Genomic DNA, 57,671 nt, shown 5'->3' on the forward strand with positions numbered 1-57,671 from the left:
CCTCCTTTGTCGGCTGCTTTTTTTCTAATGTGTGTATCTTTTTAAAATTTCTATTATAATTTTTGTGCAGATATCCATTCCTTCTACTGTAATATGTTCATACTCACCATGGTAAGCAAAACCTCCTGTTCCAAGATTAGGACAAGGTAAGCCCATATAACTTAATGTTGCTCCATCTGTTCCCCCTCGAATAGGTTCAATTACTGGTGTTACATTTAATGCTTTCATTACTTCTGTTGCATTATCAATTAAATGCATACAAGGCTTTATATGTTCAAGCATATTTTTATATTCATCTTTTATTTTAACTGTTACTGTTCCTTCGCCATACTTTTCATTTAATAATTTCTCAGTTAATAGAATTGTGTATTTTCTATTTTCAAATTTATCACTATTATGATCTCTTAGTTTATATTTTAAGGTTGCTTGATCTGTACTTCCAGAAAAATGCTCCAAATAGTAAAAGCCTTCATAATTTTCTGTATGTTCTGGTCTTTCGCCTGATGGAAGCATTGAATTAAATTCAATACCAACATTAACAGCATTAATCATTGTATTCTTAGCAGATCCAGGATGAACTGATACTCCGTGAATTTCAACTTCAACACCGGCTGCATTAAAGTTTTCATAAGAAATTTCGCCTTCTATTCCCCCATCAATTGTATAAGCAAAATCAGCTCCAAAGTTTTTCACATCAAATAGATGTGCTCCAAGCCCTACCTCTTCATCTGGGGTAAATCCAATGCATATTTTTCCATGTGGAATATTTTCATTTATTATAGTTTCACAAGCAGTTAAAATTTCAGCTATTCCTGCTTTGTCATCTGCACCTAAAAGTGTAGTTCCATCTGTAGTAATAAGCGTTCTTCCTACTAAGTCTTTTAAATGCGGAAACTTCTCAGGTGATAATATGCCATTGTTTCCTTTTAATATGATGTCTCCACCATCATAATTTTCAATAATTTGAGGATTTACATTTTCTCCTGGAGCTGCTGGTGCAGAATCTAAGTGAGCAATAAGTCCTATACTTGGTTTATCTTCATAACCTTTAGTTGCTTGTATTACTCCATAAACATAGCAATGCTCATCAACTCTACATTCCTCTATTCCAAGCTCTTTCATTTCTTCAACTAATAAATTTGCTAAATCAAATTGCCTTTTAGTTGTTGGATGTGTGTCAGAATTTTCATCTGATGTAGTATATACCTTTACATATTTTAATAAACGTTCATAAGCTTTCATAATTTTATCTCCTTCTTATCACATATAATTCTTCAAACATAAAACTTTACTTAATGAAGAATAATCACATAACCATTTTACTTATTCCTTCTAAATAAATCAATAATTGCTAAAAAATTTTATATAATATATATAAAAAAAAGTAGTTTAAACCTCACAGTTTAATCTACTTTCAAAATTCATTTTCATGCTCGCAAAAACTTTTCATAATTCTCTATTTTATCCTCTCTATTGGTGACTTTTAGCCAATTATTGTATTTTAAAATAGTATCCTCAAGAACATTTAGTTTTACTTTCTTAGTTTTTTCTTTTCTAATTTCTGCGTACATATTTATTTTTATTATATTTCCCAACATTTTCACCTCCTTCTAACTAATTATACAAATAGATTTATTATTTTTGGTACTAAAATAGTTAAAAGTTAGCAATTCAGTATATATATTAAATATTAAACAACAATTGAATCTTCTAATTTATCTATAGGTAAATCAATTACAAATTTAGTAATTACCTCATTACTCTCAACAAATATTTTTCCATTATAATTTTCTATCAATTCTTTAACTATACTCAATCCATACCCATGATTTTTATCATCATCCTCCTTGGTTGTAAATCCAGATTTGAATATTTTATTAATAATACCTTCAGGGATCTTTTCACCGTCATTTTCAATTTCTATAATAATATTTTCATCTTTGTTGTACGACCGAATAGTCAATCTCCCTTTGTTCTTCATAGCTTTAACAGCATTATTAACAATATTAACAACAATTCTATACAATTCCATTTCAGATATAGCTAATAGTGCTAAGTTAGCATGTTCTTCTATTTCTATATTTATATCTTCTGAAGTTATATGTTTAGTCGCATATGATAGAATAGATTCTTGTACTTTATTTTCTTTTCTTTTATTCGTTTCTCCTGCAACATTTATAGTACTTTTTAACAAACTCGATACATTTTCATACTGTTCCATCATACATAACTCATATAAAGATGACATCTGCATTCCATAAGTATTTTTTATCATGGTCAATTCAACATTTTTAATTTCTAGTTCTTGATTTAATTTATATATTTTATTTGCTCGTTCCTTAATTTGTACAAAGTATACAATGCTAATAATAATAAAGATAATTAATAGCATAAATATAACGTTTTTCAATAAAGGAGGTTCGTTTTTATATCTAATTATATAAAATGAAATTACAAAATCCGGAATAAAACTAAATAGGAGTATAGATATTAGTGAAAATTCCCCATCTAGTAATATTTTATAAAACTGCTTAATTAGTTTAGCAAACTTCATACATGTTATACACATTACAAATTGAAAAAGATAAATAAATAGTGCTTTGAACATGTCATTATGTTCTTTAAATATAATTTTTTCAATAAATTCATAAAATAAATTTCCAAATGTAAATACACTCAACATTACTATTGAATAACTTAAATTCAAAGCTAATAATGCTTCAATGTATTTCTTATTATAGAAGAATATTATAACTAACATACATAACATATGAGTAACGAAAACACATATAGAAACATTACCAAATTTGTTTGGAATTATATAACCAATCATAGACAATATTATTACACTTAATACTAGTTTCTTATCAAAAATCTTTTTGTATCCTAAACAATAATTAATTGTATATATAAATAATATACTTTGAAATATTGTACTTATAATATCTATATAATCCATTTCAAGCCCACATCCCTCTCACTACTTTTTTATCTTAATTGTATATTAGACTTAGATATAAATTCAGTATCCACCGAAATACATGAATTAATAATAAATTTAATTCTATTTCATTGAAGACCCAAATAATTTTTCAACCTAACTTTCTTAATTATTAATGTAGAATTAGAAACTCATTCGTTTCCTATTCTTGTATATTTTAAATGCTTTTAGAAAAATATCACCTTTCTACCTCTATAGCCAAATTATAATAAATTTTTTTTAATTATTCAACATTTTGTAGTAATATATTGTAAAATTAAGTATTAATACCTCTAATTTTAAATAATAAAATACTTTGTATGTTTAGGAACATATTAATAAATAAATTAAAAAATAACTCAAAAAAATTTTAACCATCAATTAGCTAACTTTCTTAACTAATTGATGGTTAATTTAATCCTAACCCTTTACTACTACGAAACGAATCTATTTGAATTGCCATCACCCTTCCATTGTCAAAATTTAAAAATTTCATTTTTATTTTAATATAAAACAATTTTTAATTTACTTGTTACATTACTTAGATATATTTTTCTCAAATAACCTTACTATAATTAGTAATACTCCCTGCGCCTTAATCGCCCTTTTGATTACTAAATAAATCTTCCGATGATTTATTTAGTACTTACAACTTGCGTTCTAATATGCTTGTCCTATATTACTAATCCACCATCTTCAATGGTTATGTGTTATTGGTCATACCTAATTAATATTTTTATAAGATGTAATTAATCTTGATTTTGTAATTTATTTAATAGAGTTAGGATTATTTTGTTAATCCTCCTTTCTTGTATTTATTATAGCATTTAAATTGTCAGAATTCAATATATTTTCTGATAATTTGTATAATTTTTTTTATAATTATAATTACCTTTATTTTTATATAAACACTTTATTTAAATTGAACTCCGTATCCTGAAACCAATAACTTTACAACAGCATTATAGCTTTTAATACCATTTTCCTGTCCACTTATTTTTAGCAACTTATCGTAAGCATCATTGTGAATTTTAGATATTCTCCCTCTATACTTATTCCAATATAAAGCATCATTTTTTAATTCTGCTTTAACGTTAATAGAAAGTTCATTATTGATTTTTTTAAATGCCTCTTTATTCGAATCATATAAATCATTCATACAGTAAGAATACGCCATTAAGTATCCACTATATTGATATTCATAATTATTAGAATTAATACATGCTAAAAAACCTATATAATTCGCTTCATCTTCATTATTAAATCCTCTTACATGACTTAATTCATGACATATAGTACTTGGAACATCGACTTTAGGCATATCATTATTATAATTGGCTTCTAAAGTAAAATCTGTTTCTCCCTCTAATAATTGATAGGACATTACTTTAGAAAAAAGATATGGTTTAGGAAGCGGATAATATCCTTGGAGACAAGAATATTTATCGCCCAAGTTCTTCATACTATTAATCCCTTCTTCCTTTACGCTATCATCTAATTTTAAAAGTCCATATTGATCCTTTTGTATTTTATTATCTGATTCATTAAGCTCGTCTTTAAGATAACTACAAAGTTCAGTCAAATTTTCTTCTGAAACATCTTTATTCTTCAAATCAGTCAACTTAGCAAAACTTGGTCTAAAAGCATTAACCCCTAAAGTCACTGCATTTAAAAATATAAAAATTGAAATATACAAAATAATATTAGCTGTTGCCCTAATAATAATTTCTTTAAGCGATATTTTCTTCTTATATTTCAAATATATATACATAATTAATTTAATAAAAATAAATAAAATAAATCCAATAACGATTAATTCATAAACTGAAAATTTTATTATTGATAATCCTCTCCCAATTACATTAACTAAATTTAAGTAAATATTTTCATAATATATGTTTGCAAATCCACTAACATACCTTGACATTCCAAATAAACCAGCACTAATAATAAGTAATAATCCACTACCCCATAGCTTTTTTTTACTCCATTTTATCTTCTTACGATTGTCTACTAAATTACTCATATTATCTATATTTGATACCTTTCATATAATTAATCTTTTTATTTTCACTTTAATAAAATCATACTACATCTCTTATTAAAAAAAAATATAAAAGTAATAGGAGTATATTTAAATTATACAAATACACTCCATCTGTAGCTACTTGACCTTAAACAATTACAGACTAATAATTTTCAAAACACTTTAATCTATATTTTTATCCATATTATTTATCATATTAGTAACTAAATCATCTATTGATACATTTTTTAATCCTTCTGGTATTTTAAAATTTGGATCATTTAAATCTCCGCCCATCTTTACAATAATTTGCTTTGCCTTTTCTGCATTTTGATCATCTGCATTAACAATTACTTTATAATTTACATCTGCAATTTCTTCGAATTTACCATAACCACTTACCATTGGACTTGCTGCTGCCATAGGGCCTAACATCGGATCACCTAAGGGACTGTCACTAGTAAGAACGTAATTTGCCAAACTATTTGTACTACTTGCAGTTGTTGGAAGATTTGTTCCTGGATTATTGTTTCCTGTATAATGTTCATTTATATCTGCAGCTGCATCAGTTATACCTGCTCTCTTCAATGTCTCTACAGCATCATTTGCAGCTTTTATACCACTAAAGTAACCTTCTAGCTTCATAAAAACACCTCCATTTAATATTTAATTAATTCAATGAATATTGTTTCACTATATATAAACTATTATTCCAAAATATTTATACACTTTAAATCTTGACATTGAAATAAACGCCAGTTTATTATATGATAGATGCTATAAATATAGCAAAATATAATCCTAAAGAAATGGGGTATTGTATGTATCCAAAAGATTTAAATTATAAAATGCCTGCTGAATGGACTACTCATGAGCGTACATTCATTTCATGGCCTGTCAAAGAATCTATGTGTTATCCAGAAAATCATGAAAGTGTATGTCTTGGATATGCAGAATATATAAAAGCAATTTCTGAATTTGAACCAGTCACTGTTATTGTAAATCCAAAAGATTTAACTGATGTTACTAAACTTTTTGCTTCTTCAAACATTAGTTTTCTTCCAATTGATCATAATGATGCATGGCTTCGTGATAATGGTCCAACGTTTGTCGTTGATGAAAATTACAATATAGCTGGAGTTAACTGGAAGTTTAATGCTTGGGGTGAAAAATATGCTCCATGGGATTTAGATGATATGGTGGCTCCAAAAATCTTAGAACATTTTAATGTAAAGAAATTCGATGCACCACTTGTTCTTGAAGGTGGATCTATTCATGTTGATGGTGAAGGTACCTTACTTACTACAGAAGAATGCCTTTTAAATCCTAATAGAAATCCTGACCTTACAAAGGAACAAATTGAAAATTATGCAAAGCAATATTTGAATATTGAAAAAATCATTTGGTTAAAGAATGGTTTAGATGGTGATGAAACTGATGGTCATGTAGACAACATTGCTTGTTTTGCTGCTCCTGGGAAAATTATAATGCAAACTTGTGACGATCCAAATGATAAAAACTACGAAATCACTTTAGAGAATCTTGAAATACTAAAAAACTCAACTGATGCAAAGGGAAGAAAGTTAGAAGTAATTTCTATCAATCAACCTCCTAGAGTTGAATATGAAGGTGAAAGATTAACCTTAAGTTATTTAAATTTTTATTTTGTAAATGATGGCATTATTTTGCCTATCTTTGGTGGAACTGCTAAAGAAGCTGACAAATTAGCTGAGAATGTATTAAGTGAAACTTTTCCTAATAGAAGAATTAGAACGGTTGATGGAATTACTGTAATCAAAGAAGGTGGCAATGTGCATTGTACAACACAACAAATGCCACTTGTTAAAACTTCCAGAGCTAATAAGAAATAATACGAGGTGATAAGTTATGAGAAATGTTAAAGTTGCTGCTACACAAATGAGTTGTTCTAACAATATTGACGAAAATATCTCTAAAGCAGAACAATTTGTTAGAGACGCTGCTGATAAAGGTGCTCAAATCATCTTACTTCAAGAATTATTTGAAACACCATATTTTTGCCAAAAAGAAAAATCTGATTATTATGTGTATGCTTCAACAGTTGAAGAAAATAGAGCTATTAATCATTTTAAAAAAATTGCTAAAGAATTAAAAGTAGTTCTTCCAATTAGCTTTTACGAAAAGAAAAACTATGCTAGATATAATTCCATAGCAATTATAGATGCTGATGGTGAAGTACTTGGAACCTATAGAAAGAGCCATATTCCTGATGGTCCTGGATATGAGGAAAAATTCTACTTTAATCCTGGGGATACTGGCTTCAAGGTATGGAATACTCGTTATGGAAAAATTGGTGTTGGGATCTGTTGGGATCAATGGTATCCTGAAGCTGCTAGATGTATGACTTTAATGGGAGCAGAAATCCTATTCTACCCTACAGCTATTGGCTCTGAACCACAAGATGGCTCAATTGATTCAAAAGACCATTGGCAAGCTTGCATGTTAGGGCATGCTGCTTCTAACTTAATTCCTGTAATTGTTTCAAATAGAGTTGGTATTGAAGCAGATGAAGATTCTAAAATAACCTTTTATGGTTCTTCCTTTATTGCTGGACCACAAGGAAATAAAATTGTTGAGGCTAATAGAACAGAGGAAACTGTTTTAGTTGCTGAGTTCGATTTAGATCAATTAGAAAATCAACGTATTGAATGGGGTATATTTAGAGATCGTCGTCCTGATTTATATAAGATCATCACTTCCTATGATGGAGCGTTAATAATTAAATAAGTTTCTTTTAAAACATAGCTGTACAAATTTGGTGCCAAGGAGACATTTCTACCATTTTAAATTTGTACAGTTTTAAAATTACTAAATATTACATTGACCGTCACAGCACATTTTTCTTGTGCATATCAAATAAATATGTTATTATAATTTAGCAGTAGAAAACAAAGGTTTTCCTGCTCAATTAAGTTAAATAGCAATATTGTTTATTGAACTTAAAAAATTTAAAGCATTAAGTCGTGGACAAGTTTCCATGAATTAAATATATTGTTTTTCTGAAATATACGTTAAGCTCTTATTTTGAACCTACATATTAACTTCGGGAGTTCAATATTTAGATGAAGAAATGTACCTTTCTGTGAGTCCATTTAAGGCATTAAGGGCGATTGAAACATCTGTGAGGACACCCACCTATCGAGAGATAGGTGTCAAAATCAGAGTACCGGTATTTTGGATATAATATGAATTTTAAGCCAATGTTTAGGATTATTCTAAAGCATTGGCTTTTTTCAAATATATAAAAAGAATTAAATAATTCAATACTAACTTCTTTTTTATTTACTAATTATCAATTTAAATAAAACTTTATTCCATATATTCAAATACAGCTTCAACGTTTGCTTCAATATTATTTTCTCCTGCTTCAATAGGAGTTGTCCCACTTACAGACTTAAAAGTCATTGCTGGTAATGGCGATATGTTTCCCATAGCAAGTTCAACTATTCTTATGGGAATATCATTTAATCTCACTCCTAATTTATTTCCCATAACCCTTGCCTTATTTTGAGCATCTGTGACAGCTCTATTTAATACTTCGTAATAATATCTTTGTTCATTTGAAACAAGAAAATTGAGATCTCCAATATTATTTGCTCCATTTCTTACAGCAGTATCAATTACTTCTCCCGCCGACTTTATATTTGTTATAAGAACATTTAAATTATTAGTAACCTCATAACCTCTAAAAACTTGTTTACCCTCAATATAATCATATTTTGTTCGTATATTATAGTTTTGAGTTTGTATATTGTCAGGAAATACTCCAATTTCTAATATACTATTAATAACATTCTGGGTTATAAGAGCATTTTCCCGTTGTGACACTTCTAATTGAACATTTTCTGTTATAACTCCAATTAGCAACTTAGCTAAATCAGGTTTTACACTTAATATACCTTTTCCAAAAACCTTAATTATATTATTTAATTGACTTTTTGAATAATGGTTAAAGCTATATTTCTCATTATCCTCTAATACATTCATAATTTTCACCCTCTGAAAATATTCATTATTTTATATTATGATTAATTGAAACAAAAGTCACTAAATTATTATAATTTCCATAGATATCCAAAGCGAGAATTAGACTTATGCAACAATTACCGAAATCAGATCCATTTATCTTCCACAGGACTAGTGAAATTTTCGCTGGAAGATTCTAAGTGGAAGGTTGCACTCATTTCTGCATGTTCCTAAAGTAAATTTATGACAAGCAGAAAATGAAACAACCTTCCACTAATAACCATCATCAGCTCAATTTCACATGCCTGCTTCCAGAAAAATGTATCTGATTTCTGGTGTAGTGTTACGATTATAGTTTTTCAATACTACATATATATTACATTTATAAGTTTGATTATTAAATTGGATATCTATAAATTTAATAAACCTTTTTAATTTTTATTTGTTAACCAATTTTTAATTTTAAAGTTGACAATAAATAAAATTAATTATATACTAAATCTAAATTAATTTTATAACATTATTAAGGAGAATAGAAATATGGAAAATACAAGAAGAATAAGTACTCGCCAAATGACTTTGATTGGTGTAATGACTGCAGTTATTTGTATCTTAGGCCCCCTATCACTTCCTATAGGAATAGTTCCTGTTTCCTTAACTAATCTTGCTATTTTTTTTGCAATATATGCTTTAGGTGGAAAAAAAGGAACCATTAGCTGCATTGTTTATCTTTTCATTGGAATTATTGGATTACCTGTCTTTTCAGGTTTCTCAGGAGGATTCACAAAATTGTTAGGCCCAACAGGTGGATATTTAATTGGATTTATTTTTTTGGCATCAATCAGTGGAATCTTTATAGATAAATTTACAAACAAAATTTATATGTGCTTATTAGGAATGATACTTGGTTCAATAGTTACATATATTTTGGGTACTATTTGGCTAGCATATCTAACTAAAATGCCGTTTAACTCAGCCCTATCAGTTGCAGTTATTCCCTTTTTGCCAGGAGATTTAATAAAAATGATACTTGCAGCATTGATTGGACCACAAATTAGAAAGAGACTTATAACTGCTGGATTATATGCTTAAAGGATACCCTATTTGTATCCATACAATTGCCTTTTTAACTTTTCTGATGTTATAATAACAGCAGAATTTTCATATACAGATAGTTTTTACAAAGGGGGCATATTATATGGAAAATAAAAACACTCGACTTATTAAATTACTTCAAACAGGAATACTTGCTGCATTATGCTTTGTATCTTTTACTTTTCTTTCAATTAAAATACCAGTAGCAGGTGGTGATGCAGTATCTCTGCATGTGGGAAATGCTTTTTGTGTTTTGGCTGCTTTACTTCTTGGAGGTTTGTATGGTGGCTTATCTGGTGCCATAGGAATGACAATATCTGATTTGTTAGATCCAACCTATGCTATTGGTGCACCAAAAACATTCATTTTGAAATTGTGTATTGGATTAATTACTGGATTAATTGCTCATAACTTTGCTAAAATAGATCAAAGTAATGATAAAAAATATATTGCCAGATGGACAATAATTGCTGCTATTGGAGGATTATCTTTTAATGTTGTTTTTGATCCTATTGTTGGATATTTTTATAAACAATATATTCTTGGTCAACCACAGCAAATGGCTGCTATCCTAGCCAAATTTAGTGTGTTTGCAACTTTTATTAATGCTATTGTCTCAGTTATATTAGTAAGCACCATCTATAATGTTATAAGACCTGTTTTAAAAACTTCTGGATTACTTTTTCCTGTTGCAAAAAATAAGTCCATAAACTAATTAACTATATATTATGTACACCTAAAAACTTATATAAGCAAAACGTTACATTTAAATAATTTCAAAAGTAACGTTTTGCTTATTTTAAGTTAATAACTTAATTTATTTTCTATTTTCCCTTATATACAGCTTCAAGTAATCTTTCATTATATTCCCTAATATGAGGACATATATTATCCTCTCTAAGAACAACTTTCTTACTTCCTTCAATTGAAGATACTTCTAATTCTTTCAATTCTTTATTAATCCACTTTTCATATTCAATTACTGATACTCTCACCATGTCTTCAACTTCGTCCCCTAAAATAAATTTAGTATTATCCTTTACTTCTAAAAGATACATTTCACATATTTCATTATCAAAAAATTCTCCCTTTTGAAAAGCTTCAAATTTTCTTCCTATGTATTTCAAATCATTTTTGTTTATATTTAATCCAATTTCCTCATCTAATTCCCGTATCATAGCTATTTCTGCCTCTTCTCCTGCATCAATATGACCTGCACAAGCTATATCATACATACCTGGAAAATCTGATTTATTAAAGGATCTTTGTTGAAAATATAAATAGATGCCAATTTCTCCTCTTTCTATTATCCAGCAATGAACTACTTTGTGCTTAAGTCCCTTTTTATGGATTTCATCCCTAGACAATATTCCTACTTCTTCTAATTGTTCATTATATACTGTTAATAATTCTTTCATCATACATATCTCCTATAAATTAATTCAACAAACTAAGCTTTACATTATCAAGATAAAGCTTACCTTTAACTATTTCTTTATATATACCCTCCAGTCCTTTATAAATAACTGACTCCTCAGTTTTTTTGTTGTATAAACACATTACAGAAAAATTAACTTTAAATAATTCTATTGAAATTTTAGTCATTTTAAATCCATTTCTCTCATAAAATTCTATCCTTCTCTTACGTATTAATTTTTCAGCATCCTCAAAAGCCTCTTCTACTTTTTCAACTTCTACAAAAATACCGTTATAATCTTTACATTGTTCCTTTAAAATAGCTAGCAATTTACTTCCTATCCCCTTATTTCTATGTTTTTCACAAACTGCATAGTAATCAATCAACATATATTCTTTTAAAGTTACAATAAATGCATAAGCTAATAAATCTTCATTATCATACAACCCATAGCATATATAGATTTTTTTCTTTAAAAGATTTAGCATTACCTCAACAGGTTTTAGCTCTTCACTAGGGAAGTCTAATATCATATGTTCATTATATACCTTAATTATTTCTTCTTGATTCAGTTCTTTAATTTTCATCATTATTTCATTCCAATCTATTAATTTCCATTTTTTTTATTTCTCTTGTTTTCTATTTTAACACAAAAATAATATTTTTTATAAAATATTGCATCTATATACTTCCTTAAACATAGCATAACTATAAGATGGATTTTTTTGCAAATCAAAAAATTTCATAAAACTAAAGGTATAGATTAATCTATACCTCAATAATTATAATATTACTATATTATAATCACTTATTAAAGATAGCTAATTCGTAACTATAGATTTGAAAATTCTATATTAACTCTTGAAATACTCCCCTTATTCATCTGCAGTTCATCTAAATTAAATTTACAAGATTCACCTTGAATTACTTCACAAGGAATTTTGATGATGAACTCAGTTCCAATACCTTCTTTACTTTCCACAGATATATCTCCTCCATGCTGCTCAACTAATGATTTAACAATAGAGAGACCAATTCCACTTCCCTCATGATTTCTTGTAGAAGGCTTATCTACTTGAACGAAACGTTCGAATATCGAATTAAGTTTATCTTTTGGTATACCTTTGCCAGTATCTTTTATTTGTATAAATATATAATTATTATTTTCATGCACCTTTACAGTTATATTCCCGCCACTTGACGTAAATTTCACTGCATTTGATAACAAATTCAAAATAATTCGCTCCATTTTTTCAGCATCAAGTGCTATAACTTTTTCTTCAATATCAGTGTCAAATATGATTGATAGATCCCTGTTTTCAATATAACCAGCTACAGATAATACAACATTTTCAACTAAACTTACAATATCATAATTACTTTTATTTATATTAACATAACCATTTTCAAATTTAGTTATATCAATTAAATTCTCAATAAGTCTTAAAAGACGATAACAATTTTGTTTCATCATCTTTACATATCTCATTTTATCTTGCTGCTCATTTTCTCCAAATAAATTTTTCAACATAACTTGTTCCATTTGTAATGCTGAATAAATTACATTTATAGGAGTTCTTAATTCATGAGAAATATTGGCAAAAAATTCTGTCTTCATTCTATCTATTTCCTTTAACTCATCTAATCTTAATCTCTCATTTTCCATATCCTTCTTTAATTGTTCTCTTTTACTTTTCTCAGTAATATCTCTACTCACTCCTATTATCCCCAAAATATCACCTTTAGGGTTATAATATGGCGTTTTTAAAGTATTTAATAAAATTTTCTCTCCATTTGCATATTCGACCCATTCTTCAAATTCATAGGTTTTTCTACTATAAACTGTTTTTTCATCAGTACATAAAAAAGTTTTTGCAACTTCCTCACTGAAAATATCAACATCTTTATTTCCTAAGATTTCTTCTCTTTTTAATCCCGAAAACTTTTCAAAAGATTTGTTGCACCCTAAATATGAACCATAAATATCTTTGAAATAAATCAAGTCTGGAATAGAATTAATCAAAGAAACTAAAAGGGACTCTTTTTCTTGAAATTCCATATAAAGTTTTTTAAATTTTTCTTCGTTTTTCTTAATTTCGCTTACATCATGTATAGTACCTGATATTTTTTCTGCTATTCCATTTTTATCACAGAATACCTTTCCTTTAAATTCTATCCATCTCTCGAGATTATCACTTTCACATAAAATTTTGAATTCTTTATCAAAATCTTCCCTTGTTTCAATTATTACTCTAAAGTACTCTCTAATCTCCTCTCTATGTTTCGGATGAATAACATTTAACCATCCTCTCTTATCTCTAACATACTTGTCACTTATCCCAAGCAATTCATACACTACATCTGATACATTGATAATACCTTTTCTTCTATCATAACTAAAGATACCTACTTTTCCAATCCGTTGTAATTCATCTATCCATAATTCGCTTTTTAAATCCATAACTACTATTTTCACTTCCTATATTGTGTGATTATTCAAACTAAAAAACAATAATTCATTGTTCGACATATAATATCCATTATATATGTTTTTTTACTATTTTCCATATTTCTAGTATTAGTATAACATATAATACAACATACAATATTAATAAGATAATTCCATAAAACAAAATAAAGCCAGGGACTTCTCCCTAGCTTTATTTCTTTCAGAAAGACAAGTGTACTTATGGGACTTTAAAATCATTTTCGGACTATACCAAAAATATTATGGTTAAAATCATTATCCATGAGAATCACCTCTTTCAATATTATTATGTACTTATTTTAATTTATTATTCATCATTTTAAATTTAAAATAATTGAATTACATTTCCATTTTTGCCACAACAATTCTTATATTTCTTGCCACTTCCACATGGACAAGGTGCATTTCTACCTGAAGTTTTTTTACATACTACTGGTTTCTTAATACCATCCTTTTCACTTATAGTTTCACCCTTATATTTCCATAGCCTCACGTTTTTAATGAAATCATTGAACACAGTGCAAACTCTGTTCTCCTCGTCCTTATTAAGAGTTTCCTGTATACCATCTAATACATCTCTAATAATTGCATTGCTATCTCTATATTGAATATCTAAGGCTAATATATTCATATTCTCGATAACATCATCCCTATCCATATCAAACATTTCATAAAATTCTTTAATAAATTTACTTCCTGCCTGGCTTTTGTGAAGATAATCTCTTTCTGACATCAAAATTAATTCTTCTTTTTCAATCATAGTATAATCCATAGCATTATCAATTTCTTCTAATATTTCTTCATAGTCTTCTATTTTTTCATTAATAAAAATAATTCTTCCATCTTCATCTACAGATCCATAATATTGATACTCAGAATACAAAGCTGATTTTTCTAATAACTTCAATAACATTATTTCATCAATATCAATTGTATATCTTTTAATTAACACTTTAATATCATCAAACGCTATAAAACCGTAAGCTTCAATCATTCCTTTAATGATACTTATAATCTCACTATTCTTTTTAATTAATTTTCTAAACTCTAAAGTATCATTTTTCTTAACTATATCTTGCATTATTTTTGGCATAATAAATACAGGTTCATTATCTTTTAAACATGGAAAAACCATCCCTTCCTGCATTAAAGCTGTATGCTTTATTGCCTCATTTTCTAGGAAATTAATTATTCCATTACTTTTTATATATTTCCGTAATAGTTTAAACATTTTTTCATCAAGCAGTTTCATTTCACTGCTAATACACTTTTCATATTCACCCACATATTTTTCAACTGCCTTTGACTTATTTAAATTTGATGGTATCTTTAACCCAATATTTTCTCCTAAAACTTTAATTTGATCTTTTGGACATGATTTTATAAGCTCCTCTAAATCAAATGAGCATTTTCCTTTATAAAACAATTCCATAAAACCATTAGCAACATTATTATCTAAATGATCATAGTACTTATCTAACTCCTCATCTAGCACTTGTTGTATAGAATTGTCTCCACTAAATTCACTATTATGTATTTGATCATAAATTTTATCAGTAAGCCTTTGAGAAATATCCCTTAAATTACTACTTAATAAATCAAATTCTAAATCTTCATTATGTAATGGTTTCTTCCTGCTAATTTTATATTTTATATTATTTTGTGGCAAATATTGCTTCTCATCAGATTTTTTTCCATTATATCCGCAAATTCCATTTCTAGGAGAAATATATTTGTTATTTCTTGCTATAATTTCTATTTGAGTAAATTCTTTTGGCACTTCTAAAACATCAACAACCTCTAAACTTAAATTAGTACTTGATCCAAAATCGTACTCATATCCAAATTTCTTACCAACACTTAATACATCTTTTAAAAATAAGTTCATCTCATACAATTCATTCATATTATCAGTTAATATTTTACCATCAATATAAAAAGCACTTAAATGCCCACAACACTCAACCCAAATATCTCTAATAAATTTGTCTAAATGCTGCAATTGCAGGTTAGTATCTATTGATACATAAATACAATATTTATTCGGTTCGTCCTTGTCTTTAATGGAAATGATAAATTGGTTTCTTGTCCCTTTAGCTGTTCTCATTTGTTTATCAATAACTTTTTTCATTTCTGGACAATTTTTCATATGCCTTTTAATTGTTCGCTCCGTTAATTCTTTCTTACAATAATAACATTTACCTTGCAACGTTACATCTCCTTTAGTTTAAGTACAACTCTACTTTCTTAATAAGCACATTATATACTAAGATTATAACTTATTACAAATATATTCTTAAAAGAAAAATATTCAGAAAAAATTTCATTCAAATTAGTTAATTTTGAAATTTATTTTATCAACAGTGCTGAAACTCCACTTATTATATAGGTTATCATAGAAAATATTAAGGCTACCAAAAGAAAACCTGTCAACACTACATTGTATTTTACAATATCTGACATTGATATAAAATTTGTAAATCCAAACATATTTAAGATTATTATTATTAAAAATATTAATAATAATCCCCCAGATGCTCCATTTATATCTGCTCTACTTAATGAGATATGTGATGAAATACATATAGCTAAAAATAAAAACAAATAAAAATAAGGATTATCAAAGTTTGATTTTGTAAATATAGTTCTTATCAGCTCATAATATGAATTTGTTATTCCTTTAATAACCTCAGTATTTATACTTGTAATACTTAGATTACGAGTTGAGATTTTTATAAATTCTGCATACGAAGCAGGCAATAGGACTTTCATTAATAATATTAATGAAATTAATCCTCCAAAGATTGGGGCTATACCTATAAAAAAGTTTCCTATCTGCTGATAAATACTCTTAGGATTATAAGAATGTCTAACATACCCTAAAGTCCCACTAGCATCTGGTTTCTGTAGTAATTTCATATCTGTTATAGAATGTTTAAACAAAATTGCAATTAAAGCATGGCTACATTCGTGTATTGGAACCCCAATAAATCCAGTTATCATTACAGATTTAAATCCAAAACTTTTCATAAAATTCTTAAGAGCCCCATTCCTTAAAACTCCTAATAGTAAGCCTATTAAAATAATCATTCCGGTTAAATATATTGTCTCTATTAAAGGTTTTATTAATAGAATTTCTAATATTTTCATCAGTTCATCTCCCTTAAGCATAAAATAATTCTGCTATCTTTTCTTCATATAAGTATTTAATTATCTCTATATTATTATAAATACTCTTATCTATGTCACGAATTATATTACCATAGATTTTTGACAGATGTGTAACAAATCACATTGTTTTTTATTAAAAAATTCTTACAATAAAATAAAACATCCATGGTTGAATAAGTGTCTCCAACTACATGCATGTTTTATTATAGATATTCAATTTAAGAGTTTAACATATAAATGGAATATGTATACACTCTTGAGAAATTAAAATTTTATCTCTACACTAGAAATATGATACATTTTTTCTGGATCAGGCATGTGAAATTGAGCTGTTGAAGGTTGTTAAGCAGAGAACCCAAATCTGTGATTTGGTGTGAATCGCTTACTCAGCGAACGAAAGTGAGTCGAGTTTCCTCTAGGGCTTGTTTCATTTACAGCTTGTCTAAAAGTGAATGTCCAAAAAGTAAGTGTCCAAATTTTATATTTGGAAACACGAACTTTCTCCCTGGAGCTTTTATATTTGGAAACATGAACTTTCTCCTTGGGGATTTTATATCTGGAACACGCTGAAATGACGACAAGCCCACATTTATAACCTTCCAGCGAAAATTTCACTAGTCCTGCGGAAGATAACTGTATCATATTTCGGTAATTGTTACAGAAGTCTAATTCTCGCTTTGGATATTTATACATCTTTGTTATACTTATGCCTAATTTTCTCCTAAATCATTACTTCTACTATAATAGGAAGTATGTAACATCTTTTCAGCCAATTCACTTAATGGCTCTCCATAAAACTCATTATAAAGCATTTCTATTTCAGGATTTTTATGACTTAATCTAAGCTTCATCTTATTATCCTTATCATATAGACTCATTATACGTTTTTCATTTGCTTCTTTAATTTTGTCAATCCTATGTTTTGCTTGTCCACCACCGCCTATGCATCCACCAGGACATGTCATTACTTCTATAAAATGATATTGCTTATCAGAAGTCTTTAGTTTATCCATCATTTTCCTTACATTATCAGTACCATAGATAACAGCTACATTTAATGTTATATCTCCAATATTTAAACTTGCTTCTTTCATTTCCTCCATACCTCTCACTGGTTTAAGGTCATACAAGGTATCTGGCACCTTTTCCTTAGTAATAAATTCATAAGCTGTACGAAGTGCAGCTTCCATTACTCCTCCAGTATTTCCGAAAATAACACCGGCACCAGATGCTTCTCCCATAACTCTATCAAACTCAGAATCTTCTAAGGAATTAAAATCTATGCCTTTTTCTTTTGCCCACAAGGCTAATTCTCTTGTGGTAATAACATAATCCATATCTCTCATATCATCTATATCAAGATAATTTCCTGCATCCTTCATTTCTTCTCTTCGTATTTCAAATTTCTTTGCAGTACAAGGAGTCAAAGCTACATTAACTATTTTTTTAGGATCTATGTCCATACTCTCAGCGAAATAAGATTTTACTGTTGGTCCCTGCATACCAATTGGACTTTTTGAAGTTGATATATTGGGAATTATTTCAGGATAATAAGTCTCAGCAAATTTAACCCATGCAGGACAACAACTTGTAAACTGTGGTAAGTTCTTATTTTTTTTAACTCTTTCTATTAATTCACTTGCTTCTTCCATAATTGTTAGATCTGCTCCAAAATTAGTATCAAGGACATAATTCACTCCTAATTTTCTAAGCAGTGCAACCATCTTACCTTGAACAAATGAACCATCTTCCATTCCAAATTCTTCTCCCAAAGAAACTCTAACTGAAGGCGATGTATTTACAATTACAATTTTATCTTTATCATTAATTGCCTCCATAACCTCTCTAAATTCATAAGTTTCTATTATGCTATCTACTGGACAGACATTTGCACATTGACCACAATTTATACATATTGGAATGTCATTAGTCTTGCTTAAATCATAATAACCTAACACTCCTATGTAATCTTTGCAGATAGTTTTACACTGACCACACTTTATGCATTTTTCTTCGATTCTCATAACCGATGGATTTCCTGGTTCAATTGGAACACGAACTTCTGTTGACATGTGTTTACTCATTTACCTCTCTCCTTTTACAAATAAATTTTAACTCAATACCCATTATGTAATTCTCTAATGCAAAATCAAAATATTCTTTTTGAATATTCTGAATATTTCTATACTTATATTTTCCTACAAATTATCGAAAACTGCAATTATTATATAAATTTTTCTATTTTTTTATAATCTTTATTCCGACAAAAAATATTTTCCTGAATGATATAGATATTAGTTATTATGATAACCTAATTAAAGCTTACAAGAAAATTCTTGTAAGCTTTAATTATATCTTATATTATTTCTTTTGTTGTTTTGATAATATTTGATCCATTTGATCTACTAATTGATCAAATTCCTTTAATAAATTATCTACTGATTCACTTGTTGTTACATCAACACCAGCTTTTTTAAGAGTTTCTATTGGATAATCAGAAGAACCTGAAGTAAGGAAATTCCTATATTTCTTTACACCTTCTGCTTCACTTGCATCAGTTCCTTCGGTCATGTTTTTTACTAACTGATTTGAAGCCGCCATAGAAGTTGCATATTTATAAACATAAAAGTTCATATAGAAATGAGGAATTCTTGCCCACCATAAATTAGCTAGTTCATCATCTTGGAAATCATCGCCGTAATATTTTACCATAAGATCTTTCCACATACTACTTAAAGAATCAGCCGAGATACCTTCACCTTTTTCAACTCTCTCATGTATCATTTTTTCGAATTCTGCATACATTGTTTGAGTATAAACTGTGCCTCTTATGTCTTCTGCCAAAGTATTTATATAATAAAGTTTTTCATCATCAGTTTTAGCATTGTTTATTAAATATCTTAGCATCATTAACTCATTTGCTGTAGAAGCTACTTCTGCTGTAAATATTGGTTGTTCACTATTTACATACTTTTGAGTTTTATTTGTATAATAAGCATTCATAGCATGTCCAAATTCATGAGCTGTGGTAAGTACTGAATCAGCACTTCCATCATAATTCATTAAAACATATGGGTGGGTATCATAAGTTCCCCATTGATATGCACCAGAGTATTTATTATTTGTTTCATATACATCAGCCCATCTGCTTTCAAAAGCATTACTCAAAACATCAATATAATCTTGACCTAGCGGTGCTAACCCTTTAAGCACAAGCTTCTTTCCATCTTCATAAGGAATTTTAACATCAAAATTTTTAGTTAATGGAACATACATATCATATAAATGTACCTTGTCTACTCCTAGTATCTTCTTTCTTAAAGTCACATATTTATGAAGGCTATTGACATTCTTGTCTACAGAACTAACCAAATTATCATAAACAGCTACAGGAATATTCTCATCTGCAAGTGCAGCTTCTTCAGCAGAATTATATTTTCTTTCCTTAGCAAAAAATTCATTTTTCTTTACTTCTGCATTTAAAGTAGCTGCTAAAGAATTTTTTTCCTTATCATATACACTGTATAATTCTTCAAACCCTTTTTCTCTAAAGTCTCTATTTTGATTATCTAGCATAGATCCATAAGAAGAATTTGTTATTTTAAAATCCTTATTTTCAGGGTCTTTAATTGTAGGTAAAAATCCTTCCATATCTGTTTTAAGCTTTGAATATATATCATCTGGAGATGAAGCCATATCTGAAGCAGCTGCTAAAATCTCTTCTTCACCTTGAGAAAGAGTATGGGCTTTTTCTTTTAATAGCCTGTCTATATAGTGTTTATAATCTGCCAGTAATGGATCTTCCATATATTTTTTTATTGTGTCCTCTGATTGTGCAAGAATTTCAGTTTGAATAAATGCTGTTGCTACCCCTACTTGTGAATTCAAACTTTCTGTTAAAGATTTCTTTTCTGAATTCGGACTATTTGATTCATCTTCATTTGATTTCATACTTGCGTATACATATAATTTTTCAACTATTCTCATCATTTCGTCTTTTGTATTAAGACAATCTTTTATACTTTGTGCACTAGTTAAATGCCCTTTAAAACTATTTAGCTTTGGAATATATGTTTCTGTAACTTTTTTGTAATCAGCGTCAAAAAGGTCTTTAGTTGGATATATATCATCAATACTCCATTTATACTTTTGATCAACTGAATCTCTTGTAACAGGTCCTGCTGCAAAAACTGCTGATTGACTTAACAAAATGCTTAATGCTAAAGGTACACAAACCAATTTCCTTTGTAGATTTTTTTTCATAATAATTATTACCCCCTTTTAAGATATTATTTACATTATAAACATTTTGTTGATATATTTCCATAGTTTTCTAGAAAATATTAATTTTTTAATAAAAATATACCTATTACCTTAATTATTTATAATTAACAACCTTATTAATAAATTCAACCACGATAAAAAATATCGTGGTTGAATAAATATTACTTTCTTACATAGTTTTTATAAATCATCATATGTAATAAGTTCTACTGCTGCTTCTTCAATCCATTTTCTTGTGTTGGGATCACATAACATGTCAACTTCCATCGGTCTTGGCATAGTAAGAGAAGAGTTCTTTAATATATATCCATCTAAATATCCAGGATGGCATATAAACATATAATATCCCTCATCTTCCGCATTCTCAATCATCTTCTTTAATGCTTCAAATGGTTCATAATTCGGCATCATGCTGTCCATACTAACATATACGTCTTTATTAGAAATTTTTATTGCTTCACCGCCAAATGACATTCCTGAATACTTTAACCCATATTTCTCTGCAACTATCTCTAAGCCTTTAAAGAAATTTGTACTAGAAACTGCATGTCCCTCAAAATAATGTGGCTGTTCGCCCACAAGTTCTACAAATTTTTTATATTGTGCTTCTATTTCAATAATAACTTCCTCTAAAACCACAAAATCTTCTTTTGCCTGTCTATATTCTTTAGATGATTTAAATTCACCCTTTTCATTTGTAATACTAGGTATTAATGACGGATCTGTAAGTGGTTTGCCTACACATATATTTGTATGTTGTCCAAAGCAAACTTTTGTATCTTTTAGTAGATTCAGACCATGAATTGTAGCAGGCATATTAGTCATGACTCCTACACTTCCAATTAGACCTTCTTTCACACTTTTTGCTATACCATAATTAACTCCTTCTGAATATCCTAAATCATCAGCTCTCAATAATAATTTTTTCATTACAAATCTCCCTTCCATAAAAAACGAACTCATTATGAAATCTTAATAATTTTCTCTAACTTTTTTTCACTTCCTTGATTTAATACTTCTATATTATTATACTGCTCTGAGTTTGTCACAATAATAGCTGAAATAGTTGAATATCCAGCTGCTTCAATATCTGGTATTGAAAATGTCATAATTAACTGACCACCTCTCACTCTATCTCCCACATTAATCACTGGGTTAAAGCCCATTCCATTCATTTTAACAGTATCCATTCCCACATGAATTAAAATTTCAATTCCATCATGGCTTTTCAAAGCAATTGCATGTTTAGTATGAGCTATTAAGAGAATTTCTCCATCAAAAGGTGCATAAACTTTACCCTCACTAGGTTTCAAGCCACACCCTTTTCCCATCATTCCTTCTGAAAATACTCCATCGTTAATTTCCTTTAACGGAATTATTTCACCCTCCATTGGACCATATACATATCCATTTTCCGCATTTTCTATAATTGTAACTTCATGTTTCTTATCAATAAATTTTTTAAATATATTCATTTTATCACCTTACCTTTTATTTTTGCTTTCTTACAATTTGATCATCTTTCTTAAAACCAAAGGAATATGTAACTATTGCTGCAACAACTAAAGAAATAATTGCTGTAATGCAAGCCTGAATAAAGTTTGATGCTGATCCTCCTGCATATCCAATTAAACAAAGCACACTTGCTACTGGAATCAGTGCATACGCAGTTACTCCCATCATTCCACCATAGAGTCCTCCAGCAAAGCCACCTACAATCATACCAATAAACGGACGCTTATACCTCATACCTATTCCATAAAGTCCAGGTTCAGTAACCCCTCCAACAAGACAAGCAACTAAATACCCTACACTAAGACTACGCTGTTCCTTATCTTTAATTCGAATTGCTGCTCCAAGACACATACCTGCAACAGCAAAACTAGCTGCTACTGCCGCTGGACTCACAAAACCTTCGTACCCATTAGTAGAAAAAACAAGAATTAATGTACTAATTAATACAAGATGCATACCACTCATTACCAAAAATTCCCAAAGAGCACCAATAATTGCAATTCCAAGAAAACCTGCAACACCATTAATACCTAAAAGCCCGTTACATATATACTTTCCAATAAATGAACCTGCTGGTCCTAATACACAAAGTGCTATTGGAAGTATAACTACAATTGTTAATGCTGGTGCAAAAATGGTCTTCAATGCATTTGGTAAATATTTTTTAAAGAACTTTTCAATATAAGACATAACCCAAACTGACATGATAATTGGTAAAATAGTACTTGCATAATTCTGAGGAGTACAAGGAATTCCAAATACAGAAAAAGTTACTCCCTTAGTTGCCATTTCAACAAAAGTTGGATGTAACATAATCCCACCTAAAAACATAGCTATAACAGGTGTCACTCCAAATTTTTTAGCTGCAGTATATCCAACTACAATTGGAAAGAAGTAAAAACCAGCATCCCCAACGAAAGTTAATAACTTATATACATCACTTGACTCACTAATTACCCCAAGCATACTTGGTCCAAATAATGCTGCAAACATTTTAAACATTGATGCTGCCATAAGAAGTGGTATCAATGGTGTAAGACACCCTGCAAGTCCATCTAGTATGCTGCTACCTATATACTTAAGTGTAACTTCTTTCTTTGGCCGATCAAGATTTTCGTCAAGTTTTGAAGTATTTTCAAAACCACCAATTTCACAAAGATATTGATAGACATGTTCTACTGTCTGCCCAATAATTATTTGAAACTGCCCACCAGCTTTCATTACACCTATAACACCAGGAATATTCTTAATTTCCTCTTCATTTGGAACACTTTCATCTTTAAGATTAAAACGCAGTCTTGTCATACAATGAGCTAAATTGGCCACATTTTCCTTTCCACCAACTGCTTTTAAAACATCTTCTGCGATCTTTTGAAATTTTTCATTTTTACTCATATTTTTTCCTCCCCATAAATAAAATTAATAAAAAAACCAAAGCCATATGAATTTATTTTCATATTAGCTTTGGTAATGCCTCCATTACGAGTTACAATCCTTAATCTTCAATTGCTCTATTATTAATGATTCTATTAATGTGAATCATTAGATAAAGTAGTTCATCTTCCGTGCTTTCTTCTTGTAATTTTTTATCAATATAATTTCCAATCATAGAAGCACATTCATACACTTTAGGATTTTTTTCCTTCATAGCTTGAACAATTATAACGTTATCATCCATGAACTGTTTTTTCTCTTTAATTCTCTTTAAATAATATCTTAGATGCATAGCAAATCTATTATAGTTAAAGTCACTTCTATCTATAGTAAGTGAAAAAAATTCTTCTATCTTATCAACAACTTCTGAAATTAAAACTTCTGTATCTGTTCCATCAGTTATAGGTTCGTTTTCTTCCTCTGCATTTACAAGATGCATAGCAATACTTGTTATTTCACTTTCTGGAAGACTTACAAATAACTTTTTTCGAATTAATTTGACTGCATATCTTCCAAGCTCTGTTTCTTTTGGATATAGCTGTTCTATATCATACGAAAATACCATCTTCATTTTTTTATACTTCTTCATTCGTATCATAGCAAAATTTATATGATCTGCCAAACCAACTACAAGATTAGGATTCAAACTGCATTTTAATATTATTTGAGCTTTATGAACAATTAGTGCAGCCACCTCAAATACGTTTTCTGGAATTTCTTCGATCAACTTATAAAATCTATTGTCAATCCGATAAAATGTCATTGAAATTATACTTAAATCCAAAATCTCATATGGCATTTGAGAAAAACCAATTCCTTTCCCAAAGGCAATCAATTCCTTATTATTACTATCTAAACATATTGCCACATTGTTATTAATCTTCTTAATTGCCCTCATAAACTAACTCCTATTCAGATTATTTATAAAACAAAAAACTCCTTGAAGCATCAACTAAAAAATAGGTAATGCCTCAAAGAGTAACAATCCTTAATATGATAACATTATATTCTATAATGTTTTTCATGTCAATACGTTAATAATAAATAGCTCATATAGATATCCCAAACAAGAATTAGACTTATGCAACAATTACCAAAATCAGATACATTTATCTTCCACTGGACTAGTGAAATTTTCGCTGGAAGGTTCTAAATGGCAGCTTGTCGTCATTTCAGCGTGTTCCAGATGTAAAATCTTGACAAGCTGTAAATGAAACAAGCCTCCATTAAGAACCATCATCAGCTCAATTTCACATGCCTGCTTCCAGAAAAATGTATCTGATTTCTAGTGTAGTGTTACGAGTATAATTTCTCAATTATACATATGTTGAATTATTAATTTAGATATCTATATCATAAAACAAGTATTTCCTATTCAAAAAATGTATTATATACTTGTACATCAATTTCACTTACAGTTTTTGTTGTATGGTCAAAAGAAATATTTACACTCACTTTATTAACTGTATAATTTAAAATAGCAATGCTACCATCTGGTTCCTTTATATCAGAAACTTCACTTGTTTTTTCTGCCATAACCTTTTTTACATCATCTATAGACATACCTTTAAAATTAATTCCATCAACTAAGATATTATCAAATCTGTATTTCTTACTTTCAGAAGTTAGATTTGTGAATTTCATTTTGTATTCGCTAATCAAACAATCTTTATATTCTTTACTTTCTTTAGTATTGTTAACAAAATTAATATTTCCTAAATTATACCCGTCTTTATTTATATATCCTAAATAATAGGTCATTTTATCAAGCTTTAACCCATCGATTCCAGACTTAAAGTTTAAATCAGGCGAAACTGATAATCCACCATTAACTATATCCCCTACTTTTGATTCTCCAACTTTAAATTCAACGCCCTCAACGCTTATTGGAATTGGCTTAATTTCCTTAAGTCTATCTCCAGGTTTAGAACCAGCACAACCTGCAAAAGTTACTGAAACTATTGCTCCTATTAAAATAACTGCTATTTTATTTTTTATATTTTTAAACATTACTTACCTCCAAGATTAACCAATTGTAAAATTAAATTATTAATATTAAATTTCATCTATTTTTGGGTTTTCTTTAAAACCAGTTTCTTCTGAATTCGTATTAATCCCATTATCATTTTTTGGCTTTCTCTTAAAAACTTTAAATATTCCTTTAAATAATCCACCTATAGCAACTATAATAACTATCCAAACCTTTTTAAATATTAGTAATATTTTAGCTAATAATCCTACCTTAGCAGCACCTGCACCAGCTCCTCCTGCTATTAATGCAGTAAGCCCTATTTCTGCAGCTTTATCACCTTTTATGTAATCTGAATATCTTTTTCCTTCTTTATATGAATATTTACTGATTATTGTAGCTAGTTTAGGCTTTACCTTATCCATTTCATCCTTACCAGCTACTAAAGTAACTTCAGTAACTCCACCACGACCTAAAATTCTAACATTATAATTAACAATTTTTTCTCCTTTTGAAGTACTTAACACAGACCAAACTAAATTATGTGTATTTGGATCATAATGTGGCTTTTCATCCCAACCTATTATATCTATTGTTGACTTTCCACTCTTCCTTCTTTCTGCATTATCTTCTTCAGTCCCCTTTTTTATATCTGCAAGAAGTGCATCAGCATCAATATTTTTGGAATCGCTGTCTTTAATATATCCAATATCATCGAACTCAAATAAAACATACCAGTTTTCTTTTTCATCCTTTGAGAATACAATTCCTTGTTCTTTATCAGTAATAAAATTATCCATTTCCTTCATTAATTTTTTTGCATCTTTACCATCTGCAAAAACATATTCCTCAGGCAAATCAAGTTTTGCTAGATCAGTTCCAACATCTACAGTCTTTGGCCCTTCAATCCAATTGATCTCATCAGTACCATTTGTCGAATCACTTGCATGCACAATGCTTGAGTTGGCAATAACTATAATCGCCACTACCAATACCGTTAATATTTTTTTAAACATCTTTTCTCCCCTAACTCTTTTTAATTAAATATTTTTTTAAGTAGTTATAAGCCTTAATCATCTTTCATTTTATCTTTCGTTAATTTTTTTCATAACAGACACATCCCCTTATCAATATTTTACCTATTGTATGATATTACATTTTAGTATAATTTGTATATTATACTAAAGTATAGTATTGAACCCAAAATGTTTTAAAATTAATTAACTTAAACAACTTTTTGCAATAAAAAACCACTAAAAGTGGCTTGTCTAAACTCATTTTTAAACAATTCACTTTTAGTGCTGTCAGAAAAAATTTCTTATTTTCAATTCAAGTTTTATAATTATTTTATTAGTTTGCTGTTTTTATTAATAGCTTTATTAATTTCATCTTGTGAAGCATCGATAAATCCACCTGGCACCCAATGATAACTAGGATACAAAGAAGCATATTCTTTTTGAATTTTATTTTCTATATTAGTATCAATAAAACATTTAGCCCCCTTTAATTCATAACTTCCACTTTTATCAATAGTTTTTTTACTGCATTTCGAATCTGAAAATATAAATACTTGTTGCTTTAACGTACCAATGTATAGCTGACTTTCAACTTTATTTTGCAAGCCCTTTTGTTTTAATTCGTCTTCCGAAAATATAACTCTATTTTCAAAGACTTCTGATATCTTATAATACTTAATCGGCTTCACTTCAAATAAATGCATTTTCACATTACTATTTATGGAAGCATTAATAAATTGCTTAGGTGTAATTATATCAGAAAACAAAATATTATTGGTATCTATCTTGGATTCTTTTGTATTATCATAATTGATTTCTACTTGATTTCTATGTTCCGCCATACGTCCTAGGGCTCCAATTATCATCACAATAAATATAACTGTTCTAAATATATTACTTAGATTTAATGGCTTTTTTTCTTCTTCATATAACCTTTTTGATCTAATTACTTTTTCAGTTTCAACTTCTTCTAATAAATTATCTTTATAGAATTTAATTTGTCTAACATACTTTCCTTCCAATTTTGCTTCTATATTTTTCAAATATTTTTTTATTAATTTATTATTTTCATCAAAGCTCAATAGCCTTTTAAAACTTTCTCTTGCCATAATTAAATCATTACTATAATAGTAACAATAAGACATATAATCTAATGCAAATTTATCATTATTATTATAGGACAGCCAAACTTTAAAATATGGTACTGCTTCACCAAAAAGTTCATAGGAGACCAAAATCTTTCCTATATGTAACACACATTCTAGATCATAATTATTTATTTGAAAAGCTAATTTATAATATTTTAAAGCTTCATTCATATGATTAAATTCATAATTATAATCACCTATTGTCCTCAACAATTCAGGGTCTTGATCAAATAATGCTTTTGCCTTATTTAAGGAAATATATGCTTTTGCATAATTTTTTTCTTGCAATGCCTCATAACCTTCCTGCCTTTCATATAAATATTCATCGATAATATCTCGATTTATATCTCTTACATAATCATATTTAAGCTTGTTTGGAGTTTTAAGATTTTTTAAAATTTCATCAACTATAGTTTCTGAGTGTTTATTATATAATTTTATTTCATTTCTACTCCATGTAAAATTATTATTAAGCTTAATCCATATTTCCGCAGGTAAATATTTATGAGTACACAAGAAGTTAAATAGCATATCTTCAATAGTTTTAAAGCTCTCTGCATTCCAAAGTACATCTGAATTTAATAATTCTTCCCATACAGTCGTATCAATCCTGAGATAAATATTTTTGTATATTTCCTCTAATCTATAAAAAAATTGCTCTATCTGTTCATTAATATTTATTTCAGGATTTTGAACTTCATTGTAAATTTTAACAATACTTGAATTTCCACTAATTTTCTCATCATATTCATATATAGATGAATTAAACTCTGTTAAATCTTGATTATTTTCCTCCTTTAAGTTCTGTAAAGTGCTATTATTTAAATTGTAAGAAACTCCTTCTAAGTTACTAGTATTATCATACTGATTAACATTATTTTTCTTAGAATACATAATAGCTTCATCATATGCTTGTCTAAGCCTTTGATAACCTTCTGCATCATCTTCTGGATTATGTACTTTTAATAGTTTGGCATAAGCTTTTTTTATAGTTTTAGTATCACTATCATAAGGTATTTCTAATATATCCCACCAGCAAATCATTAATAATATTTCTCCAATTCATCTAGTTTCTCAGAAAATAATTTTGCATACTCTTTAATTAATTTAGGATTTTGAGTAGCCAATATTCTTTCAAATTCAGCTAATAATTTTTCAATATATTCACGCATATCACCAAGGGCTTCTTCATATAACCTTTCACCTCTTGCTAATAGCAATCTATTTTCTGTTCTATCCCTCGGATGAATTTTAATTTCTTTAAGCACTTCCATACGTTCTTTTATTTCTTCCTCAGTCATCGATCCTGGTGCTTTTTCAATTATTAAAGCTTTCTTAATCCCAGTACTTTCTACTGTAGCTTCAACTTCCAGTAGTCCATTTATATCGTAAGTATATCTTACAGCAACAGCTTGCACTCCAGCTTTATCCTTAGGAATAGGAACTTGAAATTCTCCTAAAGCTATATTATTTTCCACTCTTCTGCTCTCACCTTGATATACTTTTATACTAATATGAGTTTGATTGTCTGCCGTAGGTACTAAATTTTCTACCTTGCTTATTGGAACTGGTGAATTTCTTTCGATTATTGGCAAATAATATCCAGCTTCATAACTTTCACCATTCATGCGTCTTGCTACTGCTACACCAAGTGTATATGGACATACATCTGTCAACACTAATTCCTTTAAATCTGAGTTTTTTTCTTTTAAAGCAGCTTGAATTGCTGCGCCAAGTGCCACTGTTTCATCAGGATTTATATTAGAAAAAGGTAGCTTATTAAACATTTTGCTAACCACATTTCTCACTAAAGGCATCCTTGTACTTCCACCTATCAAAATTACAGCCTCAATTTCACTAGGAGATATATCTGCATCCCTTAAAGCTCTTTCTACTGGGTGTCTTAATCTCAAAATTAAATCTGAACATAATTTTTCAAATTTACTTCTATCTAATTCTATTTCAAAATTTTGTTCATCAACTACCAATTTCATTGTTGCATTATCACTCATTGATAATGCTTGTTTACATAATTCAGCCTGCTTACATAAAGCTGATACTGTTTTCTTATCTAATTTATATAGATCTAAATTATTCTTTTCAATAAAATATTCAACTAGAAGTTTATTAAAATCTTCTCCACCAAGGAAATTATCTCCCGCTATAGACTTAACCTCCATGACTCCTTCAAATAATTCAAGAATAGAAATATCAAAGGTTCCTCCACCCAAATCAAAAACCAAAAATTGAGTTTCATCATCTTCTTGATGAAGTCCATAAGCTACAGCAGCTGCTGTTGGTTCACTAATTAGTCTTTCCACTTTCATTCCCGCAAGCTCACCAGCCCTTTTAGTTGCTTTTCGTTGAGCATCATTGAAATATGCAGGGACACTTATTACTGCTTCTTCGACAACTGCCCCTAAATAACTCTCGGCATCTTCCTTTAATCTTTTCAAAATAAATGAAGATAATTCTTCTGGAGTAAAAGTATAAGCTCCAAGATTCATTTTTTTAGCTGTACCCATAAATCTTTTAAAATTTGCCACCGTACACTCTGGATGTGTAATAAGTCTTTCTTTCGCTACATCACCAACTAATATTTCATTATTTTCATCAACACTAATAACTGATGGTGTTAAATTTCTCTCTAAAACATTAGGTATAATTCTAGCTTTCCCATCTTCCCAAACAGCAACCAAACTGTTTGTAGTTCCTAAATCAATACCAATAACTGCCATAAAATCCCTCCAATTTCATAGATATAAAAACAGTAATAACTATTTCTTCTCTTACAATATTTTTATATCTATTTATATAATTTTATCTCTCATGTAAATTATACCATAAGAGATTAACCTGCCCAATATACTAAAATATCATATAAAAATGACTAGCAGAAAATACTGCTAGTCATTTAATTACTAATCGTTATTAACTTTCAATGTTTCTTTCCACACAGCTTCATCTCTAAAACCAACAAGTACAAAATCTTCTCCAACTAATATTGGGCGCTTAACTAACATTCCATTTGTTGCTAAAAGTTCAATTTGTTCTTCTTCTGAAAGAGTTTTGAGCTTTTGACTTAAATTCATTTCTTTATATAAAATCCCGCTAGTGTTAAAGAACTTCTTAATTGGTAGTTCGCTTTTTTCAATCCATTTTTGAAGTTCCTCAGCTGTTGGATTCTTTTCTACTATATGTCTATCTTCATAATCAACTTCGTGATCATCGAGCCACTTTTTTGCACGCTTACATGTTGTGCATTTTGGATATTCTACAAATAAATACGACATTATTTCACCACCAATTTTACTTTACTTATTATTATCAAAACCTTGTTTTTTAATTGTAGGATAAACTTCTGGATAATAAACATATTTATAAAGACCAGAAGTAAGCTTACTCCAGTTTCCTTCTTGTTCTCGACCAATATCCCTTAAATATGTTTCCATTGTTTCATCATACTTTTTAATATTATCTTCAATTATATCCTTATTATATTTCTCATCATGCCTAAAAGTATCAAAAGGAAGTCTAGGCTTCTTTTTTGAATTATCTTTAGGATATCCAATTGCCAAGCCTGCTATAGGATACGTATTAGACGGTAATTCTAAAATTTCAATTATTTCCTTTGGATTTTTCCTAACTCCACCAATTGGTACTATTCCAAGTCCAAGGGATTCAGCAGCTATTATTGCAGCTCCCATAGCTAATCCTGAATCAAAAGTTCCAACAATAGTTCCTTCTATACTTTCATTAATAACTTGTTTTAGTCCATTTATCTCAGCTGCAATTTTTGTTTTATAAAAATCCATTATAAAAATTACAAATACAGGTGCATCATCAATCCATTTTTGGTCACCAGCGAAATGTGCAATTTTTGCCTTTGTCTCTTTATCTCTAATAACAATTGCTGAAGTCTGCTGTCCATTAATAGATGAAGGCATTGATTGTGATGCTTTTAAAATTTCATCAATTATTTGATTATCTATATCTTTATCAATAAAGCTTCTAATCGATCTATGGTTTTGTATTACTTTTATAGTTTCATTCATATTATCACCTCTAATTAATAATTATTGTTTGTTAATATCAATTCTAGAACTTTTTCTATAAATTTGCAACCCTTATTATTATAATTATGTAAAAATATAATCAAAAGAAACAGTATAAGAAATATTTAAAATACTGTTTCCTTCTGAGTAAAAAATTTTCTTTAAATTATAAAAGTTTCTTAAACTCCTCAATATGTGTTTTTTCTTCCTCTATAATTTTAGCTAGTACATCTTTTACATCTTTTCTTTCAATACCTTCATACATCTTTGTATATACTTCTACTGTAAGCTCTTCTGATTTAATAGAATACTCTATAGCACTCTTTAAGTCTTTAAACGCATCTTCTTGAGGTGTTTTCTTATCAAATACCTTGTTTTCAATTAAATCTTTAAAATACGAAGTCACTTCTGGATCAAAAAGATAATCATAATCCTCATTTATTTTACTTGATAACTCATCATAAAGCTTAGAAAATAATTCTTTATGCAAAATTTCTTGTCCTGCTGCTGCTATTAAAAAATCCTTTAATCTCCCATCGGCATATTTAGCGCCATTAGTATAGAAAGCCCTCCCTTCTTCCTCCATTAACATTGCAACCTTCAGAATTTCTAATTCATTAAATGTGTTTGACATATTAATCTCATCCTCTCATACATTATATTTTTTATTATTCAAGCATTTATTAATAAATAAAATTTATTTCAAAAATTAATCAATTAATACTTTTAAATTTAAAAGTAAATATGGTTTCCTTTCCTGGTATACTTTTCACATCAAATTCTCCATGATGTCTTTTAACTATTACATCATGTGCTATAGTAAGCCCAACTCCAGCAGCTGTCCCAATTTCCTTTGTTGTAAAAAATGGATCAAATATTTTACTTAATACATTTTCTTCTATACCAGGACCATTATCACTAATACTACAACAAACTTTACCATCTTCTTCAAAGGTTCTAATAATTATTTTTCCATTTTCATTATTTTGACTCTTTATTGCCTGCAATGAATTTGTGAGAAGACTCATTATCACTTGCCCTATTTCACTTCTATTGCATATTATATTAGTGATTATCCCATTAATCTTTTCAATTTCTGCAACACTCTTCAAATCATTATTAAGTAGCAAAACTGCCTCATCAACAATTATATTTAAATCATTATTGACCATTTCATCTTCAAAGCCAGTTTTAGCAAAATTTTGTAAACTACTAACTATCTTTGATACACGATTTGCGCCATCCAATGAATCTTTAATAATTCCTCCCATTTCCCCCATTATGAAGTCTATTTTTAATTTCTTTTCCATGTCTCTAATATAAGCCTCTTCTTTGCTCATATTATAATTTTCTATATCTCTTTCATCTAAATTCTTTCCTTTAATTATTCCTCTATATTCTTCTATCATTGTTTGTATTTTTGACACAAATTTTGATAAGGTCTCTAAATTGCTTCCTAAATACCCAAGAGGATTATTAATTTCATGTGCTACCCCTGCTGCCAATTCACCAATTGCAGCAAGTTTTTCCTTCTGTATTATTTGAAATTGTGTATCTTGCAAAGTTTTATTTAATAATTTCAATTCATTATTTTGTTTCTTTATTCTTTCAAACATTTCTTCTAACATAATTGCATTACTTCTTGTTTTAATTGCTGCTTTTAATCTCGCAAAAAATTCAACTTCCTTAATTGGTTTATTAACGTAATCATCTGCTCCATTTTCAAAACATTTCTTAAAGCTGTCATTATCAGTAAGTGATGTGAACATAAGAATTTGAATATTATTATATTCTTCTTTTGACCGAATTATCTTTAATACATCAATTCCCGTCATTTTAGGCATTACTATGTCAAGAAGTATAATATCAAAATTATTTTCACTAACCAATTTTTCAACCTCTGTTGAATCATTGCAAATAGTAACCTCACAATTAATATTAGATTTTTCCAAGTAATCATTTGCTATCTTTAAATTTAATTTTTCATCATCAACAATAAGTATCTTCATAAATTAACACCCCTATACTGATATTTAATTTTACTTCTCATAATCCTGTGCATTATTTATTGGTAAGGAAATGATAAATGTTGCACCTTCTCCAACACAACTTTTAACATCTATCTTTCCTGAATGCTTATTCACAATAATATCATGAGAGACACTTAACCCTAAACCAGTTCCCTGTCCAACAGGCTTTGTTGTAAAAAATGGATTAAAAATATCCTTTAAATTCTTCTCTTCAATTCCATTTCCGTTATCACTTATTTCACATTTTACATAATCATCTTCACAATAGGTGTGAATTTTTATTATTCCTTGAACACCTTTGGATTTAATGGAGTGTGATGCATTTATCAGCATATTTAAAATAACTTGATTTATCTCACCACCAATTGCTTGTATCACTGGAACTTCTTCAAGGTCTTCCTCAACTTTTGCATTATATTTTATCTCATTATAAGCAATAACAATTGTTGATTTAATGTTACTGTTAATGTCATAATCCGAAAATTCATTTGAACTTGCTCCCCGTGCAAATCCAAGAAGGCTTTTAACTATCATTTCAATTCTATTTAGTCCATCTTTAGACTCAGTTATAATATCATCAATATCTTCAAAGACAAAATTCATTTTATTATTTTTTTTATACTCAGAAACCTCTGAAAACTTTGTATCATAATTTTCTTTATCTTCTATTTCCAAAAAATTTTCAACTTTAAAGTATAAATCTAAAAGTCCCTTGATTTTGTCTTTATATTTGCTTAATGTATAAACATTACTTTTTACAAATCCTAACGGATTATTTATTTCATGAGCTATACCAGCAGAAAGTTGTCCCATTCCTGCCATTTTTTCTTGATGAATAATTTGGCCTTGAAGTTTTTCAATTTTCAATAGATTATCATTATATTCCTTTTCACTTATTTCAAGACTTCTTTCTAATAAAAGCCTATCTTTTTCAAACTCATTATATGCAGAATTAACTGATTCAATAAATGATTTAAATTCCTCTGAAATTTCATCTTCTTTAATATACTTGTTTAATTGCCTTTGCAAAATCTTATTAATTTTATCCATATTACTCTTCCTCTCCAATGAGTGTAATAGTCATTGTTTGATTATGAAATTCAGTTACTGAATCCTTATTAGATGGTGCTATTTCTCCATAAGAATAAAATCCAGTTAAAACAACATCTTTTCCAAAAATGTTTCTTACCACTTCAATCTCTTCATCGCACATTTGATTCAAAACAAATTTTCGTCCACAACAACTAACTATTATTCCAAGCTGAGGCTTATTATAACTAATACTTTTAATACAATTTTCTGCTGCCTTAGCCGCACCATTAATCAAATTATTAAAGTTAGCTCTCATTAATCTTGCGTGATATCCCTTAGGTATTTCGCCAACATATTTAAGGCTTCTCTCTTTCTCATTAATACTTGAAACTGTCCTAACAACGTTAAACTTATTGTCATCTGATCTTATATTTAATGGAAAAAATAAACCACTAGCTGGTAAATCCTTTGCATATTCTCCCAAATATTCAACATATAAATCCAAAGCAGGCTTTCCATCTAATTCATATAAAATGTTTTCATTTGATTTTGTAATTTTTCTTTCTATTCCAAAAGTATTCCAACCACCAACTGAACCATACCCAATTTTAATATTTTCCCCATAAAATGCTATGACTGCAACTGAATTTTCTTCAGCGTAATCATTTGCAATAACAAAAGTTTCAAAATACCTATCATCATCTGCTGCAAGTCCTCCTGTTATTTTAACTTCTTCAGGAAGGCCATCCACTAATCCTTCAATAAATTTACTACCATTTATATTCATCCCTTCACTAAGTACAAATAAATGAGATAAATTTTCTTTTGGGATAGAATTTGCTATTTTTATACCTTGTTTATAACATTGTTTAGAATCAAAGATCTTTGATTGAAAGAATTTCACTTCAGTTCTTTTAAACTTTATTGCTGTAACTGTCAGTACATTATCATTAACCTGATCATTATATACCTCTCCAGCAGTTGAACACCCAATTATATATGCTGTTTTATAATACCCTCGAATCTTATCAAATATATCTTTGTTGCAAATAAACTCCTTTGACCCAAACATTAGGATTAAATTTGATTCTACCAAAGTACACATTTCACTGAGTTTATCTATATCATTTATTTCGTTAAATTTAAATTGCTCAACAACCATATTTACCTCCCATATTAACAATTCTATACTCCAACCATGCCAGTTAATTCCATGTTATCTTTAAGCTTTCTTTCAAATAATGCTTTATCAATACCTAGTACTTCGAATACATTTTCACTAAATTTACCAATATAAATCTCTTCTAAAACATCCCAAGCATATTTTTCAGCTATATGTGCAATACATGTAATTTCCTTATTTATAATATTGTCGTCAAAAGGATTATGATGATAAATTGCGGCCTCAACAACAGGAATAGGTATATCCCACCATCTTAATAAATATCCTCCTATCTCCTGATGATTTGTTCCAAACACTTTGTTTTCAAGTTCTGTTATGTCCTCACCTTTTTTCTTTATACTATCAAACATCTCTATATATGTATCTTTATAAAAATTTATCATAAATACAATCCCAACATTACATAAGAGCCCTGCAGTCATCGCTATTTCTGGAATTTTCTTATTTAAAAATTCATTGTATATTATATTAAATATTCTATTTGATACAAATGATTGCTTCCATAATAAAGCTAATCTTTTACTATACCTAGGATCAAATTTCAAGCTATCAATAAAAGCTGAAGCAATAACTATATTTTTTATATTATCAACTCCGAGGTAAGAAACCGCTCTTTGTACAGAACCAGTTTTTATACCATAGTAGGATGAATTGACAATGTGAAGTAACTTACTCGCAATAGAATAATCGCCTTCTATGGCTTCAACTATTTTATGGATCTCTTTTTCGCTATCTATTGTTTTTATAATCTTCTCATAAGAAGGTTTAATTGTTGGTAGTTCTTCCGCTTTATTTATAAGTTTTAAAATATTATTATTCTTCAATACTTTTTCAAGTTGAAGTACCTTTTCTAAAGTGTTTATAAGTACATCATTTTCCCATGGTTTTAAGATATATAGCTTTGCAATGTTTTTTTGTAATGCCTCAAAAACAACTTTTTCATCTGAAAATCCACTTAATATTATACGAATTATATCTGGATATAATTCTTTTACTTTACTAAGCAATTCATATCCTGACATATAAGGCATTTTCATATCACTTACTATAATATCAATCTCTTCATCTTTTAAAATATTTAAGGCTTCCTCACCACTTTGAGCAGTAATCACATCATATTTTGAATCAACAAAAAGTCTTCTGCAAGCTTTTAATATTTGAGCTTCATCATCAACAAAAAGAATTTTCTCCAATTTCTGCTTTACCTTCTTTCATAAAAATTAATAATTGATTTAATCACCTCTCAATTTTCTTTTTATCCATTTATGTCTATAATCATATATTTCTACATTTTCAGAGCATACCCTCTTGAAAGTTTTATTTAAATTTCTACAAAATTTTTATTTTAATAATATTTTTATAGACATTCTTGTCGTATCATGTTACAATTAATACATACAAAAGATATTACTCCCCTCTCTTGTGAGTATTAATAACAGAAGATAAAGATGCAGTCATTTTTACATGACTGCATTATTTTTTTAACATTTTTCTGATATTTATTGATTAAGTTTAAAATTTAAGTATATTCCTTTAATTTTAGAAAAGTAATTTTTTGTTATTATTATTGATTTAACTTTTATGTAACGATATAATTTTTATTAGAGGATAATAATATTATGAGAAATATTAATGAAAAATATAAAACAACCTTTATAATAATTACTCATGATAATAGGATTGCCAACAAGACCAACAGAATAATCGAAATATCTGATGGAAAAATAATATGAATAAAAATTTAAATAGAAAGTGGATTAGTTACTCGTTAATGTCGTAACTAATCCATTTTTTCACTTAAATTCTTTTAAATTTATTTTATAAAAATATTTTCCCCTATTAGAAAATCCATTTTGTACTATATTCTTCTATCATAGGAAGTATGCTTGAATCAACTCCAAGTTTAGCAACTCCATTTTCATATGTAAAAATAGGAATATTCTTCTGCCAACTAGCTTCCATCGTATCATTTGTCAACCTATTCATTGGTTCTCCACAGCAAATCATTTTTCCTGCTGAATTTTTTATTGATACAACCAAGTTAGAACATTTTTTACAAATATAATATCTATATTCACCCATACCTTATTTCTCCCTTTTTACACCATAACTTTTGTAATTCTTAAAATAATATATTTATGCTCATCTTAACGTTAAAATATATTACCTAAATTTTTGCCATCCAAAGACCGTGTAAATTGCAATAAGCATACACAGCTATTGGTTTATCCTCTCCTAAGCAAAAGGATGCTTTAGGTTCATCACCTGACTTTAAAATCTTTCTATGCCCACCATTTTCAGTTTTCAAGAAAACCCACTCAATATAATGTTCTGCTTCCATTGGATGTAAAACCGAACCAACTTCAACATTAACAACTCCATTTTCATATGTAACAGCAGGTACATGCTTTTCAACACTAGCTTCAACTGTTCCTGGCTCTAATAATGTCATTGGTTCACCACAACATGTTATCTTTACTCCTGAATCTTTTATTGATGCTACCATATTACCACAATGTTTACATACATAAAATTTTTGTTCTTCCATAATTTAATTCTCCCCCCTAAATATTATAATTAATAATTTTTAGCTTTTTCTTGAAAATAACTTTTTGGATGTTCACATACTGGGCACATTTCAGGTGCTTTCTTCCCAATATGGATATATCCACAATTAGCGCATTCCCAAATCACATCTCCATCCTTTGAAAATACCAAATCACCTTCAACATTAGCAATAAGCTTTCTATATCGTTCCTCATGTTCTTTTTCAATTTTAGCAACCTGTTCAAACAAATATGCAATTCTATCAAACCCCTCTTCTTTGGCTTCTTTTGCAAAAGTTACATACATATCTGTCCATTCATAATGTTCTCCTTCAGCTGCTGATTTTAGATTATCTGCTGTAGTTCCTATTCCTTCTAAAAGCTTAAACCAAATTTTAGCATGCTCTTTTTCGTTATTTGCAGTTTCTTCAAAAATAGATGCAATTTGTACAAAACCGTCTTTTTTGGCTTTTGATGCAAAATAACTATACTTATTTCTTGCTTGTGATTCTCCTGCAAAAGCTGCTAATAAATTTGCTTCTGTTTTTGTTCCTTTTAAATTGTCCATATTCTTCAACCCCCTCAAGTTTGATTTATATATATAATACCATAAAAGACACTTTTTTCACAATATTCTGTAAATTTATTTATAATATACTTTTATTGGTATAAATTAGTAGATGAATTTTCCATTACACATTTTAAAGTGCAATCTAATTTTGAAGCAATTTTATGTTCATGCATACATTCATAAGCATCATATACATACAATATACTTGATTTACTATTTTTCATGAATTTATTTATAGTGACTTTCAAATCTAAAATATATTTTTGTACACTTGTATTAGTTATATGCAATGGTTCAATTATCCAATTTACTCCACTTTGTTTCTTTTTATAATTTGAAGAAAATAAGTCTGATGTTTCATTCAATCGATACTCATCTTCGCCTAAAATTATATCCTCCAAAGCCTTTAGTTTAATATTATCAATATTAACTCTATTTATTATAAGTGTTTTAATTAAATTTTCATAAAGTTCTTCTTCCATAATAATATAAATTAACTTATCATTTTTAATTGCTTCACTTATATAATAAAATAAATTCAAAAATAAGTGTTGCTTTCCATAGTAATATAAAATTTCATATGCCTTAAATGTATACTTTTTATTAAACTTATACAAATTGTTGGTTTCACAAAAAACACAATTAGCTATCATATCGTCAAGAAACTGACTTAGATAAATTACCTCATCATCCAACAAATTATAATTTGTTTTAACAATAATATTCTCCAATCTTTCTTTGTATTTTTCAATATTGCAATTTGTATTGCAATCATCACATAAAATTCTCATAATACCCCCCCAATACTTCTTTTATACCACATAAATCCATTTTTAATACAACCATATACTTTTGATATTACATCATTAATAGGTAATTAAATTTATTTATATCTGCCTCACTTTTCCCATTTATTCTCAATTGCTTTTATTACTGTTGGATTAAAAAATTAATATTAGTTTAATATTGATTTATTTATAAAACGAAATACACTTGATAAAATTAATAAGTCAAGCGTATTTCGTCTATAAAATTTAATTTTATACCAATTTAAGTCTTATTTAGTTATTTAAATTTATATATTTATCCTCTGATTGACTTTAATAAAAATTCTCCAAATTCCTTATCTAACTCCAATATATGCCTTCTATATCCATTAAACATTTTTTGATATGTATTAGCCACAAACAAAGGAGACATACTTCCATTTTCAACGAGACACTTTAATTTATCTAATTCACTTAAAACCTTTTTATGTTCCTTTACTATTGTTTTGTACTTAGGATATTTATATTGCTTTTGAATTGCTTCCTCTTCTTTAAAATGTCTGCTAATAAATTTTTCTGTCTCATCAAATGCCTTTAAAATTACTTTTTTGCTCTTATTTTGTTTCATAAAAAACAATAATTCACTAATACAATTAAGTATTTCTTTATGTTGACGGTCAATATTTCCAATTCCTATAGATAAATTATCATCCCAAATTGAGTTCATAAATAGTATTATGATTTCATCATTAACATTTGCTTTTTTTCCCATAATAGCCAATGAATCTTCATTAAAATCATCAAAAAACGTCTTAAACCCAGGATGAATTTTTTTAAACAAATTATACTGTAACCCAGCATTCTTATTTTCTAAAATTTCATACATTTATTCATACCTCCCATAAATTTTATTAATTCTCAATACCTTATGAATTTAAATTTCTACATATCATGATTATTTCCTTTTACTTTCATTTCATAACTTTTACTTTAATTTCCACACTTTTCTCCACATTATGCTACTTTTTTTATATTTTTTTTATTTTATAGGGCTGGTTTCATGGATTTAATCACTATTTTTGAGCTATATTGTATTAATTTGTATTAATATTTTTCATCAAATTTGTAATTGAATTAAAAAAACAGAACTTTTTAAATAAGTTCTGTTAATCACATTTTCTAAAAATGCTCCTTAATACCAATAATAATAATAATAATTTAAATGGAAAAATAATATGAATCTAATAAATAATATTCTTTATATTTAAAAGCCAGCTTCCTTAACATATTTTTTATTACTTTAATAGATATTTTACCTTGCTCATATTTATCAACATTTTTCAAAAAAATTTCTTTTTCTTTTAAACTTGCTTTATTTTTAAAGTATCCCCAAATATGCATTGCAGCATTAATTGAATTTCCAATTGTATATTCTTGTTTTATTGCTTCATCAATATAATTATAAAATTTAACTACAGGATACTCCTTCTTATCTTTAAGTAACTTCCTTATATCAAGATAAATTTTAGGTGAGCTTTCTAGGACTTTATATTTATATCTACTCCATTCCGCTTCTAACTTATTAATTGATTTATCTTTTGTTATAGAATTTATACATTTGACTGCTGAAAGATTTTTATCTTTAACTTCAAGCATTATATCAATATCATCTCTTTCTAATCCTTTATAAAAATCAACAAAACTCTCTACTTCTATTGTATTAGAATGTGACCCAGGTTTCTTTAAAATATCCTGCTGTGAATAATGAATTTTTTGAGTCCCATCTTTTTCTCCCCATGTTTTTTTGCATTCATTTATCCAATACAATTCACTTTTTATATTTGAATATGGATTAATTTTATTATGTAAATTATCAAAAATAACTGGTATATTTAACTTGTTCCCTATTTCTAGTACATCATTTATGTTATAAGATTTATCATCATTTTCAATAACCAATCTTTGCTTGATTCCATTTTCCAATAATGCATAGTTATCTATAAATCTTTTTATTGCTGATTTCTTATCATTATATACTCCACCTATATGTAATATTATTTTGCTTTCTTCATTAACTCCAAGACAATCTAAGACTTTATTATGATAATTTAAATCTATCATTGCCCTTTTTACTACATCTTCACTAGGAGAATTGAGTACAGTATATTGACCTGGATGCATTGAAACTCTTATGCTATTTTTTCTTATTTCCTTTCCTATTTTCGCAAACTCTTCTCCAAAAATATCCCACCATGGCAAATTATTTAGTGGACTTGAACCAAAAGGAATTAAATCAGAACTAATTCTAAAAAGTTTAATATTATTTTCAATATTATACTTAATTATATTATGAAGAGATTTTAAATTATTCTCTGTTACTTCTATTAGCTTTTCATCATTTGCACTTTTAGCTGTGCAGCTTTTTAAATTAGCGTTCAAAACTCCTATTGTTAAACAAGCATAACCAATTTTCAATGTTTCCAGCTCCTTTTCTTAAGATTACTTTAACTAGCTAAAGACACCTTGAATAGGTATTGATTTCACTTCAACCTCTCCAGTAGCTGTATGAGCTATTAATGTTCTAGAAACCCTTCCTCCTGTATTAACTATTTCATATCTTAGATTCATATCATTTAATATTTCTTTGATAACAGCTAAATTCCTTTCTCCAACTTTGAAACGATCCTCTAATTCTGAATCAACTCCACCATATAACGATATTTTAAAATCTTTCAAGTTACAATTATACTTTAGCTTCATTTCATTAATAACATTATAAACAGCCCTATCAGCATATTTTGCTGTTCTATACGCTTCATCATCAACATCAGTTGAAGCATTAGGCAGCAAAACATGAGCCATTGCAAGTATCTTTTTGTTTTGATCATAAATTACCATAGCTACACAAGTTGATAAAGCAAAGGTTTTAACAATATCTTCATTATTTGTTGAGATTATATATTCCCCAATTCCAACTATATATTCCATAAACCCACCCCTATACTTTGTATTTTATAACGCTATAATCTGTAAATCACTCGAAATATCTTTGAATATATCATCTATTATTTTAATTTTTAGTACTCAATATTTAAAACTCGGTTGTATTAAAATAGTGTATTACTAAATATATTTAGACTAATTATAGCATAAAATAAACATTCTAGACTACTTTTAAGATGTTACTCAACAATAAACTCTATAGAGAGAAAAGATATTACAAAATTGTTAAAACTACTGTTAAACATTGACAATATGTTATATCAAATGTATAATTTCCACTATGTTGCAATTAGAATCTAATTTTCCAAAAAATAACTGTACTAAGGAGATAAAAAATATGAATATTAAAAAGAAATTTGTTACTCTTGTTTTAACATTCGCAATGATATTAAGTTTTATTCCAACTTTGAATGTTCAAGCTGCAACGACAGATTATAAGTTAATATCTGAAAGTGAAGTAACTTCAAAAGAGGCAAAGAATTGGGCAAAATCCAAAGGTGCATCAAGTGATTTTTTAAAGCTAGCTGACCTTTATTTTAAATATTCATCAGATCATGGTGATGTAAATCCTGCAATTGCTTATGTACAAGCTGCAGTAGAAACTGGATATGGAAATTTTGGCGGTGTTCTTGATTCAAGTTATTATAACCCATGTGGCTTAAAAAAGTCATCTGGATCAGGTACTGATAAAGATACTTATCAAAAATTTGATAGCTGGGATGAAGGTGTACAGGCCCATTTAGACCATTTGGCATTATTAGCTGGCGTTAAGGGTTATCCAAGAGATAGTTCTTATGATGAAAAACAATCATCAAGTCTTAAAGGTAAAGCTATCAAGATAAGTGATCTTAGCGGAATTTGGGCTACAAATACATCTTATGGAGATCAAATAATTAATTTATATAAAGACTTAATAAATTCAACTAAAGACAATACAAACATTGACTCAAAGGATAATTCGTCACCAAATCCTGGTAAACCTGAGACTATCCCAAATTCTCCAAACATAACAACTGTTGTTGGAATCAATAATTCTCCAGTTAATATTACTTCAACTATAGGCTGGAGACAAATCTATGGTTCTTGGTATTATTACACTTCTGATAAAAACAAGGCTAAGGGATGGATTAAACCTGATAACTATTGGTATTACTTACAAGATGATGGCACAATGGCAACAGGATGGATTCAATTAAGCGGAACTTGGTATTATCTCGATGATTCAGGCGCAATGATTATAGGCTGGAGGTATCTAGGTGGCTGTTGGTATTATCTTCAAGGTGATGGAAGTATGGTAACTGGATTAAGGAAGATAGATGGTAAGAATTACCTCTTTGATCCTAGTGGTGAAATGTTAAAAGGATGGAAATTGCTAGACAATCATTGGTATTATTTCAATTCAGATGGAAGTATGGCAACAGGTTGGATTAAAGATAATAACTTAAGTTATTATTTATATGAAACTGGTGCAATGGCTAAAGGCTGGATTACTATTAATGGAGTCTGGTACTATTTTAAAGATAATGGCTCTATGCAAAAAGGATGGTTTACAGCATCCAATGGAGATTTATATTATTTAGATATGAGCACAGGAAAAATGCTTACAAATACAACAGTTGACCCTTATATAATAGGAGCTGATGGAAAAGCTATAAAAAAATCAACTTCAGATACAAATAATTCTTCAAGTAATTCAAAAACTGATACTACTCCTAGCAATACAAATGCATCTACTAACTCAAATTTGATATATGCTATAGATATTAGTAATCATGATGGAAATATAGATTTTAGTAAAGTTAAATATTCTGGTACGAAATATGTATATATTAAAGCTACTGAAGGCACAACTTTTGTTGATCCTTATTTATCAACTTATTATACTAATGCTCAAAATGTTGGTATAAAAACAGGCTTTTATCACTTTTTGGTTGGGACAAGTGCTCCTGAAACACAAGAACAAAATTTTTATAACAACATAAAAAATAAAAAAAGTGATCTTAAGCCTTGTTTAGACATAGAAACTTCTGGATTTAATGTTTCTGATTATGCTGTAAGGTTTATAAATGAATTTAAAAGAATAAGTAATATGAATATATGCATTTATACGTATTCTAATTTTATTAGTAACTTAGATGGACGTTTATCTAGTTATCCATTATGGGAAGCAAATTATAATAATACTGCCTTTAAAAATCTACCATCTAATTCAATTTGGACAAGCAGAATTGGACATCAATTTACTGATTCTGGAAAAATAAACGGAATTAATGCTAATGTTGATTTAGACGCATTTACTCAAGACATTTTAAACTAATAATATTAAATTCTGTTTAATAAAATTCATATTATTTGGGAAGCATATCTTTGGAGGTGATCTCATGATAGTAAGAGATATAATGTCAAAAGATATAGTAAGTTTAAATTCAGAAGACTCTATTGAAAGAGCTGCCCAGATTATGAGTCAATTTGATGTAGGTTCTGTGCCAGTATGCAAAAATGAAGAATTAGTTGGAATAGTTACAGATAGAGATATTACATTAAGATCTGTAGCGCCAGGTGGGTTTTCAAATGAACAAAAAATAAAAGATGTTATGACATCAAATCCTGTTACTGGAAATCCTAACATGAATATTCATGATGCAGCAAAAATAATGAGCGAGCAACAGATACGAAGATTACCTATTATCGAAAATAATCATTTAGTTGGTATACTTTCTCTTGGAGATATCTCAGTAGAACCTTCTTTACAAAATAATGCAGAAGAAGCTCTAAAAAATATTTCTGAACCAACAAAAAATCAACTGTAATTAATACGAAGCTAATAAAATTCCTAACTATAATAATTCAAAAAAGGCTTATCTTACTTTAAGATAAGCCTTTTTTATGTTCTAACACTTCTTAAATCATTTTAATACTTTGTTAATAAATATTTTGACTAGGTCAGGATCAAATTGACTTCCAGCATTATTCTTCAATTCTTCTATTGCTGCTTCTTTAGAAAGTATATCTTTATAGCATCGTTCACTTACCATTGCATCATACGCATCAGCTATAGTTATAATTCTTGAAATAAAAGGTATCTCTTCTCCCTTCAATCCTTTTGGATATCCACTTCCATCCCATCTCTCATGATGATATAATATATAATTTGCTATTTCAGTCATATCATCCACTGTACTAATCATTCTATATCCAATTTCTGAATGACGTTTAACTTCTTCCCATTCATCCGCTGTAAGTTTGCCTGGTTTATTTATTGTTCTTTCATCAACGATTATTTTTCCTATATCATGCAATTCACCTGCTGAAACCAATTTATTAATTTCATTTATAGGTAACTCTAAAGCTTCCCCAACTCTTTTGCACAAAGCTGAAACTCTAAATGAATGCTCACTTTCAATTTTACTTTTCTCTCTAAGAGTATTGATTACCGTTTTAATTGTTCTCCCTCTCATACTTTGACTTTCAAATACCTTTTTCCCATACATTGTATCTTCTGCTTTCTTAAATACATCTTCAATTTTCTCTTCGTCATTATACTTACATCCATACCCTAAGGAGATTGAAACCTCTACTGATCCAACTTTTTCTTTTGCTAATAATGACATAATGTTATTAATTATTTTGCAAGCTTCCTTTTCATCAGTTTTAGGCGATATAATAACAAACTCATCCCCAGCTAGCCTTGCAACAATATCATCTTCTCTACTGCCAAGCTTCATCATCTTACCAACTCTTTTAATCACTTCATCTCCCATTGCATGTCCAAAGGAATCATTTATTAATTTCAAGCCATTTAAATCTCCCATTATAAGAGTTATTGGTAGATTTGATCTTGTATTAATTCTTGCCAATTCTTCTTCAAAAAATCTTCTATTATATAATCCAGTTAATTGATCATGATAACTCAAATAAATAATTTCTTCTTTCCGCTTCATAAGATCAATAGCGTTTTTTATCTTTAGAGGTAACGAAATTTTAATTGCTTCCTCGGTTAATGGTTTTGCAAAATAATCAAATGCCCCAAGACTTAAAGCCTTTTCTACTGCTGCTTTATCCGATATACCAGTACATACAATTACTGGTATATCCATCAAATTACAATCTTCCTTAATTTCTTGTAATACCTGAAATCCATTTTTTTGAGGCATCATTACATCTAATACACATGCATGTATATTGTTTTCTAAAAGTTTTTTGGAAATATCCAAGCCATTGTCCACTTCAAATATGTTTATATCATCTAGCCTATTCTTAATTGCTTGATTTATAATTTTTCTTTCGATTGAAGAATCATCAATAATTAGTATATTCCCTCTCATAAATTTACTCACCCACTCTCATTACAATAATTTGTTTAATAAATTTTCAGCTTTTTGTATTAATTCGATCAATAAATCTTTTGAACCTATTTTTGCTTTTTCTTCTGCTTCCACTGCAATTTTAGCTATATCATTAGCTCTCACAGTTCCAGCAGAACCTTTTAATTTATGTAAATTCGTACGTGCTTCAATTAAATTATCTTTGGCTATATTGTCTTTTATTTCAGTTAATAATTTTTCTGCCTGTATACAAAAGTCTTCAACCAATTCTCGGCAAAATTCTTCATCAAAACCTGATTCCTCAGTAAGAAGCTTAACAATATCATCAAAAGAAGAATCTTTATTCTTATTAATTCTATCTTCACTTGAATCACTGGAATTTTTTAAAGTTCTATTATCATCAGTTTTACTGTGCTTTTGTAACATTTCTACCATCTGTTCAAATACAAAAGGCTTACTTAAATAATCATCCATTCCAGCTTTAAAACATTCATTTGCATCTCCTTTCATAGAATGTGCGGTCATTGCTATTATTGTTGTGTGTTTTGAACCAACTTCTAATTGACGTATTTTTCTTGTTGCTTCATAGCCGTCCATTTCTGGCATTTGACAATCCATAAAAATTATATGATAATCTTTAATTTTACAAGCATTCAATGCTTCTAAACCATTAACTGCAATATCACAAGATAATCCTATTAGCTTTAAACTATTAGTAAAGAACCTTCTATTAATTTCATTGTCTTCAACTAATAATATTCTTAAATCACTCTCCTCCATAAATTTGATATCAGTCATATTTTTATCTTCTTCTTTTAAATTAAATATTTCTTCTTCACTAGGATTATTTAATATCAAATTATAATAAAATGTTGTACCTTCATCTTTTTTGCTTATAACTCCGATTGTCCCTCCCATAAGCTCAACTATTTTCTTACATATTGCGAGACCTAATCCAGTACCACCATATTTTCTAGTCGATGAGGAATCAGCTTGACTAAATGGTTTGAATAATTTAGCCATTTCATGTTCATTCATGCCTATTCCAGTATCTCTAACCTTAAAATAAATTTCTGTATCGACTTCAGTTTGATTAATTAATGAAGCTTCAACAAGAATTTCTCCTTCATTTGTGAATTTAACAGCATTACTAATTAAATTACTTATAACCTGCCTTAACTTTGTTGAGTCACCCTTCAAAAAATTAGGAATTCTTGAATCTATAGATAAATTTAATTTAATTTCCTTCTCCTTTGCTCTTCCATTAAACAAGAATACCGTTCTCTCAATTATGGTAATAATATTAAAAGGAATATTTTCAAGTTCCATTTTTCCAGCTTCAATTTTAGAAATATCCAATATATCATTAATCACTGCCAGCAAAGTCTCAGATGAAACCTTAATTGTATCAATAAATTCTCTTTGAGACGTATTTAAATCAGTTTTCTCTAAAAGACTTAAAAATCCAACTACTCCATTCATAGGCGTCCTTATTTCATGGCTCATGTTTGCTAAAAATTCACTTTTAGCTCTGTTCGCTTCTTCAGCAATATCTTTAGCTGCAATTAATTCATTGGTTCTTTCATTAATCTTGTCTTCCAGATTATTTATCAATGAATATAATTCCTCTGCCATATGATTAAAAGCCGTAGATAATTTTCCAACTTCATCATTTCGAAAAATTTTGGCTCTTTCAGATAAATCTCCTTTTGAAAATTTATCCGCTGAAATAGTCAATTCTTCAATAGGTCTTAAAATAAATTTAGTACTTTGTAGATGAATTATTATTGCTAAAGCAAGTGCTGTTATACTAAGAAAAATTGCAATATTAATGGAATTAGTAATTTCTTTTGTAAAGACACTTTCAGGCATTGAAGTTACTATAAGCCAATCTAGTCCTTCTTTTTCATATTCAAAAATTTTTATATGATAAGTTTCATTTCCAATTTTTGTTACAAAGGTGGTATTAGAAGTATTTTTATAATTTTCGTATGCATCATTTATTGATTTATCACTAAATTCTCCAATTAGTGTTCTTTTTATATTTCCATCTGATAGCTTCTCAAAATTAGGCTTTTCTAAAGAATTTGCTACTAAGTATCCAGAGTTATTTTCAATTATGTATGCTGTTGCTGATTTATTGTCTGCTATTTTTTTTAAAGATTCATTAAGAGTTGAAAGAGTTATGTGCGTTCCCATTACCCCTTGAATTGTACCGTCTTTATTGTAAATAGGATATGCTGCCGATAAAGCCAAGTCATCTTTTATAAAATGTTTATAAATATCGGAAAATACAGTCTTTTTTTGTTCTTTTGCTTGTATATACCAATCCCTTGTTCTAGGATCAAAGTTACCATAATCCTTTACAAAAGTTCCTTCTGATAAATCATTATTTACGCTATAGTACATTGAATGACCATTGGTATCAGCATTACTTCTATAAATTTCTATTTGATCATTTTCATTTTTTCGTGCTCCATAATATTCCCCATTTTCTGTTCCAAAACTAAAGCTATAAATTTCATCATTCCCTGATTTAACAACCCCTGCAAAAAACTTATCTCTTTGCTTTTCATTATGTATATCAATTACTTTATTTTCAATCATACTATGATTAATTTCATTGTTATACAAAGGTATAGAAAATAGTAATTGTATTTCGTTGAAAATATCCTTGTTTGTATCCTCCTGAATATTTTCTATTGTAGTTTTTTCTGAAAGATTCCAGTTTCTAAATACAATAAACGTTATAATTCCAATAGTTGTAGTCATTAATGCTATAAATAAAGCACTAATTAAAATTCTTAATGAGCATGTTCTACTGAAGATTACAATTTTTTTTAATATAGGTATCCTAGACATAATCACCCTCCCCATATATAACCTCTCAATATTCTAGCCACAATGTTTATAGTAATTAATGACAGATTTATCTTATAATTATTTTATTGGATAAGTATTGTTTTAATTATAGCATTTTGTCAAATATTATTGCAACAGCATTGATATTCTTTAATATAATTATAATTATACAAAAACCCCCGAAAAATCGGGGGTTCTTATATAATATTTAATTTTTTTAGATAACCTTATCTTAAGTTTATCTAAATAGAAAGTTATCATGATGTCACTGCCAAAATTATATTGTTTTTTGATTAGTACCAAAACTAATAGTACTAAACTCGTTGATGGTTACACTTTTTTGCTTGACAATCTATGCTGTTTAATTTTGAACATTCTTAACGCGGTTTTCTGCTTTTAACATAACTTTCCGTCTATTACGACTGTTTTACTTTTTTTCATACATTCAATTGTAACTACAAGTTGCAACTATAATTGAAAACTACTGCGCATTAAATTCAGATCTTTTCATCCAAATTATTTTACTGGAACATTAACATTTGCACAATTATGTTATTTATTTCCTAATACTGTGACATGAACTGTTTTTGTACCCCAATTATTACATTCACTAGAACTATTAAAGTATACATCTATTATATTTCCTTTTATTGCTCCACCTGTATCGGCTGCAATTGCATATCCATATCCTTCAATATATAAATGCGATCCTAACGGTATTACATTTGGATCTACTGCCACTGTGCTAAGTCCACTTGGATCTCTTTGCACTGGTAATCCACTTGCTGTAATGTTTCCAGTTCCTCCAGTATATGCTGTTGCTGAACAAATCAATGCTCTGTTTGCTGTTGCTGCATTAGCTACGTTTACTAATGATATAGCTTTTGCGCCTAAACAAATGCTTAAAGCCATTCCAAAAGCAATTGACTTTTTCATAATGTTTGTCCATTTAAAATTCTTTGACATTTAATCTCTCCTTTTCAATTCGCAAACCATCTTTCATATTATATCACACTTTTTCAGTGTAAACGTATTTAAATTGCATTTTTTTTATTTTTTTAGTATTTTTAATAGAGTTTGTTAATTTTTTAAGCAAATTGCTTAATTTTGAAAAAATATCAATGCTCATTGATTAGCTTATTTTAACCAACGAGCATTGATGTTTATCTTCATTTTTACTTTAATTTTCCCATTTGACTAATTACCATATTATAATATTGGCCTTTTAAATCCATAAGAGCTTCATGATTTCCGCTTTCCAATATTTTTCCATCCCCAATAACCATAATTTTATCTGCATCTCTTATAGTAGATAAACGATGGGCTATTAAAAAACTTGTTCGATTTTTCATTAAACTTACCAAAGCACGCTGAATATCTTTTTCTGTTTTAGTATCAACACTGCTGGTTGCCTCATCTAAAATTAAAATAGGACTATCACATAATACTGCTCTAGCAATTGCAACTAATTGGCGCTGTCCCTGACTTAGATTATCGGTTGATCCAGACACCCTTGTATTATATCCCTTTGGCAATTTATCAATAAAGTCATGAGCCCGAGCAATTTTAGCTGCTGCTATCACTTGTTCATCCGTTGCATTAATTTGTGAATATCGAATGTTATCCATAATTGTACCAGTGAAAAAACAAGTATCTTGAAGTACAACTGAGAAACACTTTCTAAGACTATTCCTCTTTATATTTGTAATTGGTTCATTATCAATTAAAATTTGTCCGCTCAAAGCATCATAGAAACGTATCAGAAGATTAACAATAGTGGTCTTTCCAGCACCAGTTTCTCCAACTAATGCAACTGTCTCTCCCGGCTCAACCTTAAAGCTTACATCCTTTAATATAGTTCTAGACTTATCATATGAAAAACACACATTATCAAAGACAACTTTACCTTTCGGCTCTATAATTTCAATTGCATTTTCTAAATCAGCAGGTTCTTCTTCACTATCTAAAATTTCAAATACACGTTCAGCTCCTGCTAATGCTGACTGAATTGTATTAAACATTCCTGCAATAGAATTTAATGGCATAGAAAATTGTTTCGAATAACTCAAGAAACTAACTACAGTTCCAACAGATACTCCATATCCAACTGATAATATCCCTCCAACGATTGCAACTATTGCAAAGATTAAATTATTGATAACATTCATAATAGGCATCATATATCCAGACCATATTTGAGCTTTAGTACTGCTTTCGTATAATTTTTCGTTAATAGTTGAAAACTGCTTTAAAATATCCTGTTGTTTTCCAAAAGCTTTTACCATTTTTAACCCTAATATATTTTCCTCTATAACTCCATTAAGGCTCCCTAAACTCCTTTGCTGTGCTGAAAAATGAGATCGGCTATTTCTAGCAATTGCCCTCGTTAAAAGCATAACTAAAGGAATACATAATAAAACAACTAAAGTTAAAAAAACATTAAGTGATATCATTATTATTAATGCTCCAGCTAAAGTTAATATACTTGATATTAATTGGGTAGTTGTTTGTGCAATAGTAGAACTTATGTTATCTGCATCATTTGTAATTCTGCTCATAGTATCACCATGAGAACGAGTATCAAAAAATTTTAAAGGAAGCTTCTGTAGTTTTTGAAAAAATTCAGTTCGTACTGCAAACACAAGTTTTTGCGAAACCTTTAGCATAATAACACCATTTACAGATGAAATAAGCCAATTTATCAAGTATAAAATTGTAATTGTTCCCAAAAACCAAATAAGTAGTTTTGTATCTACTGTTCTAGTTTCAATATTAAAAGTATTAAAAGCTTTTCCTATGTAATATGGAATCGAAACTGAAATTAATGAAGATATAATTGTTAATACTATGGCTGCAAAGATAGTTTTTCCCCACCTCATATATATCTTAATTATTCGCATTAATGTGCCCTTTGCATTTTTAGGTTTCTCAGTTGGACCAAAACGATTCCTTCCGCCTCCTTTTGGTCTTCCGCCCATAGTAGGTGCTTTTACTTCTGAGTTAGAAAATTGCGTTGCCATAACTTACACCTCCTTACTGCTCTCTATTTGGGTTTTATAGATATCTCTGTATATTTCACAATTCAGCATAAGCTCTTCATGAGTTCCATATCCAACCTTCCTACCATTGTCCATAACTAATATTTTATCTGCAAACATGGCTGTTCCACATCTTTGAGTAATAGTTATTATAGTTTGATTTCTTATCTTAGAATTTAAACCTTCCCTAACCATTGCTTCTGTCACTGCATCAAGAGCGCTAGTTGCGTCATCAAGAATCAATACAGAAGAATCTTTAAGAATTCCACGAGCAATAGAAATACGCTGCTTTTGCCCACCTGAAACATTAACTCCTGCATTTCCCAAAATACTTTCATAACCATCCTGCATTTTTTCAATAAAACCAGCTTGCGCTATATCTATAGCTTGATTAAACAGTTCAAAATCCGCCTCTTTATTTCCCCATTTGATATTTTCAGAAACTGTTCCAGAAAAAAGCATAGGTTTTTGAGGAACAATAGCTATATTATCACGGACTCTTTCAATATCTAACGCTCTTATATCATGTCCATTAGCTAAAATTTTTCCATTTGTTACATCATAAAATCTTAAAAGTAACCAGGCAATTGTAGACTTTCCACTTCCAGTTGGTCCAATTATAGCTAAATTCTCCCCATGATTAATGGAAAAGGACAAATCTTTTATTGCAGGCATCCCACTTCCATTGGGATATGCAAAAGTAACATTTTCAAATTTAATATCTCCATTTATTTTCTCAAATCCACTTACTTTATCAACTCCATTGTCCTTATCCCTTTTGTCTATTTTAGTTCTTTGACTAAAGTCACCTTCACAATCAAAAACTTCTTTAATACGAGCATTAGAAGCCTTTGTTCTAACAAAAGTATTAAATATATTAGTTATCATGATTAATGAGGTTAATATTTGAGCCATATAAATTGTAAAAGCAGTAATATCTCCTGGATTTGCAAGGTTAAGTGCAAACATATTACTTCCTACAAAAATTACAATTACTGTACCAATTCCAACTGTAAGTGTTATAAGTGGAGAAACAAAAGTAACAATTAATTGAGATGATATACCTTTCTCCATAAGATTCATGTTTACATTTCCAAACTTTTCAGCTTCCTTATCATATGTTCCAAAGGCTTTAATCAAACGCACTCCTATAAGATATTCCTGCACAATTGCATTTACCTCATCCATTGCCTTCTGCAGCTTATAAAAACGTGGATAACTAAATTTCATACTTCCTATAATAAGAATTCCAACTATTGCAACAACACCGTAAATAATAATGCTAAGTTTTAAGTTTAGAATACTTGCAAATATAATACTACCCATACAAGTAATAGGTGCTTTTAAAAAAATCCTCATAATTCCATTAACAAATTGTACTATTTGAGAGGTATCATTTGTCATACGTGTAATAAGGGAACCACTTTCAATTTTATCAGCACTTACTTCAGAGAAATATATTATCTTTTCAAACAAATCATATCTTAATTCTGCTCCCATACGCTGTGATACCTTACTAGCTAAAATATTTCTGGTAACAGCAAAGCATGCCCCGATTGCAGTCACCAAAAGCATAAGTATTCCCCAATAATAGACTTTGTAAAGAGCACCTTGTTCTATACCAGTATTAATTATATTTGACATTAAAGTCGGACCAAGCAAATCACAAATTGCTTCACAAACAACACAAAAAACAGCAATTAAGAATGGTAATTTATACTTATTAAAATACTTACTATATAATTTCATATTATTTAACCTTTCTTTTGTTCTAATCGATAATATTAATTTAATTAAGTACTTAAAGATTTCCAAGGAAAATCAACATGCTTCAATAATTGATTATTAAACATTGATAATTACAATTTTATTTTTTAGAAATGGATAATATAAAATCAGTAATCATGAATTTAAAACTATCTTCTAGATTTATTGGATTTTGAAAATATCCATGAGAGCTTAAAGAAACAAAACCATGCAATAAACTTCTCAAAGCTCTACTTTTATGAATTATTTGGGCTTGATCTTCCATATAGAACTCCAAAATCTTGCGAATTATTGTAGTTGTTTCTTTTGATAATCGTTTCACTTCATCATTTTCTGTGCTTGGTATATTCATATAAAGTCTGTAACCAGACTTATTTTCTACTGCAAATTCTCTATAAACATACGAAAATTCAATAATAGCTGCTTCACCGCTTTTACCAATTAATCTTTCCATTAATCTAGAGTTAAGTTTATTTAAAAAATGAATTGTCATTTTAATTTTCAAATCTTCTATATTATCAAAATGATTATATAAGGATGGATATTTTATTTCCAATTTTTCTGCAATCTTTTGAAATGAGATTTGATTTAACCCAATTTCATCAGCTAAAGAAAAAGCAGTTTCAATAATTTTCTCCTTAGTCAAATTTCGCTTTTGCACCATTTAATCGCCCCTTAAAATTTTAATTAATAAAAATAGTTTATCACGATAAATTATTTTTATCAAACATCAAATTATAAGAATAAACTATTTTTTATAGTTTACAAATTATATTTAATAGTTTATTCTTATAATGATAAGTATTATAAATATAAATAGGCATAATGAAGCCTTAACTTAAAATATAGCTTAAGAATCTTCTTTGTAATGCCCTAAAATTAAGATAAAGGATTAGATGTTTTATGAAAATGTGGAAAAGAAATTTGATAGTTTGTTGGTTTGGAATGTTTGTTACTGGTGTTGGCTTAAGCCAAATAGCACCTATACTTCCCCTTTATATTAATAAACTTGGTGTTAGTGATCCAGCCTTAGTTTCAAAATTTTCAGGAATCGCTTTTGGAGTAACTTTTATATCTCTAGCTATTTTTTCACCAATTTGGGGACAAGCTGCTGATAGAGTTGGAAGAAAACCAATGCTACTTAGAGCCAGCCTTGGTATGACAATAATTATAAGCTGTATGGGCTTTGCTCCAAATGTCTATGCATTAATAGGACTTAGATTACTTCAAGGTATAATATCAGGTTATAGTACAGCCTGCACAACCTTAATAGCAACTCAAACAGAAAAGGAACATGCTGGATATGCCTTAGGAACTCTTTCAACAGCTAATATTGCAGGATCTTTACTAGGTCCAACTCTAGGAGGTTTTATTGAAGAAAGCTTTGGCTTGCAAAATGTATTTTTTTTAACAGGCGGGTTACTTTTCATTGCATTTATTACAACTGCTTTATTTGTTAAGGAATCCTTCACTCGTTCAGATAAAAAAGTTCAAAGCATGAAGGAAGTATGGGATACTATTCCTTACAAAAATTTAACCATTACTCTTTTTGTAACTTTTTTCATCTTAACTGTAGCCCTATATTCAGTAGAGCCTATTATTACAGTATATGTTTCTCAACTTTCAATAAATTCAAAACATGTTTCCATGCTTGCTGGAATAACCTTTTCTGCATCTGGTCTAGCAAATATCCTTGCTGCTCCAAAGCTTGGAAAATTATCTGATAAAATAGGAACACACAAAATTATTTTAACAGCACTTATATTAGCTGGAATTATCTTTATACCTCAAGCTTTTGTAAAAAGTACTTGGCAGTTAATGTTCCTTAGATTTTTGTTAGGTTTAACTGCTGCTGGATTAACACCATCTATAAATATTCTAATAAAAAAAATCACACCATCAAATCTTATAGGAAGAGTTTTTGGATTTACTATGTCAGCTGCT

Annotated in this window: 48 protein-coding genes, 1 other RNA gene and 1 pseudogene (1 of these 50 only partly in view); 9 read left to right on the top strand and 41 right to left on the bottom strand. The window is 28.7% G+C overall.

Features of this window, described 5'->3' with window-relative positions; translation table 11 throughout:
- Nucleotides 1-24 precede the first annotated feature (24 nt).
- The 5 genes from pepT to L3B98_RS26225 form a co-directional block, all read right to left on the bottom strand.
- Nucleotides 25-1,242: a peptidase T gene (gene pepT, locus L3B98_RS26205; protein WP_077362594.1), complete on the bottom strand. Its 1,218-nt coding sequence runs from the start codon at nucleotides 1,240-1,242 to the stop codon at nucleotides 25-27.
- 185 nt (nucleotides 1,243-1,427) lie between these two features.
- Nucleotides 1,428-1,598, bottom strand: coding sequence for a hypothetical protein (locus tag L3B98_RS26210; RefSeq protein ID WP_015392552.1), 171 nt, complete (start codon nucleotides 1,596-1,598; stop codon nucleotides 1,428-1,430).
- A 92-nt stretch (nucleotides 1,599-1,690) separates the two neighbouring features.
- Nucleotides 1,691-2,959: an ATP-binding protein gene (locus L3B98_RS26215; RefSeq protein ID WP_238918878.1), complete on the bottom strand. Its 1,269-nt coding sequence runs from the start codon at nucleotides 2,957-2,959 to the stop codon at nucleotides 1,691-1,693.
- Nucleotides 2,960-3,893: 934 nt separating this feature from the next.
- On the bottom strand, nucleotides 3,894-5,006 hold the full coding sequence (locus L3B98_RS26220; protein WP_015392550.1) for a DUF3810 domain-containing protein: 1,113 nt from the start codon (nucleotides 5,004-5,006) through the stop codon (nucleotides 3,894-3,896).
- 183 nt (nucleotides 5,007-5,189) lie between these two features.
- Nucleotides 5,190-5,651, bottom strand: a complete 462-nt coding sequence (locus tag L3B98_RS26225) for a hypothetical protein (protein WP_077362588.1) — start codon at nucleotides 5,649-5,651, stop codon at nucleotides 5,190-5,192.
- Between the two features lie 176 nt (nucleotides 5,652-5,827).
- On the opposite strand from L3B98_RS26225, the gene L3B98_RS26230 reads away from it, so the two are divergent.
- The 3 genes from L3B98_RS26230 (at nucleotide 5,828) to ssrS (ending at nucleotide 8,230) form a co-directional block, all read left to right on the top strand.
- Nucleotides 5,828-6,877 (top strand): agmatine deiminase family protein, encoded by a 1,050-nt coding sequence (locus L3B98_RS26230; protein ID WP_017810660.1) that lies wholly within the window; start codon nucleotides 5,828-5,830, stop codon nucleotides 6,875-6,877.
- Nucleotides 6,878-6,893: 16 nt separating this feature from the next.
- Complete coding sequence (gene aguB, locus L3B98_RS26235; protein ID WP_238918879.1) at nucleotides 6,894-7,772, top strand: N-carbamoylputrescine amidase; 879 nt, start codon at nucleotides 6,894-6,896, stop codon at nucleotides 7,770-7,772.
- Nucleotides 7,773-8,038: 266 nt separating this feature from the next.
- A non-coding RNA gene (ssrS, locus tag L3B98_RS26240) (6S RNA) lies at nucleotides 8,039-8,230 on the top strand.
- Between the two features lie 124 nt (nucleotides 8,231-8,354).
- On the opposite strand, the gene L3B98_RS26245 is transcribed toward ssrS, so the two are convergent.
- Nucleotides 8,355-9,032 (bottom strand): SIMPL domain-containing protein, encoded by a 678-nt coding sequence (locus L3B98_RS26245; protein WP_238918880.1) that lies wholly within the window; start codon nucleotides 9,030-9,032, stop codon nucleotides 8,355-8,357.
- A gap of 519 nt (nucleotides 9,033-9,551) precedes the next feature.
- On the opposite strand from L3B98_RS26245, the gene L3B98_RS26250 reads away from it, so the two are divergent.
- Both L3B98_RS26250 and L3B98_RS26255 read left to right on the top strand, forming a co-directional pair.
- Nucleotides 9,552-10,103 (top strand): biotin transporter BioY, encoded by a 552-nt coding sequence (locus tag L3B98_RS26250; RefSeq protein WP_238918881.1) that lies wholly within the window; start codon nucleotides 9,552-9,554, stop codon nucleotides 10,101-10,103.
- Nucleotides 10,104-10,209: 106 nt separating this feature from the next.
- Nucleotides 10,210-10,821, top strand: coding sequence for an ECF transporter S component (locus L3B98_RS26255; protein WP_238918882.1), 612 nt, complete (start codon nucleotides 10,210-10,212; stop codon nucleotides 10,819-10,821).
- A 109-nt stretch (nucleotides 10,822-10,930) separates the two neighbouring features.
- Here L3B98_RS26255 and L3B98_RS26260 read toward each other — a convergent pair whose 3' ends face one another.
- From L3B98_RS26260 to L3B98_RS26365, 22 genes are all read right to left on the bottom strand, one after another.
- On the bottom strand, nucleotides 10,931-11,524 hold the full coding sequence (locus tag L3B98_RS26260; protein WP_238918883.1) for an NUDIX domain-containing protein: 594 nt from the start codon (nucleotides 11,522-11,524) through the stop codon (nucleotides 10,931-10,933).
- Between the two features lie 19 nt (nucleotides 11,525-11,543).
- Nucleotides 11,544-12,113 carry a GNAT family N-acetyltransferase gene (locus L3B98_RS26265; RefSeq protein WP_015392542.1) on the bottom strand — a complete coding sequence of 190 codons (570 nt, stop codon included), beginning with the start codon at nucleotides 12,111-12,113 and terminating at the stop codon, nucleotides 11,544-11,546.
- 242 nt (nucleotides 12,114-12,355) lie between these two features.
- Nucleotides 12,356-13,999: a PAS domain-containing hybrid sensor histidine kinase/response regulator gene (locus L3B98_RS26270; protein WP_238918884.1), complete on the bottom strand. Its 1,644-nt coding sequence runs from the start codon at nucleotides 13,997-13,999 to the stop codon at nucleotides 12,356-12,358.
- Nucleotides 14,000-14,336: 337 nt separating this feature from the next.
- Nucleotides 14,337-16,220 (bottom strand): SEC-C metal-binding domain-containing protein, encoded by a 1,884-nt coding sequence (locus tag L3B98_RS26275; RefSeq protein WP_238918885.1) that lies wholly within the window; start codon nucleotides 16,218-16,220, stop codon nucleotides 14,337-14,339.
- 140 nt (nucleotides 16,221-16,360) lie between these two features.
- A complete protein-coding gene (locus L3B98_RS26280) occupies nucleotides 16,361-17,161 on the bottom strand; it encodes a hypothetical protein (protein ID WP_238918886.1) in 801 nt (266 codons plus the stop codon).
- A gap of 731 nt (nucleotides 17,162-17,892) precedes the next feature.
- Nucleotides 17,893-19,266: a [FeFe] hydrogenase, group A gene (locus L3B98_RS26285; protein ID WP_238918887.1), complete on the bottom strand. Its 1,374-nt coding sequence runs from the start codon at nucleotides 19,264-19,266 to the stop codon at nucleotides 17,893-17,895.
- Between the two features lie 277 nt (nucleotides 19,267-19,543).
- Complete coding sequence (pepF, locus tag L3B98_RS26290; RefSeq protein WP_238918888.1) at nucleotides 19,544-21,445, bottom strand: oligoendopeptidase F; 1,902 nt, start codon at nucleotides 21,443-21,445, stop codon at nucleotides 19,544-19,546.
- A 201-nt stretch (nucleotides 21,446-21,646) separates the two neighbouring features.
- Nucleotides 21,647-22,396: a ChbG/HpnK family deacetylase gene (locus tag L3B98_RS26295; protein ID WP_238918889.1), complete on the bottom strand. Its 750-nt coding sequence runs from the start codon at nucleotides 22,394-22,396 to the stop codon at nucleotides 21,647-21,649.
- A 32-nt stretch (nucleotides 22,397-22,428) separates the two neighbouring features.
- Nucleotides 22,429-22,941 (bottom strand): PTS glucose transporter subunit IIA, encoded by a 513-nt coding sequence (locus L3B98_RS26300; protein WP_238918890.1) that lies wholly within the window; start codon nucleotides 22,939-22,941, stop codon nucleotides 22,429-22,431.
- Nucleotides 22,942-22,957: 16 nt separating this feature from the next.
- A complete protein-coding gene (locus L3B98_RS26305) occupies nucleotides 22,958-24,376 on the bottom strand; it encodes a PTS transporter subunit EIIC (protein ID WP_238918891.1) in 1,419 nt (472 codons plus the stop codon).
- Between the two features lie 100 nt (nucleotides 24,377-24,476).
- Entirely contained in the window at nucleotides 24,477-25,313 is an 837-nt protein-coding gene (locus tag L3B98_RS26310; protein WP_238918892.1) for a PRD domain-containing protein, read from the bottom strand.
- Between the two features lie 473 nt (nucleotides 25,314-25,786).
- Nucleotides 25,787-26,425 carry a hypothetical protein gene (locus tag L3B98_RS26315; protein WP_015392536.1) on the bottom strand — a complete coding sequence of 213 codons (639 nt, stop codon included), beginning with the start codon at nucleotides 26,423-26,425 and terminating at the stop codon, nucleotides 25,787-25,789.
- A 45-nt stretch (nucleotides 26,426-26,470) separates the two neighbouring features.
- Nucleotides 26,471-27,400, bottom strand: coding sequence for a DUF2167 domain-containing protein (locus L3B98_RS26320; protein ID WP_238918893.1), 930 nt, complete (start codon nucleotides 27,398-27,400; stop codon nucleotides 26,471-26,473).
- Nucleotides 27,401-27,726: 326 nt separating this feature from the next.
- The gene (locus L3B98_RS26325) at nucleotides 27,727-29,592 is read right to left on the bottom strand and encodes a J domain-containing protein (protein WP_238918894.1); all 1,866 of its coding nucleotides are present in this window, start codon (nucleotides 29,590-29,592) and stop codon (nucleotides 27,727-27,729) included.
- Complete coding sequence (locus L3B98_RS26330; protein ID WP_238918895.1) at nucleotides 29,592-31,286, bottom strand: molecular chaperone HscC; 1,695 nt, start codon at nucleotides 31,284-31,286, stop codon at nucleotides 29,592-29,594. Before L3B98_RS26330 ends, L3B98_RS26325 begins: the two co-directional genes overlap by 1 nt.
- A gap of 183 nt (nucleotides 31,287-31,469) precedes the next feature.
- Entirely contained in the window at nucleotides 31,470-31,841 is a 372-nt protein-coding gene (locus L3B98_RS26335; RefSeq protein WP_015392532.1) for an arsenate reductase family protein, read from the bottom strand.
- A gap of 21 nt (nucleotides 31,842-31,862) precedes the next feature.
- Complete coding sequence (locus L3B98_RS26340) at nucleotides 31,863-32,603, bottom strand: NADPH-dependent oxidoreductase (RefSeq protein ID WP_238918896.1); 741 nt, start codon at nucleotides 32,601-32,603, stop codon at nucleotides 31,863-31,865.
- Between the two features lie 166 nt (nucleotides 32,604-32,769).
- On the bottom strand, nucleotides 32,770-33,237 hold the full coding sequence (locus L3B98_RS26345; RefSeq protein WP_015392530.1) for a ferritin family protein: 468 nt from the start codon (nucleotides 33,235-33,237) through the stop codon (nucleotides 32,770-32,772).
- Nucleotides 33,238-33,316: 79 nt separating this feature from the next.
- Nucleotides 33,317-34,612 (bottom strand): response regulator, encoded by a 1,296-nt coding sequence (locus L3B98_RS26350; protein ID WP_238918897.1) that lies wholly within the window; start codon nucleotides 34,610-34,612, stop codon nucleotides 33,317-33,319.
- Between the two features lie 30 nt (nucleotides 34,613-34,642).
- Nucleotides 34,643-35,683: an ATP-binding protein gene (locus L3B98_RS26355; protein WP_238918898.1), complete on the bottom strand. Its 1,041-nt coding sequence runs from the start codon at nucleotides 35,681-35,683 to the stop codon at nucleotides 34,643-34,645.
- Nucleotide 35,684: 1 nt separating this feature from the next.
- A complete protein-coding gene (locus L3B98_RS26360; protein WP_238918899.1) occupies nucleotides 35,685-36,827 on the bottom strand; it encodes an FIST N-terminal domain-containing protein in 1,143 nt (380 codons plus the stop codon).
- A gap of 23 nt (nucleotides 36,828-36,850) precedes the next feature.
- Nucleotides 36,851-38,041 (bottom strand): HDOD domain-containing protein, encoded by a 1,191-nt coding sequence (locus L3B98_RS26365; protein ID WP_238918900.1) that lies wholly within the window; start codon nucleotides 38,039-38,041, stop codon nucleotides 36,851-36,853.
- A 420-nt stretch (nucleotides 38,042-38,461) separates the two neighbouring features.
- Between L3B98_RS26365 and lolD the strand changes: the two are divergent.
- Nucleotides 38,462-38,581, top strand: a pseudogene (gene lolD, locus L3B98_RS26370) (lipoprotein-releasing ABC transporter ATP-binding protein LolD); the annotation flags it as partial.
- Between the two features lie 106 nt (nucleotides 38,582-38,687).
- Here the strand turns inward: lolD and L3B98_RS26375 are convergent.
- The 7 genes from L3B98_RS26375 to L3B98_RS26405 all read right to left on the bottom strand — a co-directional run bounded on the left by L3B98_RS26375 (nucleotide 38,688) and on the right by L3B98_RS26405 (nucleotide 43,720).
- Nucleotides 38,688-38,930: a desulfoferrodoxin gene (locus tag L3B98_RS26375; RefSeq protein ID WP_238918901.1), complete on the bottom strand. Its 243-nt coding sequence runs from the start codon at nucleotides 38,928-38,930 to the stop codon at nucleotides 38,688-38,690.
- A gap of 85 nt (nucleotides 38,931-39,015) precedes the next feature.
- A complete protein-coding gene (locus tag L3B98_RS26380; RefSeq protein WP_077362551.1) occupies nucleotides 39,016-39,396 on the bottom strand; it encodes a desulfoferrodoxin family protein in 381 nt (126 codons plus the stop codon).
- A gap of 29 nt (nucleotides 39,397-39,425) precedes the next feature.
- The gene (gene rbr / locus L3B98_RS26385) at nucleotides 39,426-39,962 is read right to left on the bottom strand and encodes a rubrerythrin (RefSeq protein ID WP_015392522.1); all 537 of its coding nucleotides are present in this window, start codon (nucleotides 39,960-39,962) and stop codon (nucleotides 39,426-39,428) included.
- Nucleotides 39,963-40,054: 92 nt separating this feature from the next.
- Nucleotides 40,055-40,756: an MEDS domain-containing protein gene (locus tag L3B98_RS26390; RefSeq protein WP_077362549.1), complete on the bottom strand. Its 702-nt coding sequence runs from the start codon at nucleotides 40,754-40,756 to the stop codon at nucleotides 40,055-40,057.
- A 292-nt stretch (nucleotides 40,757-41,048) separates the two neighbouring features.
- On the bottom strand, nucleotides 41,049-41,618 hold the full coding sequence (locus L3B98_RS26395) for a hemerythrin family protein (protein ID WP_077362547.1): 570 nt from the start codon (nucleotides 41,616-41,618) through the stop codon (nucleotides 41,049-41,051).
- Between the two features lie 332 nt (nucleotides 41,619-41,950).
- Nucleotides 41,951-43,207: a UV DNA damage repair endonuclease UvsE gene (gene uvsE, locus L3B98_RS26400; RefSeq protein WP_238918902.1), complete on the bottom strand. Its 1,257-nt coding sequence runs from the start codon at nucleotides 43,205-43,207 to the stop codon at nucleotides 41,951-41,953.
- A 33-nt stretch (nucleotides 43,208-43,240) separates the two neighbouring features.
- Nucleotides 43,241-43,720 (bottom strand): chemotaxis protein CheD, encoded by a 480-nt coding sequence (locus L3B98_RS26405; RefSeq protein ID WP_077362543.1) that lies wholly within the window; start codon nucleotides 43,718-43,720, stop codon nucleotides 43,241-43,243.
- Between the two features lie 352 nt (nucleotides 43,721-44,072).
- On the opposite strand from L3B98_RS26405, the gene L3B98_RS26415 reads away from it, so the two are divergent.
- Together L3B98_RS26415 and L3B98_RS26420 are read left to right on the top strand one after the other, a co-directional pair.
- Entirely contained in the window at nucleotides 44,073-46,052 is a 1,980-nt protein-coding gene (locus tag L3B98_RS26415; protein ID WP_343073711.1) for a GH25 family lysozyme, read from the top strand.
- A gap of 64 nt (nucleotides 46,053-46,116) precedes the next feature.
- Nucleotides 46,117-46,545, top strand: a complete 429-nt coding sequence (locus L3B98_RS26420) for a CBS domain-containing protein (protein WP_238918903.1) — start codon at nucleotides 46,117-46,119, stop codon at nucleotides 46,543-46,545.
- A 96-nt stretch (nucleotides 46,546-46,641) separates the two neighbouring features.
- Here L3B98_RS26420 and L3B98_RS26425 read toward each other — a convergent pair whose 3' ends face one another.
- From L3B98_RS26425 to L3B98_RS26450, 6 genes are all read right to left on the bottom strand, one after another.
- Nucleotides 46,642-48,060, bottom strand: a complete 1,419-nt coding sequence (locus tag L3B98_RS26425; RefSeq protein ID WP_238918904.1) for an HD domain-containing phosphohydrolase — start codon at nucleotides 48,058-48,060, stop codon at nucleotides 46,642-46,644.
- 21 nt (nucleotides 48,061-48,081) lie between these two features.
- Nucleotides 48,082-50,922: a hybrid sensor histidine kinase/response regulator gene (locus tag L3B98_RS26430; RefSeq protein ID WP_238918905.1), complete on the bottom strand. Its 2,841-nt coding sequence runs from the start codon at nucleotides 50,920-50,922 to the stop codon at nucleotides 48,082-48,084.
- 552 nt (nucleotides 50,923-51,474) lie between these two features.
- A complete protein-coding gene (locus L3B98_RS26435; RefSeq protein ID WP_238918906.1) occupies nucleotides 51,475-51,888 on the bottom strand; it encodes a 3D domain-containing protein in 414 nt (137 codons plus the stop codon).
- Nucleotides 51,889-52,097: 209 nt separating this feature from the next.
- Nucleotides 52,098-53,942, bottom strand: a complete 1,845-nt coding sequence (locus L3B98_RS26440) for an ABC transporter ATP-binding protein (RefSeq protein WP_238918907.1) — start codon at nucleotides 53,940-53,942, stop codon at nucleotides 52,098-52,100.
- 3 nt (nucleotides 53,943-53,945) lie between these two features.
- Complete coding sequence (locus tag L3B98_RS26445; RefSeq protein WP_238918908.1) at nucleotides 53,946-55,709, bottom strand: ABC transporter ATP-binding protein; 1,764 nt, start codon at nucleotides 55,707-55,709, stop codon at nucleotides 53,946-53,948.
- Nucleotides 55,710-55,827: 118 nt separating this feature from the next.
- Entirely contained in the window at nucleotides 55,828-56,391 is a 564-nt protein-coding gene (locus tag L3B98_RS26450; protein WP_238918909.1) for a TetR/AcrR family transcriptional regulator, read from the bottom strand.
- A 239-nt stretch (nucleotides 56,392-56,630) separates the two neighbouring features.
- Here L3B98_RS26450 and L3B98_RS26455 point away from each other — a divergent pair, with 239 nt between their 5' ends.
- Nucleotides 56,631-57,671 carry the 5' portion of a multidrug efflux MFS transporter gene (locus L3B98_RS26455; RefSeq protein WP_015392509.1) on the top strand. The gene runs 213 nt beyond the window's last position, so only the first 1,041 of its 1,254 coding nucleotides appear in the window; it begins with the start codon at nucleotides 56,631-56,633; its stop codon lies beyond the right edge, outside the window.

The sequence above is a fragment of the Clostridium sp. YIM B02555 genome (genome assembly GCF_022320955.1).
In the GTDB taxonomy this organism is placed as follows: Bacteria; Bacillota; Clostridia; order Clostridiales; family Clostridiaceae; genus Clostridium; species Clostridium saccharoperbutylacetonicum.

Excerpts from the sequence above, each read along its gene's own strand:
- pepT (WP_077362594.1), bottom strand. The coding sequence starts at position 1,242 with ATGAAAGCTTATGAACGTTTATTAAAATATGTAAAGGTATATACTACA.
- L3B98_RS26210 (WP_015392552.1), bottom strand. The coding sequence starts at position 1,598 with ATGTTGGGAAATATAATAAAAATAAATATGTACGCAGAAATTAGAAAA.
- L3B98_RS26215 (WP_238918878.1), bottom strand. The coding sequence starts at position 2,959 with ATGGATTATATAGATATTATAAGTACAATATTTCAAAGTATATTATTT.
- L3B98_RS26220 (WP_015392550.1), bottom strand. The coding sequence starts at position 5,006 with ATGAGTAATTTAGTAGACAATCGTAAGAAGATAAAATGGAGTAAAAAA.
- L3B98_RS26225 (WP_077362588.1), bottom strand. The coding sequence starts at position 5,651 with ATGAAGCTAGAAGGTTACTTTAGTGGTATAAAAGCTGCAAATGATGCT.
- L3B98_RS26230 (WP_017810660.1), top strand. The coding sequence starts at position 5,828 with ATGTATCCAAAAGATTTAAATTATAAAATGCCTGCTGAATGGACTACT.
- aguB (WP_238918879.1), top strand. The coding sequence starts at position 6,894 with ATGAGAAATGTTAAAGTTGCTGCTACACAAATGAGTTGTTCTAACAAT.
- L3B98_RS26245 (WP_238918880.1), bottom strand. The coding sequence starts at position 9,032 with ATGAATGTATTAGAGGATAATGAGAAATATAGCTTTAACCATTATTCA.
- L3B98_RS26250 (WP_238918881.1), top strand. The coding sequence starts at position 9,552 with ATGGAAAATACAAGAAGAATAAGTACTCGCCAAATGACTTTGATTGGT.
- L3B98_RS26255 (WP_238918882.1), top strand. The coding sequence starts at position 10,210 with ATGGAAAATAAAAACACTCGACTTATTAAATTACTTCAAACAGGAATA.
- L3B98_RS26260 (WP_238918883.1), bottom strand. The coding sequence starts at position 11,524 with ATGAAAGAATTATTAACAGTATATAATGAACAATTAGAAGAAGTAGGA.
- L3B98_RS26265 (WP_015392542.1), bottom strand. The coding sequence starts at position 12,113 with ATGATGAAAATTAAAGAACTGAATCAAGAAGAAATAATTAAGGTATAT.
- L3B98_RS26280 (WP_238918886.1), bottom strand. The coding sequence starts at position 17,161 with ATGAAAATATTAGAAATTCTATTAATAAAACCTTTAATAGAGACAATA.
- L3B98_RS26285 (WP_238918887.1), bottom strand. The coding sequence starts at position 19,266 with ATGAGTAAACACATGTCAACAGAAGTTCGTGTTCCAATTGAACCAGGA.
- pepF (WP_238918888.1), bottom strand. The coding sequence starts at position 21,445 with ATGAAAAAAAATCTACAAAGGAAATTGGTTTGTGTACCTTTAGCATTA.
- L3B98_RS26295 (WP_238918889.1), bottom strand. The coding sequence starts at position 22,396 with ATGAAAAAATTATTATTGAGAGCTGATGATTTAGGATATTCAGAAGGA.
- L3B98_RS26300 (WP_238918890.1), bottom strand. The coding sequence starts at position 22,941 with ATGAATATATTTAAAAAATTTATTGATAAGAAACATGAAGTTACAATT.
- L3B98_RS26305 (WP_238918891.1), bottom strand. The coding sequence starts at position 24,376 with ATGAGTAAAAATGAAAAATTTCAAAAGATCGCAGAAGATGTTTTAAAA.
- L3B98_RS26310 (WP_238918892.1), bottom strand. The coding sequence starts at position 25,313 with ATGAGGGCAATTAAGAAGATTAATAACAATGTGGCAATATGTTTAGAT.
- L3B98_RS26315 (WP_015392536.1), bottom strand. The coding sequence starts at position 26,425 with ATGTTTAAAAATATAAAAAATAAAATAGCAGTTATTTTAATAGGAGCA.
- L3B98_RS26320 (WP_238918893.1), bottom strand. The coding sequence starts at position 27,400 with ATGTTTAAAAAAATATTAACGGTATTGGTAGTGGCGATTATAGTTATT.
- L3B98_RS26325 (WP_238918894.1), bottom strand. The coding sequence starts at position 29,592 with ATGATTTGCTGGTGGGATATATTAGAAATACCTTATGATAGTGATACT.
- L3B98_RS26330 (WP_238918895.1), bottom strand. The coding sequence starts at position 31,286 with ATGGCAGTTATTGGTATTGATTTAGGAACTACAAACAGTTTGGTTGCT.
- L3B98_RS26335 (WP_015392532.1), bottom strand. The coding sequence starts at position 31,841 with ATGTCGTATTTATTTGTAGAATATCCAAAATGCACAACATGTAAGCGT.
- L3B98_RS26340 (WP_238918896.1), bottom strand. The coding sequence starts at position 32,603 with ATGAATGAAACTATAAAAGTAATACAAAACCATAGATCGATTAGAAGC.
- L3B98_RS26345 (WP_015392530.1), bottom strand. The coding sequence starts at position 33,237 with ATGTCAAACACATTTAATGAATTAGAAATTCTGAAGGTTGCAATGTTA.
- L3B98_RS26350 (WP_238918897.1), bottom strand. The coding sequence starts at position 34,612 with ATGAAGATACTTATTGTTGATGATGAAAAATTAAATTTAAAGATAGCA.
- L3B98_RS26355 (WP_238918898.1), bottom strand. The coding sequence starts at position 35,683 with ATGGATAAAATTAATAAGATTTTGCAAAGGCAATTAAACAAGTATATT.
- L3B98_RS26360 (WP_238918899.1), bottom strand. The coding sequence starts at position 36,827 with ATGGTTGTTGAGCAATTTAAATTTAACGAAATAAATGATATAGATAAA.
- L3B98_RS26375 (WP_238918901.1), bottom strand. The coding sequence starts at position 38,930 with ATGGGTGAATATAGATATTATATTTGTAAAAAATGTTCTAACTTGGTT.
- L3B98_RS26380 (WP_077362551.1), bottom strand. The coding sequence starts at position 39,396 with ATGGAAGAACAAAAATTTTATGTATGTAAACATTGTGGTAATATGGTA.
- rbr (WP_015392522.1), bottom strand. The coding sequence starts at position 39,962 with ATGGACAATTTAAAAGGAACAAAAACAGAAGCAAATTTATTAGCAGCT.
- L3B98_RS26390 (WP_077362549.1), bottom strand. The coding sequence starts at position 40,756 with ATGAGAATTTTATGTGATGATTGCAATACAAATTGCAATATTGAAAAA.
- L3B98_RS26395 (WP_077362547.1), bottom strand. The coding sequence starts at position 41,618 with ATGTATGAAATTTTAGAAAATAAGAATGCTGGGTTACAGTATAATTTG.
- L3B98_RS26405 (WP_077362543.1), bottom strand. The coding sequence starts at position 43,720 with ATGGAATATATAGTTGGAATTGGGGAATATATAATCTCAACAAATAAT.
- L3B98_RS26415 (WP_343073711.1), top strand. The coding sequence starts at position 44,073 with ATGAATATTAAAAAGAAATTTGTTACTCTTGTTTTAACATTCGCAATG.
- L3B98_RS26420 (WP_238918903.1), top strand. The coding sequence starts at position 46,117 with ATGATAGTAAGAGATATAATGTCAAAAGATATAGTAAGTTTAAATTCA.
- L3B98_RS26425 (WP_238918904.1), bottom strand. The coding sequence starts at position 48,060 with ATGAGAGGGAATATACTAATTATTGATGATTCTTCAATCGAAAGAAAA.
- L3B98_RS26430 (WP_238918905.1), bottom strand. The coding sequence starts at position 50,922 with ATGTCTAGGATACCTATATTAAAAAAAATTGTAATCTTCAGTAGAACA.
- L3B98_RS26435 (WP_238918906.1), bottom strand. The coding sequence starts at position 51,888 with ATGTCAAAGAATTTTAAATGGACAAACATTATGAAAAAGTCAATTGCT.
- L3B98_RS26440 (WP_238918907.1), bottom strand. The coding sequence starts at position 53,942 with ATGGCAACGCAATTTTCTAACTCAGAAGTAAAAGCACCTACTATGGGC.
- L3B98_RS26445 (WP_238918908.1), bottom strand. The coding sequence starts at position 55,709 with ATGAAATTATATAGTAAGTATTTTAATAAGTATAAATTACCATTCTTA.
- L3B98_RS26450 (WP_238918909.1), bottom strand. The coding sequence starts at position 56,391 with ATGGTGCAAAAGCGAAATTTGACTAAGGAGAAAATTATTGAAACTGCT.